Consider the following 44,056-nt stretch of genomic DNA (forward strand, 5'->3'; position numbering starts at 1 on the left):
ACCCTCCCCCCGGCCGCCCGCTGACGGACCACCCTCGTGGTCGGTGGCGCGGCGCGCGGCATGAAGAAGGCGCCGCACCCGAAAACGGGCGCGGCGCCGTAGGCCGGATGGGTCAGCGGGTCACCGCTCGACCTCACCCCGGATGAACTTCTCGACGTACTCCCGAGCCTCATCGTCCGAGAACTGCTGCGGCGGCGACTTCATGAAGTACGAGGACGCCGACAGGATCGGCCCGCCGATCCCCCGATCGAGGGCGATCTTGGTGGCCCGCACCGCGTCGATGATGATTCCCGCCGAATTAGGCGAGTCCCAAACCTCGAGCTTGTACTCCAAGTTGAGCGGTGTGTCGCCGAACGACCGCCCCTCGAGCCGCACGTACGCCCACTTCCGGTCGTCCAGCCACGGCACGTGGTCCGACGGCCCGATGTGCACGTCGGCCTTGCCCATCTCGTGCGGGATCTGCGAGGTGACCGACTGCGTCTTCGAGATCTTCTTGGACTGGAGCCGTTTGCGCTCCAGCATGTTCATGAAGTCCATGTTGCCGCCGAAGTTGAGCTGGTACGTGCGCAGCAGCTCAACGCCACGGTCCTCGAACAGCTTGGCCAGAACCCGGTGCGTGATCGTGGCGCCGACCTGCGACTTGATGTCGTCACCGACGATCGGCACCCCCGCCTCGGTGAACTTCTCCGCCCACACCGGGTCGGAGGCGATGAAGACCGGCAGCGCGTTCACGAATCCGACGCCCGCGTCGATGGCGCACTGCGCGTAGAAGCGGTCGGCCTCCTCGGAGCCCACGGGCAGGTAGGAGACCAGGACGTCGACCTGGCTGTCCCTGAGCACCTGCACCACGTCGACGGGCGCCTCGTCGGACTCCTCGATGATCTCCCGGTAGTACTCACCCAGGCCGTCGAAGGTATGACCACGCTGGACGGTCACCCCCAGCGGCGGCACATCCGTGATCTTGATCGTGTTGTTCTCGCTGGCGACGATCGCCTCGGACAGGTCCCGGCCGACCTTCTTGGCATCCACGTCGAACGCCGCGACGAACTCGACGTCGCCGACGTGGTAGTCGCCGAACTTCACGTGCATCAGGCCCGGGACCCGTGTGTCCGGGTCGGCGTCCCTGTAGAAGTGGACGCCCTGGACCAGCGACGACGCGCAGTTGCCGACACCGACAATGGCCACGCGAACCGAACCCATCGCACTCGCTCCCTTACTCATCAGTTGACGTGGTATCTCTTTCGGGCCTCTCCTCAGAGGAGGCCCGACGCTCTGTTGCGATCAGCTCGTTCAGCCAGCGCACCTCGCGCTCGACCGACTCGAGCCCATGACGCTGCAGCTCGAGCGTGTAACTGTCGAGGCGCTCCCTGGTGCGCGCCAGTGCGGTCCGCACGGCGTCGAGCCGCTCCTCAAGCCGGCTACGGCGGCCTTCGAGTATGCGCAAGCGCACTTCGGCCTCGGTGTGGCGGAAGAACGCGAAGTGCACACCGAAGCTCTCGTCCTCCCACGCGGAAGGCCCGGCTTGCGTCAGCATCTCCTGCAGCCGTTCCTTGCCCTCGGCGGTCAGCTTGTAAACGATCTTTGATCGGCCGCCGACGATCGTGGCGGGAGCGGGCTGCTCCTCCGCGATGAGCCCTTGAGCCAGAAGCGATCGAAGACACGGATAGAGCGATCCGTAGGAGAACGCGCGGAACATCCCCAGCAGGGCGTTGAGCCGTTTGCGCAGCTCATAGCCGTGGAGTGGAGTCTCGTGCAGCGACCCGAGCACGGCCAGTTCCAAGACCCTGCCCTGTCCGCCGGCCATGGGAACCGCCCTCCTCTCGCGTCGATGTATCGAGCCGATACATCCCCAGGATACGTCGGTCCGCTATATCGCTGCAATCTATGGATTTCCCAAGTCGTTGGGACGATCGCCCGAAACGCCGTAGTCTGGCGCTCATGTGGTCACAGCGAAGGGTGGTGGATTACGGCCTCGCGAAAAAGGCGGCCGTCCGCTCCGTTCGCGCCGGGCGTACTTCGCGCGGCGACGTTTGTGACGCACAGCCGTACCTCCTTCGCGCGGCGCGCCACTTCGGCGAGCCGACCGAACGCCTCTGCCCGGTCTGCGAGAGGGAGAACGTCACCAATGTGACCTATGTCTATGGGGATGCCCTCGGTAGGCATGCCGGACAGGCAAAGGTCACGTCGGAACTCGCCACCATGGCCCATGATTACGATGAGTTCCGGGTGTACGTCGTCGAGGTCTGTCAAGGTTGTTCCTGGAACCACCTGACGGTTTCGTACGTCCTCGGCAACGGACCGCCTGACCTCTTCGGTCAAGCGTGAAGACCGAGGGCGGCGAGGAACCTCACGCCCAACCGCCGTTTTTGTTCCGACGACAGTGCGAGGACGTGTGAGTAACAGCATGAATGAGGGAACGCCACGGCCTGGGAGGCGCCGTCGCTCCAGCTCATCCCGTTCTGTGCCCCAGGGTTCTCCACCGCAAACCGGCGAACCCTCCCGGGGTTCCGGCCAGCCGCAGCGTCGTCCGGAAGCCGCTTTCGAGCAGACGGGCGCGATGGCCGCGCAGCCGTACGACGGCTCGCCCCAGCCGCGGCGGGACGACCCCGCGACCCAGCGCGGCGACCAGCCGCCGCCGCGCTCGCGCTCACGCGCCCGCCAGGACACGAACACGGTGAGTAATCAGGAGACCGTGGTCTCCGAAAGCCCGCGGCGCTCGCGACGGAGGCCGGGGCAGGGCGGACCGCCGGAGCCCCCTGGGCCGCCGGGGCCGCCGAAGAAGAACCCGGGCGGCTGGCGCAGGTTCGTGCCCAGCTGGAAGATCGTCATGGCCGGATTCGTGGTGATCACGGCCGGGCTCTTCGGCATGATCATGGTGGCGTACGCCAACACCCACGTGCCCACGGGCACTCAGGACGAGGCGATCGCGCAGCAGAGCACGATCTACTACAGCGACGCCAAGACCCCGATCGCCCACCTCGGGATGAAGCGGGAGATCATCGAGCTGGAGCAGATGGCCCCGCAGGTCAGGGACGCCACGATCGCCATCGAGAACCAGTCGTTCTACGAGGACTCCGGCATCTCCATCCCCGGCATGATCCGGTCGCTGTACATGACCGCGACCGGGCAGCAGCTCCAGGGCGCCTCGACGATCACCCAGCAGATGGCGCGCAATTACTACGACGGCCTGAGCCAGGAAGTCTCGATCAAGCGCAAGATCAATGAGATCTTCGTCGCGGTCAAGCTCGACGACACCCTGACCAAGGACGAGATCCTGAAGCGCTACCTCAACACGGTCAACTTCGGCCGGGCCTACGGCGTTGAGGCTGCTTCGAAGGCGTACTTCGGCGAAAGGGTCACCGCCGCGAAGCTGACCCCCGAGCAGGGCGCCTATCTCGCCGCGCGAATCCAGCAGCCCAACTGGAAGGCCGACGAGCCCGCGCTGAGGGCCCGGTTCAAGGCCGTCATCGACAACATGGCCATGCTCTGGCCGGAGAAGTACGGCAACCTCCCGCAGACCGCGAAGTTCCCCGCGACGGCCAAGGCCAGCAACGACAACGAGCTGGGCGGCATCAAGGGCTACATGGTGACGGAGGTGCTCAAGGAGCTCGAGGCCCGCGGTCTCACCGGCGACGAGATCAGGAGCGGCGGCTACGAGATCATCTCCACCTTCGACAAGAGGCTCATGAAGGCCGCGAGGGACGCGGTGACGAGCACGATGCGGGGGATGAGCAAGGAGTACCACGCGGGCCTGGCGGCGGTGAACCCGAAGAACGGCCGCGTCGTGGCGTTCTACGGCGGCACCAACTACGTGACGGACCCGTGGAACGAGCCCTTCCAGTCCAAGAAGCAGGCCGCGTCCGCGTTCAAGCCGTACGTGCTGGCCGCGTGGCTGCAGGCCGGCTACTCGCTCAAGAGCTACGTGCCAGGCAATGAGACCGTGCCGAAGGAGCTCCCCGGCGTGCAGGAGGAGGGCATCAGGAACAGCCACAACGTCGGCCGCTCCGTCGACGTGGTCAAGGCGACCGCCCAGTCGGTCAACACCGCGTTCGTTTCAATGGCCTTCGCCCTGCCCAACAAGCTCGACGATGTGAAGAACCTCGTCACGGCGGCCGGGTTCAACGAGAAGGACATGCAGGACGACGTCGACGTCCACAGCTACCAGTTCGCCATCGGCAGCGCCCCGGTGACCCCGGTAGAGCAGGCCGCGGGCTACTCGATTTTCGCCAACGGCGGCAAGTACACCCGCCACCACGTGGTCATCGAAGTCCGGCTGAACAAGCAGGTGGTCTACGGGGAGCAGAAGCCCACCAAGAACGTCATCGACGCCGGGGTCGCCGCCGACTCGACGGTGGCCATGCAGGAGGTGCTGCGCAGCGGCACCGCGGCGGGCAAGGGGCTGGGCAGCCGTCCCGCTGCGGGCAAGACCGGCACCAACAACGACGAGAACGGCGCCTGGTTCGTCGGTTACACGCCGCAGTACTCCACCGCGGTCGGGTTCTACCGGGAGGAGTGCAGGACGAAGAGCGGCAAGGTCGTCCCGCCCCTGCACTCCAACTGCCCCATCACGCCCGGCGGCAAGCCGAGCAAGAAGTACGACATCAACAACCCGTACACCCGGCCGCATGAGGTGTCCCTGGGCTTCGAGGGCGCCGGTCCGCCCACGATCGCCTGGCAGAAGTTCATGCTGGCCGCCCACCAGGGCAAGCCGATCGAGCAGTTCCCGCAGAAGGCCGAGGTCGGCCTGCCGGAGAACATCGTGCCGAGCCCGACGCCCACGCCGACGCCGTCAGCCGACGACAACCCGTTCACCGACGAGGACCCGTTCGGCGACGACCCCGGCACCGGCGAAGACGGCTGCCTCTTCCCGCCGTGCGGCAACACCCCCACCGGTGACGACCCCACTGTCGACGATGACGGCACCACCGACGACGGGTTCCCGCAGGGCGGCGACGACGGAGGGTTCGGCGGCGGTCTGGCGCCCGCACCACGGCCCACTGGCCGGATCGAGGGTCAGTGACGAGCACTGAGGCACGCGTCCCGCTGATGGCGCGTGCCGTGCCGTACCTTCCCCTGGGGCTGTTCGCGGCCCTGGGGGCGACGCTCGCGTACGTGGTGCGGCTGCCGTGCCGCACCGGGGGCTGGAACGACCAGGTCTCGACGTACACGAACTTCTGCTACACCGACATCTACCCGCTCTACTTCGACCGGCAGCTGGCCACCCAGAACCCCTACTTCGCCCAGGTGGACTTCGACAAGCAGGTCGAGTACCCGGTGGTTCTGGGCGAGGTCATGCAGGTGATCAGCTGGATCTCCCGGACGCTCGAGATCGACCGGGTCGCGCAGGCGGTCAAGTTCTACGACCTGACGGTGATCCTGCTCGGCATGTGCCTCGTGGCCGGCGTGCTGCTGATGGCGGCGGTGGCCGGGCCGGCGCGGCGGTGGGACGCGCTCTGGTACGCGATCTCGCCGGCCGTGGTGCTGGCCGCGTACATCAACTGGGACCTGGTCGCGGGCGCGCTGTCGATGGGCATGCTACTGGCCTGGGCGCGGCGCCGGCAGGCGCTCGCCGGGGTGCTGCTGGGGCTGGCGATCGCGACGAAGTTCTACCCGCTCATGTTCGTGGGCGCGTTGTTCCTGCTCACGTGGCGTACCGGGCGATGGCGGCCGTTCCTGGTCACGATGGCCTCGGCGGCGGGCACCTGGATCGTGGTGAACGCGCCGTTCATGATCTTCGCTTGGGAGGGGTGGCGCAGGTTCTACGTCTTCTCCCAGGAGCGTGGGGTGGACTGGGGCTCGCCGTGGTTGTTCTTCCAGAACAAGGGCTGGCCCATTCTCGGCGAGTGGGACGTCAGCACGCTCGGCATGTTGTCGCTGGGCGTCCTGTGCCTGGGCATCGCCGTGCTGACGCTGGCCGCGCCGCACCGGCCGCGGCTGGCACAGATCTGCTTTCTGGCGCTGGCCGCCTTCATGATGACGAACAAGGTGTGGTCGCCGCAGTTCGTGCTCTGGCTGGTGCCGTTCGCGGTGCTGGCCAGGCCCAACTGGAAGCCGCTCGCGCTCTGGCAGCTGGCCGAGGTCTGGTACTTCGCCGCCATCTGGCTCTACCTGCTCTCGCAGCCGCCGCTGGACCGGGACGACCTGGGAATCGGCGATGACACGTACTTCACCGCCGTCTGGGGTCGCATCATCACCATCGGGATCATGATGGCGTTCGTGGTGCGGGACATCCTGCGGCCCGACAAGGACGTGGTCCGGCAGGCCGACATCGACGATCAGGGAGGCGGCGTCTTCGACGACGCGCCTGACCGGTTCACGCTGGCGTCCGCCGTACGATGATCACTCGCTCGGCGGGCCGGGACGCACTGCTGCTCTGGTTCGGCTCGCGGGCGGGGCTGCTGATCGCGACGTTGTTCGGCGTGACGCTGGGCGAATATCTAGATAAGTGGCGCAAGTGGGATGCCGGGCTGTTCATCACGATCGCCCAGTACGGCTACGACGGCGAGCCAGGCAGACCGGCGGATGAGGGGTTGCCCGCATTCTTCCCTGGCCTGCCGGCCGTGCTGCGCGTGGTGCACCTCGTGGTGCCGGACTGGGAGGCGGCCGGGCTGCTCGTCTCGCTCGTCGCGGGCGCGGTGGCCATGGTGGCGCTGGCCAGGCTGGCCGAGTACGAGGGCGCGAACGGGTGGATGGCGGTGCTGGCGCTGCTGGCCTTCCCGATGGCGGTGTTCCTGGCCGCGGGTTACAGCGAGGGGCTCTTCCTGGCCTTCGCCATTCCCGCGTGGCTGGCCGCCAGGCAGGGGCACTGGGCGCAGGCCGCGCTGCTCGCGGCCGGGGCCTCGTGCGTGCGGATCACGGGGTTGTTCCTGGCGCTCGCGCTCGTCGTGGAGTTTTTCATGCGCCGGGAGTCGCCCGCCCGCTTGGCCGGGTGGCTGGTCGTGCCGTTCCTGCCGCTGGTGGCGTACTCGTATTACCACTACAGCAGGTCGGGCGACTGGCTGGCGTGGAAGCACGCGCAGGAGGCCGGCTGGGGGCGCGAGTTCGAGTGGCCGTGGGAGGCGTGGAAGACGACCTGGCGCTCGGCCATGGGGACCGACGACTTCGCGGTGGCCTTCCGCATGGAGATCGCCGGGGCCGTGGTGGTCGTCGCGGTGCTGGTGTGGCTGCTCGTGCTGCGCAGGTGGAGCGAGCTGGTCTACACGGGAGCGCAGGCCGCGGCGCTGATGACCTCGGCGTACTACCTGTCGATCCCGCGCTCGCTGGTGTTGTGGTTCCCGCTGTGGGTGCTGGTCGCGAAGGCCGGGACGAGAAACACGTGGGTGTTCGTGCTCTACGGCCTGATCTCGGGGCCGCTCATGCTGGTGAACACCGCCCGGTTCCTCAGCGGGGCGTGGGCGGGGTAATCCATATACCCGTTTCTTCGTCTCGGTAATCCAGGGAAGTTATCCACAGGCTGTGTATATTCGCTAGAGGTTCTTCCTCAGGAACGCGATGTCGTCCGCCTGGCCGGCGGCAGGCGTCTCCACCACGATCGGGGTATCGGCCGCCCGGCAGACCGCCAGGATCAACTCGGAGTCGATCCTGCCCTGGCCGAGATTGGCGTGACGGTCGGCGCCGGAGTCGAACTCGTCGCGCGAGTCGTTGCAGTGAACCAGGTCGATGCGGCCGGTGATGGCCTTGACCCGGTCGACCAGGTCGACCAGCTCCTCGCCGCCCGCGTGGGCATGGCAGGTGTCGAGGCAGAAGCCCACGTCGAACCCGTCGAGCGCGTCCCAGAGCCGGGCGATGCGCTCCAGCTTGCGCGCCATCGCGTTGCCGCCGCCCGCGGTGTTCTCGATCAGCACGGGGATCGGGCACTCCATGCGCTCGAACACCTTGCGCCAGTTGTCGAACCCCTTCTGCGGGTCGTCGCTCTTGTTGACGTGGCCGCCGTGCACGATCAGCGCCTTGGCGCCCAGTCCCGCGGCCGCCTTCAGGTGCTGCTCCAGCAGCTTGCGACTGGGGATCCTGATGCGGTTGTTGGTGGTCGCCACATTGATCAGGTACGGCGCGTGAATGTAGATGTCCACACCCTGGACCGGCTTGGCGGGCAGCACGGGCTTGTCGTAACCCTGGGGGTCGCCGAGGAAGAACTGCACCACCTCGGCCCCGACCTCCTCGGCATGAGCGGCGGGGTCGTCCTGATCGACATGAGCTCCGATGCGCACCATGTCACGAGCTTATCCGGAGCGGCGAGCCTGGGGCGGAGAGCGGCAGCTTGCGTGACCAGCGGAGCCCCGTGCGAGCGCGACCATGAGCAGGCGCGGCGAGCCTGGGGCGGAGAGCGGCAGCTTGCGTGACCAGCGGAGCCCCGTGCGAGCGCGACCATGAGCAGGTGCGGCGAGCCTGGGGCGGAGAGCGGCGGCTCGCGTGACGGGCGAGGCGCTGTGCGAGCGCTACCAGGAGTGCGTTTGCACGCAGGGCGCTCGGGCAGTCGCAGTGCACCCCCTACCCGAGGAGAAACAATATGACAAGGTGGCGCTGGCGGGCGCTGATCTTATTGGTTTACGTGATCATCGGGATCTACGTGGCCTGGGTGTACGACTACATCACGGCGGGGCTGCTCAGGGAGCTCGCGGAGGCGCTGCTCGCGGTGTTCCTCTGGTTCCTCGTCCTGCTCGGAATCGACCTGAACATCGGGTGAACGACATAGATGAACGGCCCCGGACTTCGCGAACCGGGGCCGTTGCTCGTCAGTGGGGGAGGAACCCGCCGTGGGCGATGCCGAGCGCGGCCCCGACGAACGATCCCACGAGTCCGACGATGTTGAGCGAACGTTGCGGCGTGGTCTCGGAGAGGTACTGCGAGTAGAGACCGACGCCGAAGCCGAGTGTGCCGAACCAGGCCGAGATGGCGTGGGCGGAGATCCAGAACGTCGAGACGAACGCCACGAGGCCGCACGCGAGCGTCACGATGGCCAGGACGTTCTCGACCGGGTGCGGACGTCCGTCCGTGTTGAGCGTGAGCCTGAACCGCTCCCTCTCGGAGGGTTGAAGCACATGTGGCACAGCCACCACCCCCTCAGGTTTCCTACAGGCCTTCCCACGTACTGGCGGCTGGTAACCTGGGGCACGCTGCGTTGTGATGGGTGACCCGTCACCCCGAGGCGCCGAAATGGGCGCCCCGGTCCAAACGTCAGCGTCCTCCTGTCACGGCAGAGTGTCGTGACCGCAAGAGTCCAGAGGAGGTTGGAGTCCCGTATGCGTCGTTACGAAGTAATGGTCATCCTGGACCCTTCGCTCGATGAGCGCACGGTCGCGCCGTCCCTTGACCAGTTCCTCACCGTGGTCCGCAACGACGGCGGCACTGTGGAGAAGGTCGACGTCTGGGGTCGTCGTCGGCTCGCCTACGACATCAACAAGAAGTCCGAGGGCATTTACGCCGTCATCGACCTGTCCGCGGAGCCCGCGACGGTCAAGGAGCTCGACCGCCAGATGAACCTCAACGAGGGGATCCTGCGCACCAAGGTCCTGCGCCCGGACGTGCACTAACCCCGGCTTTTTGTCGGGGAACACCCGTAGTCTGAGCCGTAACCCAAGCGAAGGCGTGCAGGAAGGCGAGCGCTAGCCATGGCAGCAGGCGACACCGTAATCACCATCGTCGGCAACCTCGTCGACGACCCGGAGCTGCGCTTCACCCCGACGGGGCAAGCGGTGGCTCGATTCCGCATCGCGTCCACTCCGCGGTTCATGGATCGCCAGACCAACGAGTGGAAGGATGGCGAGAGCCTCTTTCTGACCTGCAACGTGTGGCGGCAGGCGGCGGAGAACGCCGCCGAGAGCCTCCAGCGCGGCATGCGGGTCATCGTGCAGGGGCGGCTCAAGCAGCGGTCTTACGAGACCAAGGAAGGCGAGAAGCGCACGGTCTACGAGGTCGAGGTCGACGAGGTCGGCCCGTCTCTGCGTAACGCCACCGCCAAGGTCAACCGCACCTCCCGTCAGGGCGGTGGCGGCGGCTTCGGCGGCGGCCCGGCCGACGACCCGTGGGCCTCTGCCACGCCCGCCTCGCCCCAGGGCGGCGGCGGTGGTGGCGGCGGTTACGGCGGCGGCGGCCAGCAGGGCGGCGGCTTCGGCGGCGGCGGCGGCAACGACTTCAGCGACGAGCCTCCCTTCTAGTCCACATCCACAAGTCCGAGTCCATTCCCGCCCTAAGGCGGGGCTCTGAAAGGAGCACCACGATGGCTAAGCCGGCACTGCGCAAGCCCAAGAAGAAGGTTTGCCTGTTCTGCCACGACAAGATCTCCTACGTCGACTACAAGGACACGGCGCTGCTGCGGAAGTTCATCTCCGACCGCGGCAAGATCCGTGCGCGCCGGGTGACGGGCAACTGCACCCAGCACCAGCGTGACGTGGCGACCGCGATCAAGAACGCCCGTGAGGTGGCTCTGCTGCCCTACACGAGCACCGCGCGCTAAGGAGGACTTGTCGATATGAAGCTCATCCTCACCAACGAGGTCTCCGGCCTCGGCGCCCCCGGCGACGTCGTCGAGGTCAAGGACGGCTACGGCCGCAACTACCTCATCCCGCGCGGCTTCGCCATGCGCTGGACCCGCGGGGCCGAGAAGCAGATCGAGACCCTCAAGAAGGCTCGTGACGCTCGCGAGATCCGCGACCTGGGCACCGCCAAGGAGGTCGCCGGCCAGCTCGGCGCCCTTCGCGTGCGCCTGACCACCCGCGCGGGTGACTCCGGTCGCCTGTTCGGCTCGATCACCACGGGCGACATCGCCGACGCCGTCAAGGCCGCCGGCGGGCCCGTGCTCGACCGCCGCCGCATCGAGATCCCCAACCCGATCAAGAGCGTCGGCTCCCACCGCGTCACCGTCAAGCTCCACCCGGAGGTATCTGCCTCTGTGGATGTTGAGGTCGTCGCGGGCTGACCGTTTGGCGATCAGGGCCCCCTCCGTTAGGAGCGGGGCCCTTTTCATTCCTTACGCGGTGCCGTGGCAAGCCACTCGCCGCAGCAGGCTGATGGCCCTCCAGAAAACGGCCTCTGACCCTTCACCGGCTGAGCGCCGTTACGCGAGCCCAACCTTGCCCGATTGCCGTGACGAGGGATGCCCAGGGGCGTAATTTCCTATTCGGGCAGCGTAGAATGCCTTAGTTCTTAGGACGTTCCCCCTGGAGGCAAGGCCATGGCCCGTTCCTTCATGCTGCTTGCGCTGGCCGTGGCGGTGGTTGGTTGTGCGCCGGTCGACAACTCGGCGAGCACGGCATCCGCCAGTCCGTCCACTGCTTGTACCAAAGAGCAGCTCGCGCTGGTCAATCCCGGGAGGCTGACCATCGGGACGGACAAACCCGCTTACGATCCCTGGTTCAAGGACGATGACCCGAGTAATGGGCAGGGGTTCGAGAGCGCGGTCGCGTTTGCCGTGGCGGGGGAGCTGGGCTTCGATCGGAGCGAGGTGCAGTGGAGCACCGTCAAGTTCGATTCGGCCTTCGCGCCTGGGGAGAAACAGTTCGACTTCGACATCAACCAGGTGTCGATCACGCCTGCGCGGGCGCAGGCGGTGGACTTCAGCAACGGGTACTACACCGTCAAGCAGGCCGTCGTCGCGATCGACGGTGGTAAGTACGCCGGGGCGAAGAGTCTGGCCGAGTTGAAGGACGCGAAGATCGGTGTGCAGGTCGGGACCACCTCGCTCGCGGCCGTCAAGGAGATCATTCAGCCTGCTGACGATCCCAACGTCTACAACGAGCAGATCGACGCCGTGACCGCGTTGAAGAACAAGCAGGTGGACGCGCTGGTCGTGGACCTGCCGACGGCGTTCTACGTGACGGCCGCGCAGGTGGAGAATTCCAAGATCGTGGGGCAGTTCAGCTCGACGGGCGGCACACCGGAGGAGTTCGGGCTGGTCATGGCGAAGGGCAGCGCGCTCAAGCCGTGCGTGGACAAGGCTGTGGACGCGCTGAAGTCCAAGGGTGAGCTGGCCAAGATCGAGGAGCAGTGGCTCGGCTCGGCCGTCGGCGCTCCCGAGCTGAAATGAGCGACTGGGTCAAATCCGAGCGGCAACTCCAGCGGGAGCAGGTACGCCGGTCGTACGCCCGCCGCTCGGCCTCGATCGCGACGGCCTCGACGATCGTGTTCATCGTCCTGGTCGTGTGGGGGGTCTCGAACGCGCCGGGCTGGCCGCGGGTGCGGGAGACGTTCTTCAACGGGGAGCGGTTCGCCGCGGCGTTGCCGGACGTGCTGAGCGGCTTCCTGCTCAATGTCAAGATCTTCCTCATCGCCGAGGTGCTGATCTTGGTCGTAGGGCTGCTGGTGGCGCTGGCCAGGGGGACCAAGACGCCCGCGTTCTTCCCGATCAGGGCGCTGGCCACGCTCTACACCGACCTCTTCCGCGGCGTGCCGACGATCCTGGTGATCTATCTGATCGGGTTCGGACTGCCGGCGTTGAGGTTGCAGGGCATCCCGTCCGACCTGGCGACTCTGGGCATCATCGCGCTGACGTTGTCGTACGGCGCGTACGTGGCCGAGGTGTTCCGCTCCGGCATCGAGTCGATCCACCCGAGCCAGGTGGCGGCGGCGCGCTCGCTCGGGCTGAGCCATGCCAAGACCATGCGGTTCGTCGTGCTGCCGCAGGCCACCCGCAGGGTCGTGCCGCCGCTGCTGAACGACTTCGTCTCGCTGCAGAAGGACACGGCCCTGGTGGCCACCATCGGCCCGCTGGAGGCCCTCAGGCAGGCGCAGATCCACACGCACGACGACTTCAACTACACGCCCTACTTGGCGGCGGCGCTGCTGTTCATCCTCCTCACGATCCCCATGGCCAGGCTCACCGACCACCTGGCCGCCCGCACCCGCAGAAGGCGTGGGGCATGAGCGAGCGAACAATCAGGCACAGCCCTGCCAGGCTCATGGGCCCGGCGAAGGAGGGCACATGAGCGAGCGTAGCGAGCGAACAATCAGGCACAGCCCTGCCAGGTTCATGGGCCCGACGAAGGAGGGCATATGAGCCTGCTGACGATCGAGGGGGTGTGGAAGAACTTTCACGGTCACCACGTGTTGCGCGGCATCGACCTGGAAGTGCACCCGCACGAGGTCGTGAGCCTGATCGGGGCCTCCGGCTCGGGCAAGTCGACGCTGCTGCGCTGCGTGAACCTCCTGGAGACGGTGGACGACGGCACGATCTTCCTGGACGGCGAGGACATCACGGACCCCCGCGTGAACGTCGACGACACGCGGAAGCGGCTGGGCATCGTGTTCCAGGGGTTCAACCTGTTCCCGCACATGACGGTGCTGGACAACATCACGCTCGCGCCCCGCCGGGTGCACAAGGTCGACAGGGAGCAGGCGGAGGAGCAGGCGCACGAGCTGCTGGCCAAATTCGGGCTGGCGGACAAGGCGCGGGCGTACCCCGACCAGCTGTCGGGCGGGCAGCAGCAGCGGGTGGCCATCATCCGGGCGCTGGCCACGCAGCCCAAGCTGATGTTGCTCGACGAGGTGACCTCGGCGCTCGACCCCGAGCTGGTGGTCGAGGTGCTGGGGATCATCAGGGAGCTCAAGGAGTCGGGCATGACGATGATCCTGACGACGCACGAGATGGGCTTCTGCCGCGAGATCTCGGACATGGTGTGCTTTCTCGACGGCGGCGTGCTGCTCGAGAAGGGGCCCGCTGACAAGATCTTCACGGACCCCGAGAACGCCAGGACCAGGGAGTTCCTGCGGAGTGTGCTGGAGACCAGGCGGTTCTAGCGCCGGTGGCGGCCGCGCGCGGGCTCGACCACCGGGCGGCCCAGGAGGCTGTGGCGGCGGCCGTACACGAGGTAGACCAGGAGGCCGAAGGCCATCCACAGGACGAAGTACGCCCACGTCAGCACCCGCAGGTTCACCATGAGCCAGAGCGTGGCCGCCAGCGAGAGCGCCGGCACGAGCGGCGAGAGCGGCACCCGGAACCCCCGCTCCAGATGCGGCATGCGGCGCCGCATCACGATCACTCCTGCCGCCACGAACGCGAACGCGAACAACGTCCCGATCACCACGAGCTCCTGCAGCGTGAGCACCGGCACGAACTCCGCCAGCACGATCGCCACCAGTCCGATCACCAGCGTCACCCGCGACGGCGTGTGGTAGCGGCGGCTGACCGTCGCCAGGCCGCGGGGGATCAGCCCGTCGCGGGCCATCGAGAACAACACCCGCGTCTGCCCGACGATCAACACCAGGATCACGGTCGTCAACCCGAGCAGCGCGCCCACGTCGATGACGTGCGCCATCCAGTCCACGCCCGCCGCCCGGAACGCGCTGGCCAGCGGCGCCTCCACCGAGATCTTCGTGTACGAGGCCATGCCCACCATGACCAGCGCCACCGCGATGTAGATGACGGTGGCGATCACCAGGCTGCGGATCATGCCCCTGGGCACCGCGCGCGGCGCGTTGACGGTCTCCTCGGCCGCGGTGGCCACGACGTCGAACCCGATGTACGCGAACGCGATGGCCGAGGCCGCCGAGAAGATCCCGAACCAGCCGAACGCGCTGCTCTCGCCGACGATCACCTCCAGCACGGTGGCCGGCGCGGTCGTCAGCGTCTTGGGCGGCACGTAGAACTCACCGAAGTTGCCGGCGTCGAGGTGCGGCAGGCCCACGACGATGACCGCGCCGATGGCCAGCAACTTGGCCGACACCATGATCCACAACGCGCGCAAACCGATCCGGGCGCCCAGTGCCACGATGCCGGTGAGCAGCATCAGGATCACGAGCACGAGGATGTCGGAGACGAGGCCGGGGTTCGGCACGCGGACGCCGAGGTTCGCGATCGCACCGACGGCGATCAGGCCCCACGCCCTGGCCACGACGGCGGCGGCGAACTGCAGCTCCAGGATCAGCGCCCAGCCGATGATCCAGGCCCAGACCTCGCCGAAGATGACGTACGTGAAGGTGTAGGCGCTGCCCGAGGTCGGCATCGTGGATGACAGCTCGGCGTAGCAGAGGCACGCCAGCAGGCAGGCGATCCCCGCGATCATGAAGGAGAGGATCACGCCGGGGCCGGCCGTGGTGGCGGCCTGCTGGCCGGCGATGGAGAAGATGCCGGCGCCGATCATCACACCGAGCCCGAGCACCACCAGGTCGGCCGGGCGGTAGAGCTCGGCCAGGCTGTGCCGGGCGCCGGTGCGGAGGCCGGTCGCCTCCGAAGGAGGTAGCCGTCGAAGAATTGTGGACAATGAACACCCCGCTCAGGGACATCGCCCACAATGTCTCACCACTTGGACAACAGCAAGCACAAGACGGTTACGCCCCGGTTACCAGCCAGGCGGTGCCGGCGGCACGGCGTACGAGGGTGATGAGCCGCGCGATCATCCACACCCCCAGCGCGCACCACAGGGCGACCACGCCGAACCCGGAGGCGAGGAAGGCGGCCGGCAGGTACGCCAGCGTCGTCCACACCCCGGCCCACGCCAGGTAGCGCTGGTCGCCCGCGCCGATCAGCACACCGTCGAGCACGAACACCACCCCGCACACCGGCTGGAACAGCGCCACCGGCCACAGCAGAGCCAGCAGCAACTCGGCGACCTGCGGATCGGCGTCGAACAACCCCGGCAGAACCGGCCTGGCGGCGAGCACGAGCAGGCCGAACACGAGCCCCGACCAGACGCCCCACTGCACCATGCGCTTGGTCGCGGCCCTGGCGGCGGCGACGTCTCCGGCGCCGAGCGAACGCCCCGTGATGGCCTGGCCGGCGATGGCGATGGCGTCCAGCGCGAAGGCGAGCAACGTCCACACCTGAGTGGCGAGGGCGTACGCGGCCAGCGAGACCTCGCCCATCCTGGTGGCGATCACCGTGGCGGCGGTCAGCACGATCCGCAGGCAGAGGGTGCGGATGAACAGCGCGAACCCCGCCGTACCCGCCTGCTTGAGCCCGGCCAGGCCGGGCGTGAGCGGCGCGCCGAGCCGCCGCGCACCCTTGACCACCACGACCAGGTAGACGGCCGCACCGAGCGTCTGAGCCAGCACGGTGCCCCATGCCGAGCCGGCGATGCCCCACCCCAGGCCCAGCACGAACCAGGCGTTGAGCGCCGCGTTGAGCGCGAACGAGCCGACGGCGACGGCCAGCGGCGTGACCGTGTCCTGCAGCCCGCGCAGCACGCCGGTGCCCGCCAGCACGACCAGCAGGCCGGGCGCGCCCAGCAGGCTGATCCGCAGGTACGTCACGGCCTGCGCGCTCTGCTCCGTGCTCGCCCCGAACAACTCCACGACCGTGGGGGCCAGCGGCCAGAACACCGCGATCAGCACCACGCCGATGCCTAACGCCAGCCAGATGCCGTCCACACCGCTGCGCATCGCCCGTACATGCTCGCCCGCACCCGTCTGCCGCGCCACGGACGCCGTCGTGCCGTAGGCGAGGAAGACGCACAGGTTCATCAGCGCCGTGAGGATCGTGCCCGCCACACCCAGCGCGCCCACCGCCGTCGTGCCGAGCCCGTGGCCCACGATGGCGTAGTCGGCGAGCAGGAAGAGCGGCTCGGCAACCAGCGCGCCGAACGCCGGCACGGCCAGCCGCAGAATCTCCTTATCTCTGGGTGTAATGAGCATTTGTCTATTATGAGCCTTACGCGGCGTGTCGGCGAAACTTTCTTTCCTCCACAGCCGGTGGACACTGTTCGCCCAGCTCAGAGGCGCTTTAGTGGATATCGCCAAGAGTTATCCCCAGCTCCGTCCACAGGCCGTTCACACCTTGGGGCCGATAGTGCACAGCTTGACCACAGGGTTGTCCACAGGCCGCGTTGCCGACGGAGCCCGACTCCGCGAAACTGTCAGACCGGTCGACTACAAGTGGGGGTGGTGCGACCGCCTGCAAGGTTGTTCGAGGGGGCGCGGTGAGCATTGACGAAGAGACCGGAGCGGGCCCAGGCCCGGGCCCGGGTTTCGAGCGCACACCCCCGCACAACATCGACGCTGAGCAGTCGGTGCTGGGCGGCATGCTCCTGTCGAAGGACGCGATCGCCGACGTCGTGGAGATCATTCGCTCCGACGACTTCTACCGGCCCGCCCACCAGATGATCTACGAGGTCATCACCGACCTCTACGGCCGGGGCGAGCCCGCCGACGCCGTCACCGTCTTCGACGAGCTGCAGAAGCGCGGGGAGATGGCCAGGGTGGGCGGCGCCGCCTACCTCCACACGCTCACGGCCGTCGTCCCCACAGCGGCCAACGCCGGCTACTACGCCAAGATCGTCCGAGAGCAGGCCATCCTCCGCCGCCTCATCGAGGCCGGCACCCGCATCGTCTCCTACGGCTACGGCGGCCAGAACGAAGAGGTCGACGACCTCGTGGACCGCGCCCAGGCGGAGATCTACAAGGTCACCGAGCGCCGCACCTCCGAGGACTACGCGCCCCTGGCCGACATCATGCCCGGCGCCCTGGACGAGCTGGAGGCCATCGGCAGCCGAGGCGGTCAGATGGTCGGCGTGCCGACCGGCTTCCAGGACCTCGACCAGCTCACCAACGGCCTCCACCCGGGCCAGATGATCGTCGTGGCCGCTCGACCGGCCATCGGGAAAAGCACGCTAGGTCTGGATTTTGCCCGTTCTGCGGCGATCAAGCATGGAATGACCACGGTCATCTTCTCGCTGGAGATGTCCCGCAACGAGATCACCATGCGCTTGTTGTCCGCCGAGGCCCGGGTCGCTTTGCACGCCATGCGGTCGGGGATGATGGGCGACGACGACTGGACGCGCCTGGCCCGGCGGATGAGCGAGGTGGCCGAGGCGCCGCTGTTCATCGACGACTCGCCCAACATGTCGATGATGGAGATCAGGGCCAAGTGCCGGCGGCTCAAGCAGCGTAACGACCTGAGGTTCGTGGTCATCGACTACCTCCAGCTGATGAGCTCGCCGAAGAAGACCGAGAGCCGCCAGAACGAGGTCTCGGAGATCTCTCGTGCCATCAAGCTGCTGGCCAAGGAGCTCGAAGTCCCGGTCATCGCGATCTCCCAGCTCAACCGTGGTCCCGAGCAGCGAACGGACAAACGTCCCCAAGTTAGCGACCTTCGCGAATCCGGATCTATTGAGCAGGACGCGGACATGGTCATCCTGCTGCACCGCGAGGACGCGTACGAGCGGGAGTCGCCGCGGGCGGGGGAGGCGGACCTCATTGTCGCCAAGCACCGTAACGGCCCCACCGCCACGGTGACGGTGGCGTTCCAGGGCCACTACAGCCGCTTCGTGGACATGGCCCAGCACTGAGACCTTCTTTAAAGGATCCGCGATTCCGTGAGCAAGTGCGGCTGATCATGACTTCGCTGCCATCAAGCCGCCTCGTCCCTGGAATCGGCAGTGGGAGCCAGTCGCACGCTGCCGGACTGGGCCTGCTCGTCGGGGAAGACCCACTTCCGGAGCGCCCAGAAGCGGAAGACCATGGCGATCAACGTGCCGATGACCTGCGCGCTCATGAAGTCGGCGATCTCCTGGGTCACCAGGCTCACATCCGGGGTCTCCAGGCGAAATACGTACCGGGAGATCCATAGCGGCGCGGAGCTGAGCACTAGACCGACGCCACTGACCAGGAAGAACAGCGCCGCCTCGTGGCGGCGCTCGCGGCCGCCCCTGGTCCGGAACGACCATTCGCGGTTCAACACGTAGGACACGATCGTCGCCACGAGCACCGCGATGATCTTCGCGGTCACCGGCTTCGGTTCCAAAACGGTCAGCTTCAGCCCATAGAACACCGTGTTGTCCACTAAGAACGCTGTTCCACCCACCACCGCGAACTTCAGCAGTTCACGGTGCTTCAGCGCAAGTGCGTGCAGCGGTTCCGGCAATCGTGCGAGTACTGCGTTTGCTATTCGGAGCACCCCCGATCTTCTCACCAGTCGAACACCCTGGTAGCAAGATTTACGGACACGGCTTGTCCGGCTTCGCCATCATCAACCGCGCAGGGCACGCCTTTCGTAGCGAAGCACAGCACCTTCTGAGGCTCCTGGAAGCACACGCCGAGGAGCTGCGCCGGCCGGGATCGATGTGACCAACCAGACAAACTCATATGGAATGGGCGTGATCACCTCGGTGCTCTAGCGGATGAGTGACGCGGAGAGGAGCACACCATGACCATCCTTGTCGCCTACGACGGCTCGGCCGACGCACGGAGCGCGATCGAGTTCGCCGCCAAACATCTCTCGGCCGAGCCGACCGTCGTTCTCACGGTGTGGGAGCCACTGCTCGTGCAGCTGCGCAGATATCCGCTGGCCGCGGCCGCGCTCGACCCGAACACCGGGGATGAGACGCAGGCCCTGGCCGACCAGCACGCGAAGGAAGGCGCCGAGCTGGCGATCGCTTCCGGCCTCGCCGACGTTACCTACCGGGCGGTCGCCGACAACGAGTCGATCTGGAAGACCATCGTGGACGTCGCCGACGAGATCGGCGCCTCGCTGATCGTGACGGGTTCGCGTGGCCTGGCCGGCGTCAGGTCGGTGCTGCTGGGCAGCGTCTCCAACCACGTGCTGCACCACGCGCACCGGCCCACCCTCATCGTCCCGCCGGCCAAGACGAACCACTGAAGCGGCGGCAGATCATGAGCCGGCCGCGGCTGCCGGCTCCACTGAGCAGCAGACCTGCGCGAGCTGCGGCGGGCACAGCTGGGTGTCGATGCGCCGGGCGCCCGGCCCTTCGTCACCCAGCCGGTCGTAGGGGTTGGCCACCGGGCACCGGTCCAGCGACAGGCAGCCGCAGCCGATGCAGTCCGTCAGGTCGTCACGCAGCCGCTGTAGTTGCAGGATGCGATCGTCCAGCTCGGTGCGCCAGGCGGCCGACAATCTCGCCCAGTCGTCGCGCGTGGGTGTGCGCTCGCCCGGCAGCTCGGCCAGCGCGTCCTTGATGGTCTTGAGCGGGATCCCGATGCGCTGCGCCAGCCTGATGAACGCGACTCTGCGCAGGCTGTCGCGGCCGTAACGGCGCTGGTTGCCGGCCGTGCGGCGACTCGTGATGAGGCCCTTGGCCTCGTAGAAGTGCAGGGCGGAGACGGCGACGCCGCTGCGCTCGGCCAGCTGCCCGACGGTGAGCTCCTTGGCGTTCCAGGCGACCTTGGTCATACCTGGAGCTTACTTGAGGGTTCTTTCGAAGAACGTCTCCAGGACGACGACCGCCTGCGTCCCCGTCACGCCGTCCACCTCGAACACCCGCCGCAGCACGTCCTGCAACTCCCGTGTCCCCGCCGTACGGACCTTGAGCAGCACAGACGCGGGCCCGGCGATGACATGCGCCTCCTCGATCTCGGGGATCGCCGACAGACGGCCGGCGCTGTCGCCCATCCACGTGCTCCCCTCGACCAGCACGTACGCCGTCACGGCCCGTCCCAGTGCGGCCTGGTCGACCTCGATCGTGGTCCGCCTGATCACGCCCCGCTCGCGCAGCTTGCGCACCCGCTCGTGGGCGGCCCCGCTGGACAGGCCCACCGCCCGGCCGAGCACGGCGTACGACTGCGTCGCGTCCTCCTGGAGCAGATCGATCAGCATCCTGTCGATATCATCCACCACTGGATGATATCTCGTCATTTGCCCTGACAGCCAAACACCGTATGGTTGGACTCATGACGAAGACGATCCCCACCCAGTTCGAGGTGCTCGACGAGCGGTTCGCCGCAGTCGGCGGAGACGACGTGATCGAGGTGCTCTACACCGGCACCCGCTGGGCAGAGGGCCCGGTCTACTTTCCCGCGGGCCGGTTCCTGGTGTGGAGCGACATCCCCAACGAGCGGATGTTGCGCTGGGACGAGATGACGGGCGCGGTCGGGCCGTTCCGCCGGTCGTCCGGCTACGTCAACGGCAACACACTCGACCGCGAGGGCCGGCTGATCTCCTGCGAACACGGCAACCGCCGCGTTACCCGCACCGAGCACGACGGCTCGATCACGGTGATCGCGGACCGGTGGGAGGGCAAGCGGCTCAACAGCCCCAACGACGTGGTCGTCCGCTCCGACGGCTCGATCTGGTTCACCGATCCGCCGTACGGGATCCTCAGCAATTACGAGGGCCACGCCGCCGAGCAGGAGATCGACGGCTGCCACGTCTATCGGGCCGATCCGGTGACGGGCGAGGTGCGGATCGTGGCCGACGACTTCAACCGGCCCAACGGCCTGGCGTTCTCGCTGGACGAGAGCCTGCTCTACGTGGCCGACACCAGGGAGCGGCATCTGCGCGTGTTCGACGTGCGGGAGGACGGCACCCTGGCGGGTGGCAAGGTCTTCGCCGCGGGCGGGGGCGACGACATCTTCGACGGCATGCGGCTGGACGACACCGGCCGGATCTGGGCCGCGGCAGGCAAGGCGCTGCTCTGCTACGACCCGGACGGCACGCTGATCGGCCGGCTCAAACTGCCCGAGGCCACCGCCAACCTGGTGTTCGGTGGCCTCAAGCGCAACCGTCTGTTCATCGCCGCCTCGACCTCGCTCTACTCGCTGATGACCAACGTCACCGGCGCGCGCCCGGTCTGGGCCCGGCGCTAGCCTCACTCCCACCGGAAGAAGCGCACGGCCAGGCCCCCGAAGACCACCAGCCCGACGACGATCACCACCAGGTGCAGCGGCTGCGGGGCCTGGCCCGCCCAGGCGTCCGTGATCGCCTGGGTGACCGGTCCGGCCACGGAGAAGTCGCTGATTCTCCGCAGCACGTCCGGCATGACCTCGTGCGGTATCCACACACCCCCCAGGAGCATCAGCGGCTGCATCACCACCGCGCCGATCCCGGGTGCGGTCTTCCCGTTGGGCGCCAGCGCGGCTATCACCAGCCCGATCGCCAGCAGCGCGGCGGTGCCGAGCAGGAACGCCAGCACGAACCACCCCCAATGCCGCGGCATCGCAGCGCCGAACACCAGCCGGGCCGACACGATGAGGACGGCTGTGGCGATGGTGCCCGTGGCCAGGTTGATGAGCAGCTGCACCACCAGCAGCCGTGCGGGATGCACGGGCGTCGTCGACATCCGCTTGAGCACTCCTTGCTCCCGGTACGACGTCAGCACGGCCGGCACCACGCTGCAGGCCAGCACGAGCAGCGACAGCAACGTCATCATGGCGGGCAGTTGTGCGTCCACGCCCCGTAGTCCGGACGCGCCGGTCTTGGACAGCGCCGGGATGCTGAGCCCCAGCACGAGCAGCAGCATGACCGGCAGGCCGATGGTGAACAACATGGACGGCCAGTCACGCAGGTGGAGCTTGGTCTCCACGAAGAGGATCTTCCTCATGACAACTTCCTTCCGGTGAGCGCGAGGAATGCGTCGTCGAGCGTGGCCTGCTCGATGCGCAGGTCTCCGGGAACGATCTGGTGCTGCGCGAGGGCCAGGGTGACGGCCGGGGCGAGGTTGCCCGAACCGCTGACCGTGACTTGTTCGCCGCTTCTGCGCACCTCGCGTACCTCGGGCACCGCCAGCAGCACCGCGTCATCGACCGGCGCCGAGGGCCGGAACCGTACCCGCTGCTCCCCGCCCACCTGCGCGATCAGCCCGGCGGGCGTGTCGGTGGCGACCACCTTGCCGGCGTCGATGAGCGCGAGCCGGTCGCAGAGCCGCTCGGCCTCCTCCATGAAGTGGGTGACCAGGACGATCGTCACCCCCGACTCGCGTATCTGCTCGACCAGCTCCCAGGTGTCCCTGCGGGCCTGCGGGTCGAGCCCGGTCGTCAGCTCGTCGAGCACCGCCACCCGTGGCCGGCCGATCAGCGCCAGCGCCACGGACAACCGCTGGCGCTGTCCTCCGGACAGTTTCTTGAACGTGGTGTCGCGCTTGTCTCCGAGCCCGACGCGCTCCATCAGCTCGGTCCAGTCGGCCGGGTCGGGGTAGAAGGAGGCGTAGAGGTCCAGGGCCTCCCACACTTTGATCTTCTCCGGCAGGGCGGCGCTCTGCAGCTGCATGCCCAGCACCTGGCGCAGCTCGTCCCTGTCCTCGTGCGGGTCCAGGCCGGTCACGCGTACAGTGCCGCCGTCCGCCTTCCGCAGGCCTGCCACGCATTCCACCGTGGTGGTCTTGCCGGCGCCGTTCGGGCCCAAGATGCCGAAGATCTCGCCTTCGGCGACCTCGAACGACACGTCCTCGACCGCCAGGTGGTTCGGATACTTCTTCCGAAGGTTCCTGACCTCGATGATTTTCATGTCATCGACGCTAGAAACGGCGGATTGATCGCGGAATCTCGTTAGATGCCGAGCACGGGTGTACCTAAGTGCAGTGACCGGGCCGCCCTCCCTGTCGCAGACTGAAGGCATGCTCCTGCGGAGGTTAGGTCAGGTCACGGCACTGCTCGCGCTGCTCGTCATCGAGGTGCCGATGATCCTCGTATCCTTCGTCATGCTGGTCATGTCGGTGGCGATGGGCATGGTGTTCCTGTTCCCGCCGCAGGTCCGGATGATCAGGTGGCTGGCCGAGCTCAACAGGCGACTGCTGCGCGCGTGGACGGGCATGCCGATCGAGGCCCCTTACCTGCCCAAGCCCCCGCCCCCCGTGCCGGGACCGGACGGGATGTACCGCGCGGACCGCACCCTCTACAGAACGCCGCGCGTCCCCGCCTGGAACGACCGCTGGAAGTGGCTGCTCACCGACCCGGCGACCTGGCGCGACGGACTCTGGCTGCTGCTGGACCCGCTGGTCAAGGGGGCTCTGCTGCCGCTGTTCGTCCTGGCCCCGGAGCTGGGTCTGCGGCTCTACGCGCTCTACAGCAACCTTCTGCTCGGCGCGACCGCCGCGAGCCGCCTGGCCAGCCAGGTGAGCCACCTCAAACGCACGCGCAACCTGGCGACCGACTCGCAGGCGGCCGAGATGCGCAGGATCGAACGCGACCTGCACGACGGCACCCAGGCCAGGCTGGTGGCGATCGGCATGACGCTCGGCGCGATCGAGGAGTTGGTGGACAAGGACCCGGCGGCGGCCAAGGCACTGGTGTCCAAGGCCCGGGACGCCTCGTCCGACACACTGGCCGAGCTGCGCCGGGTCATCCGCGGCATCCACCCTCCGGTGCTGGCCGAACGCGGGCTCGGCGACGCCGTCCGCGCCCTGGCCATGGACAGCCCGATGCAGGTCACCGTGGACGTCGACCTGCCGCACCGGCCGGAGGCGCCGGTCGAGGCGGCGGCGTACTTCGCCGTCAGCGAGCTGCTCTCCAACGCCGCCCGGCACGGCGACGCCAGGACGGCGGCCGTGGACATCAGCTCCAACGGCTCCGACCTGCGCATCACGGTCACCGACGACGGCATGGGGGGCGCCGACCCGGCCAAGGGCAGCGGCCTGTCCGGCATCGAGCGGCGGCTGGCCGCCTTCGACGGGGTGCTCGCGCTCCACAGCCCGCCCGGCGGCCCCACCACGGTGACGATGAACCTGCCCAGGGCTCTGCCCGAATACTGGTTGGCCGACCTGGACAAGCTCCCCCGGCGGAAGGCGATCATGGTCGGCATCCTGTGGGCGACGGCATGGTGCCCGACGTTCCCGCAGGGGTTCGTGCCGGCCATCTTCAAAATCATTGGCTTCGACGAGAAGTCCTGGTTCCTGGCGCTGCACCTCCCCGAGGTGTGGCAGTGGCCGACGATCATCGGCATGATCGCGGTCGGCCTTATCATGCACACCATGGCCATTCGTATCCCCGCGACCCACAACAGGGAGCGCTGGATGGCGGAAGCCACCCCGTCCAAACCCTGGTGCCTATGAACCGCGTGCTCATCGCCGAGGACCTCTACCTGCTCAGGGACGGGCTGGTCCACCTGCTGCAGGCCCACGGCTTCACGGTGGTCGCCGCCGTGGAGTCCGGCCCCGAGCTGCTGAAGGGCCTGCTCGAGCTGCGCCCGGACGTCTCGATCGTCGACGTGCGGCTGCCGCCCACGTTCACCGACGAGGGCCTGCAGGCCGCGCTCGCAGCCAGGAAGTCCGTGCCCGGCCTGCCGATCCTCGTGCTGTCCCAGCACGTCGAACAGCTGTACGCCCGGGAGTTGCTGGCCGACGGCTCCGGCGGGATCGGCTACTTGCTCAAGGACCGGGTCTTCAACGCCGAGCAGTTCATCGACGCGGTACGCAGGGTCGCAGCAGGCGGCACCGCCATGGACCCGGAGGTCATCGCCAAACTGCTGGCCAGCAACGCCAGGCACGAGCCGCTGGCCGCCCTCACGCCTCGGGAGCGTGAGGTGCTCGAGGCCATGGCGGAGGGTCGCTCCAACGCGGCGATCTCCCAGCGGCTCTACCTCAGCGAGAGCGCCGTGGCCAAGCACACCGCCAACATCTTCGCCAAGCTGGGCCTCGCGCCGTCGGACGACGACAACCGGCGCGTGCTGGCCGTGCTCGCGTACCTCAACAGCCGCGGCTGAACGGCCTGGCCCTGGGTTGTCGGTCCTCTCGGCTATTTTCATAGAGGCACGGCACGACGAAGGGGTGTAACAGGTGAAAATCCGGGTTAACCGCGATGTACTGGCAGACGCGGTGGCGTGGGCTGCCCGAGTCCTGCCCAGCCGCCCTGTGGTGCCCGTCCTGTCCGGGCTCCTGCTGGAGGCGGGCGAGAGCCTGAGCCTGTCCGCGTTCGACTACGACGTCTCGGCCCGGGCCGTGATCGACGCCGACGTGGCCGAGGAGGGCAGCGTGCTGATCCCCGGCCGGTTGCTGGCCGAGATCAGCCGGAGCCTGCCCGCCGAGGACGTGGAGATCGTCACCGAGGGTCCCGAGGCGGTGCTGACCTGCGGGAGCGCCGAGTTCGGGCTCGTCACGATGCCGGTCGAGGACTTCCCGACGTTGCCCACGATGCCCCCTGCCATCGGCGCCGTCGGGGGCGGCGTGTTCGCCTCGGCCGTCGGCCAGGTGGCGCCCGCCGCCAGCCGCGACGACACGCTGCCGATGCTCACCGGCATCAGGGTCGACATCGAGGGCGAGTCCTTGGCGATGGCGGCGACCGACCGTTACCGCATCGCCGCCCGCGACTTCACCTGGCGTCCGGCCGGTCCTGACGTGGCCGTCTCCGCCATGGTGCCGGCGCGGGTGCTGGTCGAGGTGGCCAAGTCGCTGCGCGGTGGCGAGGTGTCGATCGCGATGGGTGACGGGGTGGCGGGGTTCGAGAGCGTGGGGCGCAGCACGACCGTGCGGCTGCTCGACGAGCAGTTCATCGACTACCGCGCCAGGCTGACCAGCGACTGGTCGATCAGGGCCGACGTGCCGGTGACGCCGTTCGTCAACGCGATCAAGCGGGTGGCCCTGGTGGCCGAGCGCAACACCGCGATCCGGCTGTCGTTCACGCAAGGGCAGGTGCTGATCCAGGCGGGCGGCGGCGACATCGGGCGCGGGACCGAGGTGGTCGAGTGCGAGCTGCGTGGTGAGGACATCCAGATCGCCTTCCAGTCGCAGTTCCTGCTGGACGGGCTGGTGGGGCTCGAGAGCGACCTGGCCCGCATCAACATGGAGTCGCCGACCAGGCCCGCCCTGATCCAGGACGTCCCCGGCGACGCCGCCTCGTCCTTCCGCTATCTGGTCATGTCCCTCCGCCAGCCATAAACCCCCCTTTTCTTGTACGGCAAGCCAGCGAGGCACCACCCGCCGCACGGGGTCGACGGCCTCCAGGGAGACGCCATCTGACCCGCACAGCGTCGGCCGCCGCAACGGCGCATGTGCACCAATGCCTCCCTACATGCGTGACCGCTGCTTCGGCTGGAGCATGAGCATGCCCGTTCACCGCGCGGCGGGCCGCATAAGGGCACGTCGTCGGGCCATCACTCCGCTGGAGTCGCGGTGGACGAACCGGCCCGGCCTTGGGCCGTCTGGCGGTCGGCGACCTCCTTGAAGACCCGCTTGAAGTCGGCGTACGCCCGCTCACCCACCACCCGCGCATGCTCGGCCTCCATCTCGGCGAGGATCGCGTCCGACTTGACCATGTGATCCCGCCCCTTCTCGGTGGGCACGATCAACTTGGCCCGCCGATCGGCCGGGTCCGGCCGCCGTTCCACGTATCCGAGCTCCACCAGCTCGTCCACCAGCGTGCCGATCACCTGCTTGTGCTGCCCGGACTGCGCCGCCAGGTCGGTGGCTCTGCTGCCTTCCTCGTCCAGGTACGCCATCACCGCACCGTGCCGCGGCCGCAGCCGCGGATGCCCCTGCTGGCTCAGCCTGGTGAACAGCTCCCGCTGCAGGCTGAAAAGGGTCCGGCTGGACAGGATGCCGAGATCGGGCTCCTCCTGCTTGCGCTGGCTCCTGCGCACCCTCACACTCTCCAATTAGTCACTAATCTTGACCGTCACTAACCATTACTATAGTGTCCATGGCATGACGACAACGGTGGAACTCACCAGGTTCCGCGTCGCGCCGGACCGTGCCGACCGGCTCCTGGCGGCACGCCCGGCGATGATCGCGGACTTCCAAGCCGATCGGGCGGGTTTCCTGAGCGCCAAGCTGGTTCGCGTGTCCGACGACGAGTGGCTGGACATCGTGGAGTGGCGCACACCGGAGGACTTCGCCGCCTCCCGCGCCAAGGGCGCCAACCTGCCCGGCATCCGGGCCTTTTTCGACCTGATCGACGAGCTCGTGTCCATGGAAGAGGGGACCACCATACGATGACCATCCTGATCACGGGTGCCACCGGCACCGTTTCCACCGCCGTGCTGCGCTCGTTGTCCGGCACGGACGATGTGCGGGTCCTGGTGCGTGACGCGGCGAAGGCGCCGTCGGGTGTGGAGGTGGCGGTCGGTGACTTGGACGATCCCGCCACGCTCGACCAGGCGTTCAAGGGCGTGGACACGTTGTGGCTGCTGACCGCGATGGGCCCGCAGGCGCCCCACGCCAGCATGAACGCCGTCTGGGCGGCCAGGAAGGCCGGGGTTGGGCACGTCGTGCGCATGTCGGCCATCGGGGCGGCCCATGACGCGCCGACCCGCAACGGCCGCCTGCACGCCCTGTCCGACGTCGAGCTCGCGGCCTCGGGCCTCGACTGGACCGTCATCCGCCCGGCCTTCTTCATGCAGAACCTTTTCGGCTCGGTGAACGGCGACACCCTCTACGGCGGGACGGGCGAGGGCAGGCTGGGCCTGATCGACGTACGCGACATCGGCGACTTCGCCGCCGCGGTCCTGCGTGATCCGGCGCCGCACAGGGGCAAGACCTACACTCTCACGGGCCCGGCCAGCATCTCACTGCGGGACGCGGCCGCGGCACTGGGAGAGGTGTACGGCACGCCGATCGTGTACCAGCCGGTCACGCCGGACGAGGTACAACGTTCGATGCTGGCGGCAGGGTTGCCGGAGTGGATCGCGGCGGTCACCAAGGAGTACGTCACGGCGTACGCGCAGGGCTGGGGCGACTACACGACGCCGACGTTCGCGGAGGTGATGAGCCGCCCCGGCAGGTCATTCGCCGACTTCGCGAAGGACCACGCCGACCGGTTCAGGAGTCGGTGAGGGCGATGAGGATGTGCTCCATGCAGGCGTGGCCGGCCCGCTCCGCCGCCGCCGCGTCGCCGGCCGCGATGGCGCGGGCGATCGCGTCGTGCGGGATGTAGGTCTTGTTCAGCGACGTGCCCGCGGCCGTGATGCTGGCACGCAGGGCCGCAGAGAAGTCCTCGTACAGGTCGATCAGCACGAGGTTGTGGGTGGCGTGCGCGACCGCCATGTGGAAGGCCAGGTCGGCCTCGACGAAGGAGTCGGGGTCGTCCAGCTCCCACGCGCGGTCCCGTTCGACCAGCGCCGCCTCGATGCGGACGATGTCCTCGTCGGTGCGCCGGGTGGCGGCCAGGCGCGCCGACTCGACCTCGAGCGCGCGGCGTACTTCGAGGATCTCCAGCTGCTCGGCCTGCTTGAGCCGCCGGAGCATGGCGCCGGACAGCTCACTGGTCGCGCGGACGTAAGTGCCGTCCCCCTGACGGCACTCGAGCAGACCGGCGTGCGTGAGCGCGCGTACGGCCTCACGAACGGTGTTGCGACCCACCCCAAGTTGCTCGGCGAGCACGGTCTCGGTCGGGATCTTGCCGTTCATCTGCCACGACCCTGAGGTGATCTGCTCTTTGAGCTGGTCGATCACCTGGTCGACGAGCGAAGCCCGCTGCGCCGTACGCAGACTCACAGTCCGCCTCCTCCGGGGAAACCAATCATCCTATGAGTCAATGACTGGTAGACCCTAATTATTCCAGACTCAAAAGCCAAATCTGGAACTCCCAGGCGGTTCAGCGGGAAACTATGACGTCAGCCGTAACTCCCGCCATGGCAGAGCGAACTCCGGCGGCTTCGAGGGCCTTACGATATGCGGCCGTCTGCTGTGTCACAGACCCGGCCCTGCCGTAAAGATCACCCAGCTCCCGCCAGCAGCGAGCGACCTGCCGGTCCGAGCCGAACACCGGCCGGTCCAGCGCGGTCAGCGTCCGGTGCGCCGTCGCGAGGTCCGCCGAGGCGTCCTGGTCCTGGTCGAGCGCCACGGTGGCGAGCACGAGGCGTGCTTCGGCAGCCGTGGTCCCCGCCTGGTCGGACGACGGCTCCAGCGCCGCACCGGCCAACTGGACGGCCCGTGCGGGGTCGCCGGCCCGCAGGCTGACCCGCGCGTGCACGATCAGGCTTTCGCCGTGCTCGCGCGCGGCCGCGGGGAAACCGGCGAAGACCTGGGAGGCGGCCGAAATGAGCCGCTCGGCCTCGTCGATCGGCGCGGTGTCCATCCTGGACCAATGCACGGCGGCCCGGGCGAGCTGCAGCGCGAGCCGGGACTCGCGACCCGCCATGATCGCGTCGTCGGCCAGGCGCACCGCCAGCGCCGAGTCCTCACCTGCGGCGGCCTCGGCACTCGCGTGCCACAACGTGCGGATCTCTCCGGAACGGTCCATAACCTGAGGAACGCCGGTGGTGTCCAGCACCCGCTTGACGTACGTCAGCTCGGGGGAGTCGTGCTCATGCTCGCCGCGTGCCTGGATGAGCGCGGTGGCCAGGTCGACGGCGATCTCGCCCTCGGTGATGGACAGCCGCTCGGCCTGCTCCAGCGCGTACGCGGCCAGATCGCGAGCGCGCAGCCGGTCGCCGGCCCGCTGGTAGCAGCGGCTCAGCGCGATGGTGAGCGGGAGGTCGGCCAGCCGCTCGGGGTGAGCCGCGGCCTCCCTGCGCAGACGCTCGAAGGCCTCTACCGCCTGGCCGAGCCGACCCTGGGCCTCGAGTGCACGCGCCCGGCCGAACCGGGCCTGCGCGGTCAGCATGGCGTTTTCCTCGTCGGCCGCCTTCACGATCTCCGTGAAGCGGTCGGCGGCGACGGCGGGGTCACCGTGCTGAAGCTCGAGCTCGGCGTGCCGCAGCCCGAGCTCGGTGTCGATGCGCTGCCGAGGCTCGATCCCGTGAAGGAGGAACTCGGTCGTGCATCCGAGCCGCTCGGCCAGCAGCCGAGCCACGACAGGAGTCGGCGTGCGCTTGCCCGACTCAATGAGCGAGACATAACTGTCAGACAGGTCGGGCCCGGCCAGCTGGGCCTGCGACATCCGCCTGTTAAGCCGCAGTCCACGGACGCGGTCACCGATGGTTCCCTGACTCGGCATCTCATCTCTCAAGGCGGGGAAGGGTCAACAACACGCAATGATTGCATGAAGTAGCCGAATCTGGTATCCCCGCGTGAAGAATTCTCCACCCAGAGATTAATCGTCGCTGTCGTCCTTGCTGGGGAAAAGCATCTGGCAGACCTCGAGGTACAAGGTCTCCGGATACGGGATGTACTCGACTGTTGACAGAGCTTGGTCCTGACCGGCCGATTCCAGGATGAACTCTCCGTAACCGAGCATGCGCCCAAGGAGAGTTCTCTGGAAGCTCATGTCAGTGACCTTGCCCAAGGGCATCATCGCGACCTTGCGAGTAATGAGGCCGGTGGTGAGCAACATCCGTTTCGAGGTCACCACAAAGTAATCGACTGACCACTCCGCGACTTTCCATACAAAACGGATCAGCAACAGGAGCCACAACCACCACACGACGACGAGCGCCGTGCCGCCTCCCTGGTTGTCCCCGAAGAACTTGCTGAGGAGGCCGGCGACGATCAAGCCGGCGAACACCTCGGCGACCGGGCGGAGCAAGACGGCAGGATGCCGCCGCACCATGAGATGTTGTTGTTCGGTGGGGAGGAGGTAGCGACTGACCGACGCGGGGGCAGAGTCCCCGTGGGTCACAAGTCTCATGAGAGGTTGTTCACAAATTGGGCCAGTGAGTCGGCCGCGTTGAACACCGTGTCGAACGCCCCCTTCACCGCATCAGCGGCGTCTGCTGGTCGAGCCATGAGGTAGTACGCCACAAATGCGATACCACCGTATGTGAGGACTTTTTTGACCTGCACCGTCGCCTCCGTGCCGCTTACCCACTCCACCCGCCGTATACATTACCCACCCCGATGCCGGGGTAAAGGTGTCTTAGCGGGTTGGTTCTGATCTTGTTAGCCCCGTTCGCTGGCCACCAGGGCCAGGACGTGAAGGTGCTTGCGAGCGATGCGCTCGACAAGGCTGGGATGGGCGTAGCCGGTGACCTCCAGCGCACCGTAGTGTGCCGCCTCGACGCAGCGCGTCACCGTGGTGGTGGAGTGGATGCCTGCGAACTCCTCGCGCAGCATCGCCTCGACCTCCGCGTACGGAGTCGGATCCCCCTCGATGTGCTCGTTCACGAGAACACCTCGGCACCGGGCATGTAGCTCATCGTGCTCCCCCATGCGCATGCGGAAGTTGCCTTCCCGTCTCTTCGTACCCACCTAACCACATTATGTAACGAAGCGACGACACAGAGTGAGGAAACGTATGGCTCAGACGACGCCGTAGAGGCGGTCGCCCGCGTCGCCGAGCCCCGGAACGATGTAGCCGCGCTCGTTGAGCCGCTCGTCGAGGGCGGCGGTCACCACGCGGATCGGCCGGCCGGAGTTGGCGAACACCTTGTCCATATAGGCCAGCCCCTCCGGGGCGGCCAGCAGGCAGATGGCCGTGACGTCCACGGCGCCTCGTTCGAACAGGAACTGCACGGCCGCCGCCAGCGTCCCTCCGGTGGCCAGCATGGGGTCGACCACGAAGCACTGCCGACCGGACAGGTCGTCGGGCAGGCGCGTGGCGTACGTCTCCGCCTGCAACGTGGACTCGTTGCGGATCATGCCGAGGAACCCCACCTCGGCCGTGGGCAGCAGCCTCGTCATGCCGTCGAGCATGCCGAGCCCGGCGCGCAGGATCGGCACGACCAGCGGGGACGGCTTGGCCATCCGCACGCCCCTGGCGGGCGCGACAGGCGTCTCGACGGTGACGTCGGTGACGCGCACGTCGCGGGTGGCCTCGTACGCCAGCAGCGTCACCAGCTCGTCCGCGAGCCTGCGGAAGGTAGGTGAGTCGGTGCGGACATCGCGCAGCGTGGTCAGCTTGTGCGCCACGAGCGGATGATCAACGACGAGGGTCTCCATGGAGGGCAACGCTATCTTGTGGGGCGAGAGGCAGCACCTCGCGGTATTGGTTTTGATCACAATTTGGTCGGAGAGGCACACGCCTGGTGGCCGGTTCTGGAACGATTGGGTGCTGGTGATATCTGTCGGGTCTGAGATCGGGTGGGCATGGCGATGACAGACGAAGATGCGCTCGACTTCGCCATCGTGATCTATCGCGAGGACGATCGCTGGGATGCCGAGTTGCTGCCCGCCACGCTGACGTCCGATCTGAAGGGACTGATCCACGCCCTGCGGCAGCAGCCCAGCGAGAGCGCCACGATCGGCCTGGTCGCCGTGGGGGACGAGTTCTTCGTGGCACTGCGGGTGCTGGGCGATCGGGTGAGCGTCTTCCTTTCCGACATCGCCGCCTCATGGGACTTCCCGCTCGCGCGTGAGGTGCTCGACTATCTGGACGTTCCCGTACCGGACGAGGAGGAGCTCGACGAGATCCTCCTGGACGAGGAGACCGTGCTCCCCGCCGGAGATCTGTCGATCTTCGCCGATCTCGGGTTGGACGAGATGGAGCTGGGCATCCTCTCCGGCGACATCGATCTGCTTCCCGAAGATGTGTTGTCCAGCATCGCCGCGCGACTCGGCTTCTCCGAGCCGTTCGAGCGGGCCATCGAATCGGTCTTCGGCTGACCCCCTGGAGCGCGGAACATGGCGTCCAACACCTTCTCTGCGGCCTTCGTCAGGACCTCCGACGGCTGGAGCGGTGCGGAGGTCGATCTGAGTAACGCTGAGATCGTCGACGACCTCGGCGACGCCGTCTTGGAGTCGCTGGGCCTGACCGGCGACGAGCTGGCCCTGCTGTGTGTCGAGGTCGAGGACGAGTGGTTCGCCATCGCCCGGTACCGGGGTGAGGAGGAGCCACGTGTGTTCCTGTCCGACGTGCACGCCGTGCCCTCCGACAACCTGGGCGAGCTGTTCGCGGAGTTCGCCGGGGTGGCGCCGGACAAGGAGGGCAACGGCCTCGGCGTGCGCCCGGCCGGCGACTTCGAGCTGCTCAGCGACCTGGGCGTGAGCTCGGAAGAGCTGCTGGAGCTCAGCATGGAAGAGGGCATGTTGCCTGCCGACATCCTGTCGGTGATCGCCGAGCGGCTCTCGTTCGCCGACGAGCTCGACCGGCTGCGGTGACCCCGCCGGACCGGTGACCCACGAGGAGGCCATGCGCCTGGCCCTGGAGGAGGCCGTCGCGGCGGCCGCCAGGGAGGAGATCCCGGTGGGCGCGGTGGTGCTCGGGCCGGACGGCGAGGTCCTGTCCGCGGCGGGCAACGACCGGGAATCCACCGCCGACCCCACGGCCCACGCCGAGGTCCTCGCGCTCCGCCAGGCGGCCGCGGCGCTCGGGCGGTGGCGGCTGACCGGCTGCACGCTCGTGGTGACGCTGGAGCCGTGCACGATGTGCGCCGGTGCCGCTGTGCAGGCCAGAGTCGATCGTATCGTGTACGGGGCGATCGACGAGAAGGGGGGAGCCGTGGGGTCGCTGTGGGACGTCGTACGCGATCGCCGGCTGAACCATCGGCCCGAGGTCGTCATGGGGGTTCTGGCGGAGCGGTGCTCGGCCGTCCTAAAGCAGTTCTTTGCCACTCGGCGGATCCGGTAAGCTCGTTCGCGGTGGTGTCGCCTAGTGGCCGAGGGCGCACGCCTCGAAAGCGTGTGATGGGGCAACTCATCCGTGGGTTCAAATCCCACCACCACCGCCGTTCACGAGAGGGCCTCCGAGGATTCGGGGGTCCTCTCGCGTTGTGTCAGCTCAACTGCCACTCGCCTTTCTGCTCGGCGAAGCCGCTGTCGAGCGCGAACTGGAACGTGGCCGCCTGGGCCGCCTCCGGCACCTCGAACACGATCACGCCCTTCCTGCTGTCACCGGTGTTCATCGTGACCTGACCCTCGAACGACTGGCCTTCGCGGACGTCCCATGGGCTGGATCGGTACTGCTGGCCTTCACCGTCGATGACCAGGGCGCCGTGCGACGGGAACTCGCTGTAGACGGCCGCGCCCTGGCTGGTGAGCGTCACCTGAACGGCGATGAGCCGGTTGCCGGTCTTCGCCTTCGTGAACTCGTTGACCGCGGTTCCCGGAGAGATCAGCTGGTTGACGGTGACGGCGACCTTGAGCCCAGGATCCCGGCCCTCCAGGGTGATCGTGTCACCGATCTTGGCCGTCTCCGGCCGGGTCTGCGCGGGCTGCCCGGCGGCGGTCTGTTCGGGCTGCCGGTAGTACGCCGTCTGCTGAGGTGCGGCGCTCGGCGGCGGGTCGGTGCCGGGACGGAGTCGCACGGTCGGCGCGTCCTCGTCGGCCTCCGTCTCCAGCGCTTCGCGTACCGCCACGCTGCCCTGGTCGGCTGTGAGCACGAAGAACACCGCGCCGCAGCCGCCGAGCAGCAGCAGCGGCAGGCCGATGGCCAGCAGCAGGATCACGCCCAGGTTGCCGCCCTTCCCCGGAGGCGACGGTGGGGGCGGCGGCTGGTGACCGTAGCCGGGCTGAGTCGGCGGACCGTAGCCGTATCCGTATCCATGCGGTGGTTGCTGCCCAGGCGGTTGCGGTGGGTAGGACACGGCATTCTCCAGAATGATGTTGAAAAGGTGCTGCTGTGACGCCCGAGACCTCCTGATGGTTGACATGACAAAGGGAGCCGCGAATCGCGGCTCCCTTTTTCCTTTCTCAGTTGGGCAGTTCCAGAACCCTGGCGTGCAGGATCGATCGTTGGTGGAGGGCCGCGCGCAGCGCGCGGTGCAGACCGTCCTCCAGATAGAGCTCGCCCTGCCACTGGACCACGTGCGGGAAAAGATCCCCGTAGAAGGTGGAGTCGGCGGCGAGCAGCGAGTGCAGGTCCAGCATGGCCTTTGTAGTGATCAAAGAGTCGAGCCGGACCTGCCGTGGAGGAATCTGCGCCCACTCTCGGTTCGTCAGACCGTGTTCGGGATAAGGGCGTCCGTCGCCGACAAGCTTGAAGATCACCCCACCGATTTTAGGAGAGAATCCGAATCCTTGCGCTATCCGGCCTCGTCAGCCAAGGTCGGCTTGCGCGCAGTCCCCGGGCGCGCCGCTTTCGTAGCCGCGCTGGAAGGCCGCTACGCGTTGCGCGGAGGAGCCGTGGCTGAACGATTCAGGATCGATTCTGCCCCGGGTGCGCTGCTGGATTCTGTCGTCGCCGACCGCGGCCGCCGCGTCGAGGGCTTCGGCGATTTCCGCCTGGGTGAAGGGCTTTTCGTAGAAGCCGGTGGTGACCGCGTTGCGGGCCCAGACGCCGGCGTAGCAGTCGGCCTGGAGCTCGACCGGGACCGAGCTGCCTGACTCGAGCTGGCCTAGGAGATCCTGTACGTGGTGCCCGTACTCGTGGGCGATCACGTACGCCTGGGCGAACGGGCCGCCCTTGGCGCCGAACTCGCTGTGGAGCTGGTCGAAGAAGCTCAGGTCGAGGTAGACGCGCTGGTCGCCGGGACAGTAGAACGGGCCGGCGGCCGAGCTGGCCGCGCCGCAGCCGGTGCGTAAGCTGCCGGAGTACAGCACGGTCTTGGACGGGCGATATTCGGAAATTTCACGCTTCCAGTAGTCCTGGATGCTGTTGACCACTCCGACCACGCGGCACCGTTCTGACTGGTCGGCGTCCTTGCCCGTCTGGCACTGGTCGGCCAGGTCCGACGGAGGTTGACGTTGGGCGGGCTCGGTGCCGCCGCCCACGTTGTTCAGCACGAAGACCAGCACGAGCATGATCAGGCTGACGATGCCGCCGCCACCTATGACCACGCCACCTGGAAAACCGCCGCCGGAGCTCCGGCCGCCTCCGCCGGCGTCCTCCACCTGCGAGGGATCGAGGTCGACCTGGTCTCTGAAGTCCATCGCTGACGTTTCCTTCCGGGGCGCCCGCAAGGACCACTGCCCCAAAGGGCCGCCTAGATGCTTCCTGAGAACGTGTCGCACCGCGTGGGGTCGCCGGTCTCGTACCCGGTGCTGAACCACTTCTCGCGCTGGCGTGAGGTGCCGTGCGTGAAGGCGTCAGGGGTGACGCGGCCCTGGGAGCGGCGCTGGATGCTGTCGTCGCCGACCGCCGCGGCCGCGCTGAGCGCCTCGTCGATGTCGCGCTGGGAGAACGGGTCCCGGTAGAAGCCGGTCTTGACCGCGTTGTGCGCCCAGACGCCGGCGTAGCAGTCCGCCTGCAGTTCGAGCCGTACGGACGGGCTGTCGGCGCCGGGTCTGGTGTTCCTTGCGACCTTGTTCATGGTGCCGAGGAGGTTCTGCACGTGGTGTCCGTACTCGTGGGCCACCACGTACGCCTGGGCGAACGGGCCGCCCTCGGCGCCGAAGTCGCGCTGGAGCGTACCGAAGAAGGTCAGATCGAGGTAGACCTTACGATCGCCGGGACAGTAGAAGGGCCCGACGGCGGAGTCGGCCGCGCCGCAACCGGTGCTGACCGCCTGCGAGAACAGCACGGTCTTGGCCGGTGAGTACGGCTTCTGCCCGAGTTCCTCGAACTCCTGCCGCCAGTAGGCCTGGATGCTGTTGACCGTGCCCACGATCCGGCAGTCCTCCGACTGGTCGGCGTCGGCGCCGGTGCGGCAGCGCTCGGCCAGGTTGCCGCTCGGGGTCAGCTGCGGCGGGGCGCTGGGCAGCCGGCCGCCTCCCTGCTGACCGCCCTCGTCGCCGGTGAACGGCGTAGGGACGACCCCGAACAGGAACAGCGCGGCCACCCCCAGGAGCAGCAGCAGGCAGCCGCCGCCCCGGCCGCCGATCGGCAGCATGCAGCCGCCCGGCATGCCACCACCGCCCCTGCCTCGCTGCGGGCCCCCGGCTCGTACGTCCTCGACCTGCGACGGGTCGAGCTGCGCATCGTCGTCGAACTGCATGTCTCCCCCCGAGGCACTACCTCCCCCGTAGCGGATCCAATACGCACCGTGCTACTCAAGGTGCTGCGGGAGCGGCCAACCCGGGGTCTCTCAGGGCCATATCGCACATATCAGCTAATCTGCCGACATGACGGGTGCCTTGATCGGAATCGCGCTGGTTTCGCTGGGAATGGTCCTTACCCCCGGCCCGAACATGATCTATCTGATCTCACGCTCGATCGCCCAAGGCCGCAAAGCCGGCCTGATCTCCCTCACGGGCGTCTTCCTCGGCTTCACCGTCTACCTCACCGCGACGTGCCTGGGCCTGACAGCCGTCTTCGCATACGTGCCGGCCGCGTACACAGCACTCAAACTGGCCGGCGCCGCCTACCTCCTCTGGCTGGCCTGGAACGCCGTCAAGCCGGGCGGCGCGTCCGCCTTCCAGCCGCGCGACCTCCCTGTCGAGCGCCCGGCCAAGCTCTTCTCGATGGGCCTGCTGACCTGCCTGCTGAACCCGAAGATCGCCATCCTGTACCTGTCGCTGCTCCCGCAGTTCATCGACCCGGCCATGGGCCACGTGCTGCTGCAGAGCCTGGCGCTCGGATCGGTCCAGATCGTCGTCGCCACCACGGTCAACGGCCTGATCGCGATCTCGGCGGGCGGCCTGGCGGCCTTCCTGGCCGGGCGCCCGCTCTGGCTGCGGATCCAGCGCTACGTCATGGGTACGGTGCTCGGCGGCTTCGCCATCCACATGGCGACCGACCGTTCCAAGGCACTGGTGAGCGCCTGAGCGGGCTCCTGGCCGCCACAGGGAGGCCAGGAGCCCGCCCAGCTCACCGGTCGAACCACATCGCCGACGAAGACCTGCACAACTGCCCGAACACCGCTGCGGCAAGCAGCACGCCCAGCACGTTCCCGAGACTGACGCCGCCGAACACCTCCCAGATCCCCAACAGGATCAGCAGGAACTCGATGACCAGCCCGGCAGTACGCACCCAGCCGCGGCGCGAGCCGATCCTGCTCGCCACGAACCCGATCAGCAGGATCGTGGCGAGCGGGATGGAGAGAGCGAGCAACAGGGCGCCTCCGATGGCACCCGACGGCGCGCTCCCCAGCAGTATGAACAGCAGGAGCAGACCGATCAGCCCCAAGCCCGTCTGGATCCACATGCAGACCCGGGCGACGGAGACCGACTGCGGCATCGCCTCGATGCTGTAAGGCTCGGACATACGAGCTTCCCTTTCAGGGACAGCGATTGACGCGCCGAGCCTAGGAGCGCGCCGCATGGTCATGTACGGGAAAGGCACAAGGGATATGCCACTCGGCCCGACGTGATCACGAACCGAAACCGTGCGGATCCCGGTTGCCTCGGCACACTTCGTCCCACCGGTGCACGATGACCTTCGCCAATCAAGGAGTACACGTGGCAAGCATGCGCTTCGAAGAAGGAGAGACCGCGCTGATCGTCGGCGTGCCGGAAGCCGAGCCTTTGGTCCGCCGCTGGCGGCAGCGCGAGATCGGCGTGCCGGCTCATGTCACCGTGCTGGCGCCGTTCCTCCACGTCAGCCGCATTGATGAGGGAACGCACGGCGAATTGAGGGCGTTGTTCGCCCGGCATTCGGCCTTCGAGGTGAGCTTCCGCCGGGTGGGGCGGTTTCCCGAAGTGGTCTACCTTGTGCCTGAGCCGGAGGCCGCCTTTGTGAACCTCACGCAAGCGGTCGTCGCCCGGTGGCCGGAAACGCCTCCCTACAGGGGGACGTTCGCCGAAATCGTTCCGCATTTGACCGTCGCACTCGGGAGCGGCCTCGACGAGGCGAAGATCGCCGGCGGGCTTCCCCTGACGGCGACGGCAGCGGCCGTGTCGCTGATGGTGTGCGATGACGGTGAGCACTGGAGCGAAGTCGCGGAGTTCCGTCTCGCCTCCTGAGTGCCGTGGTTCAGGCAGGCGCCGGGGGCTTCGAGGTGTCCTTCGCCCTTACGGGCCTGGGGGCTTCGCTCGCCGTACGCTGGGCACCACGTCAACAGCAGGCCCGGCGACCACATGTCGAGGCCGCGCGGAAGGAGCCGATCGCCTGAGTGGTGGGCGCCACTCAATACCGGCGGAAAGGATGACGCCGTGGTGCTGCCCGCGGATGGTCACGTTCACAGCGAGTGGTCCTGGGACGCGCCGGCCGGCTCCATGGAGCAGACCTGCGCGCGGGCAGTGGAGATGGGCCTGCCGGCGGTCGCGTTCACCGAGCACGTGGATTTCACGGCCTGGATGGTCGTCGCCGGCGAGCTCGATGACCACGAGCATCTCAAGGTCTTCGTCGCGTCGAACGGAACGCTCGTCCCGCCGAAATTCGATCTTGACGGATACCTGGAGTGCTTACAGCGCTGCCGCGATCAGTTCCCGGGCCTTCGCATCATCAGTGGGGTGGAACTGGGCGAGCCGCATTGGTACGGCGACGATGTCGCGAGGCTGCTCGATGTCGGGCAGTTCGAGCGGGTGCTCGGTTCGCTGCATTGCCTGCCGGTGGGCCGGCAGTTCGCCGAGCCGCCGAACCTGTTCCGTCAGCGACCAGCCGCGCAGGTCATCCGGGAATACCTGGCCGAGATACCCCGCCTGATCATGAGCTCGGACACGTTCGGCGTGCTCGCCCACATCGACTATCCGATCCGCTACTGGCCGGCCGGGGAGGAACCGTTCGATCCGAATGTCTTCCAGGACGAGTTCCGCCATGCCTTGCGCGTGCTCGCCGACAGCGGCCGGGCTTTGGAGGTCAACACACGTGGGCGACTCCATCCGGAGATCGTCCGCTGGTGGCGCGACGAAGGCGGAGAAGCGGTCACTTTCGGAAGTGACGCCCACAGCCCGACCGCACTTGCGTACGGCTTCACCGAGGCGGTGGCCATGGTCGAGGCCCAAGGCTTCCGGCCCGGCCGCCATCCCTACGACTTCTGGACACGTTCGCGCTGACGGTCGAAGGCCGGGCGGGTCGTGCGGAGAGATCAACCGGCCCGGCCGCGGACGATCCGCTGCGCCACTACGTCGCCGTCACAGGGCGAGGCGCCTGGCTCGTGGTCGGCATGTCCGGCCAGTCGGTCAGCAGCCGGCGGATCTCAGCCCAATCCTCCACACTCAACACCCCTCACGCTCTCATCCGAACGGGCTCGAGGTGGGTCCGTTTTCGCGGGGAGGTGAACTGAGACTGGAAATGCGACTGCGCCGGAACTGGATCCGCGCGTAGCGCGCTAAGGAAGAGCTACGAAGCGCCATTCCGGTTCTTCTGCGTGGATCTGCCGGTCATTCCTCAAGGGGTTCTGCGCCGAGGAACCGCAGGTTCAGCATGTCCGGAGAGAAGGGGAGACCGGTGATGCTGCTCGCCAGGGCGAACGAACGTTCAATCGGGTGGTCGATCCCCGGCCCATTGATGTCATGGTTGGGATCCAGTCCGACCTCGCGCATCTTTTCGACGAAGCGGTCTGGATCACTGCCCGACCGCTCGTCCGGGAGCATCGGGTCGAACCAGACGACCGGCGTGCCGTCGACGATGTAGGCGAAGGTGTCCGAGGCGTAGTCGTGGCGGCAGACCGACACGACCCCGGTCCCCCGCGAGACCCGGGCGTATGTCTCGGAGTCGACGGCGATCTGCCATCCCCCCGGTTCGATGACCACAGTCCAGTCGCCGACTCGGGCGGCTCCGATGTAACCGGCCGCGTCGTCCCTCATGCTCTCCACCGAGCGATAGTCCAGCTCGTCGAATGCCATCTCCTCCATGCTTTCCTCGTCTACGCCGAACCGGCGGAGGACTTCCTCTGGGGAGAGATCGCGGACGAAGGACACGCAGTAGATCTCACCTAATGTCTCGTAGCCGGGGAAGCAGGGGAGCTCTTCGGGCGCCTCTGTCATGGCCGGTCCTTCCTTGATTGCGTGAGCGGCATGATCGCAGCAATCGCCGACAACGGCCGCTGGCGAGCTGCCGCGCAACAGCGCGCGCTGGGCAGTGGCGCTTCCGCTGGGACTCCGTCAGGGCGAAGCGCTCGGACTCAAGTGGGCAGACGTGGACCTCGACAAGGGCAAGCTGCGACGGAACCGCCAGCGTCCGAAGTACGAACACGGCTGTCGCGAGAACTGCGGACGCAAGCCGGGCTTCTGCCCCGAACGCAAGCAGGTGAGAGCTGAGACCGCTGACACCAAGTCCCGCGCGGGCCGCCGCACCATCGGGCTTCCGGCTCAGCTCGTCGCCCTACTCCGCAAGCATCGAGAGGAACAGCAATCGGAGCGCGCCAAGGCGCGCCAGCTCTGGGAAGAGGGGGACTGGGTCTTCACCACTGCGGTCGGTCGCCCCGTCAGCCCTTACAGCGACTACCACGAGTGGAAAGACCTCCTGGCTTCGGCCGGGCTGAGGGACGGTCGGCTCCACGACGCTCGGCACACCGCCGCGACCGTCCTGCTGATCCTGGGAGCTCCCGAGCGAACCGTGATGGCCATCATGGGGTGGTCCAGCAGCGGCATGGCACGCCGGTATCAGCACGTCACCGACGGCATCCGGAACACCGTGGCGAGGCAGGTTGATGGCCTGCTCTGGGAGCCGGGGGAGGAGGGGGAAGAGCCCTCCGAAGAGGCCAACTGAGACTGGAAAGCAAGAAGGGGTGCACCATGATCACGGTCCACCCCTTCTGAGCTGGCGGAGGATAGGGGATTTGAACCCCTGAAAGGTTGCCCTTTACACGCTTTCCAAGCGTGCGCCCTCGGCCACTAGGCGAATCCTCCGCCGTCGAGCTTACCGGACTTCCGGGCGTGCGCAGACCACGTTTTTCGGGTTCATCGGTGGCGCAAGCGTGGAGCGAGCACTGCCGTATCCGGCTAGACTGTCCAAGGACCCCTCGCGCGGCGTCATCCTGTGAACCTCCCCAGGGCCGGAAGGCAGCAAGGATAAGCGGGCTCTGGCGGGTGTGCGGGGGGTCTCTTCGTTGGGAGCCCCCTCGCAGGCGGGATGGTCGCATGAGCCTTGCGCTTTACCGCAAGTACCGACCCGGGACCTTCGCCGAGGTCAAGGGTCAGGAGCACGTAACAGACCCGCTGCGACAGGCACTGCGTACGGGCCGGATCAATCACGCCTACCTGTTCAGCGGCCCCCGAGGGTGTGGCAAGACCTCCAGCGCGCGCATCCTGGCCCGTTCTCTCAACTGTGAGCAGGGCCCCACGCCCGATCCCTGCGGCGTCTGCGAGTCGTGCGTCGCGCTCGGCCCGACGGGGCCCGGCCACCTCGACGTCATCGAGATCGACGCCGCCTCGCACGGTGGCGTCGACGACGCGCGTGACCTGCGTGAGCGGGCGTTCTTCGCCCCCGTCTCCGCGCGCTACAAGATCTACATCATCGACGAGGCGCACATGGTGACCCGTGAAGGGTTCAACGCGCTGCTCAAGCTCGTCGAGGAGCCCCCGCCGCACCTGAAGTTCATCTTCGCGACGACCGAGCCGGAAAAGGTCATCGGCACGATCAAGTCGCGTACGCACCACTACCCGTTCAGGCTGATGCCGCCTGCGACCCTCCGCGGGTTGCTGGAGGAGATCCTCACCTCCGAGAACGTGCCCTTCGAGCCGAACGCGCTGCCCCTCGTCGTACGTGCCGGCGCCGGCTCCGCGCGTGACTCGCTGTCCATCCTGGACCAGCTGCTGGCCGGGGCCGAGGAGGACGGCATCACGTACGCCAAGGCTGTCTCCCTGCTCGGCTACACCGACGGTGACCTGCTGGACGAGGTCGTCAAGGCGTTCGCCGACCGCGACGGCGGCCAGGTGTTCCACACGGTCAACCGGGTGATCGAGGGTGGTCACGACCCGCGCCGTTTCGCCTCCGACCTGCTCGAGCGCTTCCGCGACCTGGTGATCCTCGCGAACGTCCCCGAGGCGGCCTCCAGCGGTCTCCTCGACCGGCCCGCCGACGAGCTGGAGCGGCTCGTCCAGCAGGCGTCCTCGATGGGGCCCGCCGAGCTGACGCGGGCGGCCGAGGTCTTCAACGCCGGCCTCACCGAGATGCGCGGGGCCACGTCGCCGCGGTTGTTGCTGGAGCTGATGTGCGCGCGGGTCCTGCTCCCTGGTGCTTCGCACGGTGAGGAGGCGCTGCTGGCGCGGCTTGAACGCCTCGAACGTGGCGGCGCCGTCGCCCAGATGGCCGCCCGAGCCGCTTCGGGGACGCCGGGTGCGTCGGTTTCCTCCGGTGCTTCCGGTGCGTCCGGTGCGTCGGCGGGTCCGGGAGCTGGGGCGACCGTTGCCGCCCATGACGGTCCCGTGGTGCAGCCGCACACCGTTGGCCAGTCTCACGCCGGTGCCTCTGCGGGGGCCCAGTCTCCCGGTGGCGCTCAGTCGCCTGTGGGTGCTCAGCCGGCTCAGGCTCAGGGCGCCGCAGCGGCGGGTGGTGCGGATGACTGGCCCGAGCCTGTCCGCCCTGGCGCTGCCGCTGCGGGAGGTGGGGGAGCGGCGGCCCCAGCGGCTGGTGGCGGCATGCAGGCATCCGGCGGCGGGGGGCAGGCGCCCGCAGGGGGTGCTCAGGCGCCCGCCGGCGGCGCGGCGGCTCCCGGTGGCGGAGGGTCTTCTGCCGGTGGCCAAGGGGTTGCCGGCGTGGGGGGCATGCAGCAGCAGTGGCCTTCCGTGCTGGCCGCGCTCAAGCAGCGCAGCATCGTGGTCTGGGCCAACGTGAGCACCAACGCCCAGGTGGTGGGCGTGGAAGGCAACCTGGTCACGCTGGGATTCAGCCAGGTCGGCGCGATGAAGAACTTCACGGGCGGTGGCAAGGACGCCGTGGTGGCCAGTGCGCTCAGCGACGTACTCGGCGGCACCTGGCGTGTGGAGGCCGTCGTCGGCAACGCCCCGGCCCC

General features: G+C 67.7%; 52 protein-coding genes, 2 tRNA genes and 1 other RNA gene. 30 read left to right on the forward strand and 25 right to left on the reverse strand.

What is annotated here, in order from left to right:
* Nucleotides 1-120 precede the first annotated feature (120 nt).
* Complete coding sequence (locus tag ETD86_RS21220) at nucleotides 121-1,200, reverse strand: inositol-3-phosphate synthase (protein WP_138667898.1); 1,080 nt, start codon at nucleotides 1,198-1,200, stop codon at nucleotides 121-123.
* Nucleotides 1,201-1,213: 13 nt separating this feature from the next.
* On the reverse strand, nucleotides 1,214-1,804 hold the full coding sequence (locus tag ETD86_RS21225; protein WP_138667899.1) for a PadR family transcriptional regulator: 591 nt from the start codon (nucleotides 1,802-1,804) through the stop codon (nucleotides 1,214-1,216).
* Between the two features lie 134 nt (nucleotides 1,805-1,938).
* Here ETD86_RS21225 and ETD86_RS21230 point away from each other — a divergent pair, with 134 nt between their 5' ends.
* The 4 genes from ETD86_RS21230 (at nucleotide 1,939) to ETD86_RS21245 (ending at nucleotide 7,403) form a co-directional block, all read left to right on the forward strand.
* Nucleotides 1,939-2,325, forward strand: a complete 387-nt coding sequence (locus ETD86_RS21230) for a DUF5318 family protein (protein ID WP_138667900.1) — start codon at nucleotides 1,939-1,941, stop codon at nucleotides 2,323-2,325.
* 232 nt (nucleotides 2,326-2,557) lie between these two features.
* Entirely contained in the window at nucleotides 2,558-5,020 is a 2,463-nt protein-coding gene (locus tag ETD86_RS21235) for a transglycosylase domain-containing protein (RefSeq protein ID WP_170223186.1), read from the forward strand.
* On the forward strand, nucleotides 5,017-6,339 hold the full coding sequence (locus ETD86_RS21240) for a glycosyltransferase family 87 protein (RefSeq protein ID WP_138667902.1): 1,323 nt from the start codon (nucleotides 5,017-5,019) through the stop codon (nucleotides 6,337-6,339). Before ETD86_RS21235 ends, ETD86_RS21240 begins: the two co-directional genes overlap by 4 nt.
* Nucleotides 6,336-7,403: a mannosyltransferase family protein gene (locus ETD86_RS21245; protein ID WP_138667903.1), complete on the forward strand. Its 1,068-nt coding sequence runs from the start codon at nucleotides 6,336-6,338 to the stop codon at nucleotides 7,401-7,403. The genes ETD86_RS21240 and ETD86_RS21245 overlap by 4 nt, the downstream gene beginning before the upstream one ends.
* A 63-nt stretch (nucleotides 7,404-7,466) precedes the next feature.
* Here the strand turns inward: ETD86_RS21245 and ETD86_RS21250 are convergent, their stop codons facing one another.
* Nucleotides 7,467-8,210 (reverse strand): deoxyribonuclease IV, encoded by a 744-nt coding sequence (locus ETD86_RS21250; protein WP_211370208.1) that lies wholly within the window; start codon nucleotides 8,208-8,210, stop codon nucleotides 7,467-7,469.
* A gap of 296 nt (nucleotides 8,211-8,506) precedes the next feature.
* Between ETD86_RS21250 and ETD86_RS55295 the strand changes: the two genes are divergently transcribed.
* Entirely contained in the window at nucleotides 8,507-8,683 is a 177-nt protein-coding gene (locus ETD86_RS55295; RefSeq protein ID WP_170223187.1) for a hypothetical protein, read from the forward strand.
* Between the two features lie 49 nt (nucleotides 8,684-8,732).
* Here the strand turns inward: ETD86_RS55295 and ETD86_RS21255 are convergent, their stop codons facing one another.
* Nucleotides 8,733-9,047: a UbiA prenyltransferase family protein gene (locus ETD86_RS21255; RefSeq protein WP_246148053.1), complete on the reverse strand. Its 315-nt coding sequence runs from the start codon at nucleotides 9,045-9,047 to the stop codon at nucleotides 8,733-8,735.
* 192 nt (nucleotides 9,048-9,239) lie between these two features.
* Between ETD86_RS21255 and rpsF the strand changes: the two genes are divergently transcribed.
* The 7 genes from rpsF to ETD86_RS21290 all read left to right on the forward strand — a co-directional run bounded on the left by rpsF (nucleotide 9,240) and on the right by ETD86_RS21290 (nucleotide 13,731).
* Nucleotides 9,240-9,530 carry a 30S ribosomal protein S6 gene (rpsF, locus tag ETD86_RS21260; RefSeq protein WP_055504125.1) on the forward strand — a complete coding sequence of 97 codons (291 nt, stop codon included), beginning with the start codon at nucleotides 9,240-9,242 and terminating at the stop codon, nucleotides 9,528-9,530.
* A 78-nt stretch (nucleotides 9,531-9,608) separates the two neighbouring features.
* On the forward strand, nucleotides 9,609-10,154 hold the full coding sequence (locus ETD86_RS21265) for a single-stranded DNA-binding protein (RefSeq protein ID WP_138667904.1): 546 nt from the start codon (nucleotides 9,609-9,611) through the stop codon (nucleotides 10,152-10,154).
* A gap of 62 nt (nucleotides 10,155-10,216) precedes the next feature.
* On the forward strand, nucleotides 10,217-10,453 hold the full coding sequence (rpsR, locus tag ETD86_RS21270) for a 30S ribosomal protein S18 (RefSeq protein WP_020543048.1): 237 nt from the start codon (nucleotides 10,217-10,219) through the stop codon (nucleotides 10,451-10,453).
* A 15-nt stretch (nucleotides 10,454-10,468) separates the two neighbouring features.
* Nucleotides 10,469-10,915, forward strand: coding sequence for a 50S ribosomal protein L9 (rplI, locus tag ETD86_RS21275; protein ID WP_138667905.1), 447 nt, complete (start codon nucleotides 10,469-10,471; stop codon nucleotides 10,913-10,915).
* Nucleotides 10,916-11,170: 255 nt separating this feature from the next.
* Complete coding sequence (locus ETD86_RS21280) at nucleotides 11,171-12,022, forward strand: ABC transporter substrate-binding protein (RefSeq protein ID WP_138667906.1); 852 nt, start codon at nucleotides 11,171-11,173, stop codon at nucleotides 12,020-12,022.
* Entirely contained in the window at nucleotides 12,019-12,858 is an 840-nt protein-coding gene (locus tag ETD86_RS21285) for an amino acid ABC transporter permease (protein WP_138667907.1), read from the forward strand. Before ETD86_RS21280 ends, ETD86_RS21285 begins: the two co-directional genes overlap by 4 nt.
* A gap of 129 nt (nucleotides 12,859-12,987) precedes the next feature.
* The gene (locus ETD86_RS21290) at nucleotides 12,988-13,731 is read left to right on the forward strand and encodes an amino acid ABC transporter ATP-binding protein (protein WP_138667908.1); all 744 of its coding nucleotides are present in this window, start codon (nucleotides 12,988-12,990) and stop codon (nucleotides 13,729-13,731) included.
* Here the strand turns inward: ETD86_RS21290 and ETD86_RS21295 are convergent.
* Together ETD86_RS21295 and ETD86_RS21300 are read right to left on the reverse strand one after the other, a co-directional pair.
* Entirely contained in the window at nucleotides 13,728-15,194 is a 1,467-nt protein-coding gene (locus tag ETD86_RS21295; protein WP_246148054.1) for an APC family permease, read from the reverse strand. The genes ETD86_RS21290 and ETD86_RS21295 overlap by 4 nt on opposite strands.
* Before the next feature lie 67 nt (nucleotides 15,195-15,261).
* Complete coding sequence (locus tag ETD86_RS21300; RefSeq protein ID WP_138667909.1) at nucleotides 15,262-16,563, reverse strand: MATE family efflux transporter; 1,302 nt, start codon at nucleotides 16,561-16,563, stop codon at nucleotides 15,262-15,264.
* 284 nt (nucleotides 16,564-16,847) lie between these two features.
* Here ETD86_RS21300 and dnaB point away from each other — a divergent pair, with 284 nt between their 5' ends.
* Nucleotides 16,848-18,215 carry a replicative DNA helicase gene (gene dnaB / locus ETD86_RS21305; RefSeq protein WP_246148055.1) on the forward strand — a complete coding sequence of 456 codons (1,368 nt, stop codon included), beginning with the start codon at nucleotides 16,848-16,850 and terminating at the stop codon, nucleotides 18,213-18,215.
* 62 nt (nucleotides 18,216-18,277) lie between these two features.
* On the opposite strand, the gene ETD86_RS21310 is transcribed toward dnaB, so the two are convergent.
* Nucleotides 18,278-18,823, reverse strand: coding sequence for a GtrA family protein (locus ETD86_RS21310; protein ID WP_246148056.1), 546 nt, complete (start codon nucleotides 18,821-18,823; stop codon nucleotides 18,278-18,280).
* Between the two features lie 249 nt (nucleotides 18,824-19,072).
* Here ETD86_RS21310 and ETD86_RS21315 point away from each other — a divergent pair, with 249 nt between their 5' ends.
* On the forward strand, nucleotides 19,073-19,525 hold the full coding sequence (locus ETD86_RS21315) for a universal stress protein (RefSeq protein ID WP_138667911.1): 453 nt from the start codon (nucleotides 19,073-19,075) through the stop codon (nucleotides 19,523-19,525).
* A 12-nt stretch (nucleotides 19,526-19,537) separates the two neighbouring features.
* On the opposite strand, the gene soxR is transcribed toward ETD86_RS21315, so the two are convergent.
* The gene (gene soxR, locus ETD86_RS21320; RefSeq protein WP_138667912.1) at nucleotides 19,538-20,056 is read right to left on the reverse strand and encodes a redox-sensitive transcriptional activator SoxR; all 519 of its coding nucleotides are present in this window, start codon (nucleotides 20,054-20,056) and stop codon (nucleotides 19,538-19,540) included.
* A gap of 9 nt (nucleotides 20,057-20,065) precedes the next feature.
* Nucleotides 20,066-20,497, reverse strand: a complete 432-nt coding sequence (locus ETD86_RS21325) for an Lrp/AsnC family transcriptional regulator (RefSeq protein ID WP_138667913.1) — start codon at nucleotides 20,495-20,497, stop codon at nucleotides 20,066-20,068.
* 56 nt (nucleotides 20,498-20,553) lie between these two features.
* Between ETD86_RS21325 and ETD86_RS21330 the strand changes: the two genes are divergently transcribed.
* Nucleotides 20,554-21,468: an SMP-30/gluconolactonase/LRE family protein gene (locus ETD86_RS21330; protein WP_138667914.1), complete on the forward strand. Its 915-nt coding sequence runs from the start codon at nucleotides 20,554-20,556 to the stop codon at nucleotides 21,466-21,468.
* 2 nt (nucleotides 21,469-21,470) lie between these two features.
* Here the strand turns inward: ETD86_RS21330 and ETD86_RS21335 are convergent, their stop codons facing one another.
* Both ETD86_RS21335 and ETD86_RS21340 read right to left on the reverse strand, forming a co-directional pair.
* Entirely contained in the window at nucleotides 21,471-22,202 is a 732-nt protein-coding gene (locus tag ETD86_RS21335) for an ABC transporter permease (protein ID WP_138667915.1), read from the reverse strand.
* On the reverse strand, nucleotides 22,199-23,104 hold the full coding sequence (locus ETD86_RS21340) for an ABC transporter ATP-binding protein (RefSeq protein WP_138667916.1): 906 nt from the start codon (nucleotides 23,102-23,104) through the stop codon (nucleotides 22,199-22,201). The genes ETD86_RS21335 and ETD86_RS21340 overlap by 4 nt, the downstream gene beginning before the upstream one ends.
* 109 nt (nucleotides 23,105-23,213) lie before the next feature.
* Here ETD86_RS21340 and ETD86_RS21345 point away from each other — a divergent pair, with 109 nt between their 5' ends.
* The 3 genes from ETD86_RS21345 to dnaN all read left to right on the forward strand — a co-directional run bounded on the left by ETD86_RS21345 (nucleotide 23,214) and on the right by dnaN (nucleotide 26,468).
* The gene (locus ETD86_RS21345; protein ID WP_138667917.1) at nucleotides 23,214-24,647 is read left to right on the forward strand and encodes a sensor histidine kinase; all 1,434 of its coding nucleotides are present in this window, start codon (nucleotides 23,214-23,216) and stop codon (nucleotides 24,645-24,647) included.
* Nucleotides 24,644-25,297, forward strand: coding sequence for a LuxR C-terminal-related transcriptional regulator (locus ETD86_RS21350; protein WP_138667918.1), 654 nt, complete (start codon nucleotides 24,644-24,646; stop codon nucleotides 25,295-25,297). Before ETD86_RS21345 ends, ETD86_RS21350 begins: the two co-directional genes overlap by 4 nt.
* Nucleotides 25,298-25,370: 73 nt before the next feature.
* Nucleotides 25,371-26,468, forward strand: coding sequence for a DNA polymerase III subunit beta (dnaN, locus tag ETD86_RS21355; RefSeq protein ID WP_138667919.1), 1,098 nt, complete (start codon nucleotides 25,371-25,373; stop codon nucleotides 26,466-26,468).
* Between the two features lie 215 nt (nucleotides 26,469-26,683).
* Here dnaN and ETD86_RS21360 read toward each other — a convergent pair whose 3' ends face one another.
* Nucleotides 26,684-27,169: a MarR family winged helix-turn-helix transcriptional regulator gene (locus ETD86_RS21360; RefSeq protein ID WP_138667920.1), complete on the reverse strand. Its 486-nt coding sequence runs from the start codon at nucleotides 27,167-27,169 to the stop codon at nucleotides 26,684-26,686.
* Between the two features lie 64 nt (nucleotides 27,170-27,233).
* Between ETD86_RS21360 and ETD86_RS21365 the strand changes: the two genes are divergently transcribed.
* Together ETD86_RS21365 and ETD86_RS21370 are read left to right on the forward strand one after the other, a co-directional pair.
* On the forward strand, nucleotides 27,234-27,524 hold the full coding sequence (locus ETD86_RS21365) for an antibiotic biosynthesis monooxygenase family protein (RefSeq protein ID WP_138667921.1): 291 nt from the start codon (nucleotides 27,234-27,236) through the stop codon (nucleotides 27,522-27,524).
* Nucleotides 27,521-28,360 carry an SDR family oxidoreductase gene (locus ETD86_RS21370; RefSeq protein WP_138667922.1) on the forward strand — a complete coding sequence of 280 codons (840 nt, stop codon included), beginning with the start codon at nucleotides 27,521-27,523 and terminating at the stop codon, nucleotides 28,358-28,360. The genes ETD86_RS21365 and ETD86_RS21370 overlap by 4 nt, the downstream gene beginning before the upstream one ends.
* Here the strand turns inward: ETD86_RS21370 and ETD86_RS21375 are convergent.
* The 6 genes from ETD86_RS21375 to upp form a co-directional block, all read right to left on the reverse strand.
* On the reverse strand, nucleotides 28,347-29,021 hold the full coding sequence (locus ETD86_RS21375; RefSeq protein WP_138667923.1) for a FadR/GntR family transcriptional regulator: 675 nt from the start codon (nucleotides 29,019-29,021) through the stop codon (nucleotides 28,347-28,349). The two genes, ETD86_RS21370 and ETD86_RS21375, sit on opposite strands and share 14 nt — an antisense overlap.
* Nucleotides 29,022-29,121: 100 nt before the next feature.
* Entirely contained in the window at nucleotides 29,122-30,465 is a 1,344-nt protein-coding gene (locus ETD86_RS21380) for a helix-turn-helix domain-containing protein (protein ID WP_138667924.1), read from the reverse strand.
* Nucleotides 30,466-30,561: 96 nt separating this feature from the next.
* The gene (locus ETD86_RS21385; RefSeq protein WP_138667925.1) at nucleotides 30,562-31,095 is read right to left on the reverse strand and encodes a PH domain-containing protein; all 534 of its coding nucleotides are present in this window, start codon (nucleotides 31,093-31,095) and stop codon (nucleotides 30,562-30,564) included.
* Complete coding sequence (locus ETD86_RS21390; RefSeq protein WP_138667926.1) at nucleotides 31,092-31,280, reverse strand: hypothetical protein; 189 nt, start codon at nucleotides 31,278-31,280, stop codon at nucleotides 31,092-31,094. Before ETD86_RS21390 ends, ETD86_RS21385 begins: the two co-directional genes overlap by 4 nt.
* Before the next feature lie 66 nt (nucleotides 31,281-31,346).
* The gene (locus ETD86_RS21395; protein WP_138667927.1) at nucleotides 31,347-31,571 is read right to left on the reverse strand and encodes a hypothetical protein; all 225 of its coding nucleotides are present in this window, start codon (nucleotides 31,569-31,571) and stop codon (nucleotides 31,347-31,349) included.
* Nucleotides 31,572-31,706: 135 nt separating this feature from the next.
* The gene (gene upp / locus ETD86_RS21400) at nucleotides 31,707-32,345 is read right to left on the reverse strand and encodes a uracil phosphoribosyltransferase (RefSeq protein ID WP_138667928.1); all 639 of its coding nucleotides are present in this window, start codon (nucleotides 32,343-32,345) and stop codon (nucleotides 31,707-31,709) included.
* A 147-nt stretch (nucleotides 32,346-32,492) separates the two neighbouring features.
* Between upp and ETD86_RS21405 the strand changes: the two genes are divergently transcribed.
* The 4 genes from ETD86_RS21405 to ETD86_RS21420 all read left to right on the forward strand — a co-directional run bounded on the left by ETD86_RS21405 (nucleotide 32,493) and on the right by ETD86_RS21420 (nucleotide 34,069).
* Nucleotides 32,493-33,008: a tRNA adenosine deaminase-associated protein gene (locus ETD86_RS21405; RefSeq protein ID WP_425465649.1), complete on the forward strand. Its 516-nt coding sequence runs from the start codon at nucleotides 32,493-32,495 to the stop codon at nucleotides 33,006-33,008.
* An 18-nt stretch (nucleotides 33,009-33,026) separates the two neighbouring features.
* Nucleotides 33,027-33,503 carry a tRNA adenosine deaminase-associated protein gene (locus tag ETD86_RS21410; protein ID WP_138667930.1) on the forward strand — a complete coding sequence of 159 codons (477 nt, stop codon included), beginning with the start codon at nucleotides 33,027-33,029 and terminating at the stop codon, nucleotides 33,501-33,503.
* Nucleotides 33,504-33,516: 13 nt separating this feature from the next.
* A complete protein-coding gene (gene tadA, locus ETD86_RS21415; RefSeq protein ID WP_281286942.1) occupies nucleotides 33,517-33,972 on the forward strand; it encodes a tRNA adenosine(34) deaminase TadA in 456 nt (151 codons plus the stop codon).
* A gap of 10 nt (nucleotides 33,973-33,982) precedes the next feature.
* Nucleotides 33,983-34,069, forward strand: a tRNA-Ser gene (locus tag ETD86_RS21420).
* Between the two features lie 48 nt (nucleotides 34,070-34,117).
* Here the strand turns inward: ETD86_RS21420 and ETD86_RS21425 are convergent.
* The 4 genes from ETD86_RS21425 to ypfJ (ETD86_RS21440) form a co-directional block, all read right to left on the reverse strand.
* Nucleotides 34,118-34,927, reverse strand: coding sequence for a DUF4352 domain-containing protein (locus tag ETD86_RS21425; protein WP_138667931.1), 810 nt, complete (start codon nucleotides 34,925-34,927; stop codon nucleotides 34,118-34,120).
* Between the two features lie 106 nt (nucleotides 34,928-35,033).
* Entirely contained in the window at nucleotides 35,034-35,330 is a 297-nt protein-coding gene (locus tag ETD86_RS21430; RefSeq protein WP_127937745.1) for a type II toxin-antitoxin system VapB family antitoxin, read from the reverse strand.
* A gap of 48 nt (nucleotides 35,331-35,378) precedes the next feature.
* Nucleotides 35,379-36,212: a KPN_02809 family neutral zinc metallopeptidase gene (gene ypfJ, locus ETD86_RS21435; RefSeq protein ID WP_138667932.1), complete on the reverse strand. Its 834-nt coding sequence runs from the start codon at nucleotides 36,210-36,212 to the stop codon at nucleotides 35,379-35,381.
* Nucleotides 36,213-36,265: 53 nt separating this feature from the next.
* Nucleotides 36,266-37,216 (reverse strand): KPN_02809 family neutral zinc metallopeptidase, encoded by a 951-nt coding sequence (gene ypfJ, locus ETD86_RS21440; protein WP_138667933.1) that lies wholly within the window; start codon nucleotides 37,214-37,216, stop codon nucleotides 36,266-36,268.
* 127 nt (nucleotides 37,217-37,343) lie between these two features.
* Between ypfJ (ETD86_RS21440) and ETD86_RS21445 the strand changes: the two genes are divergently transcribed.
* Nucleotides 37,344-37,985 carry a LysE family translocator gene (locus ETD86_RS21445; protein ID WP_138667934.1) on the forward strand — a complete coding sequence of 214 codons (642 nt, stop codon included), beginning with the start codon at nucleotides 37,344-37,346 and terminating at the stop codon, nucleotides 37,983-37,985.
* A 43-nt stretch (nucleotides 37,986-38,028) separates the two neighbouring features.
* Here the strand turns inward: ETD86_RS21445 and ETD86_RS21450 are convergent, their stop codons facing one another.
* Nucleotides 38,029-38,424 carry a hypothetical protein gene (locus ETD86_RS21450; RefSeq protein ID WP_138667935.1) on the reverse strand — a complete coding sequence of 132 codons (396 nt, stop codon included), beginning with the start codon at nucleotides 38,422-38,424 and terminating at the stop codon, nucleotides 38,029-38,031.
* 203 nt (nucleotides 38,425-38,627) lie between these two features.
* On the opposite strand from ETD86_RS21450, the gene ETD86_RS21455 reads away from it, so the two are divergent.
* On the forward strand, nucleotides 38,628-39,122 hold the full coding sequence (locus ETD86_RS21455) for a 2'-5' RNA ligase family protein (protein WP_246148060.1): 495 nt from the start codon (nucleotides 38,628-38,630) through the stop codon (nucleotides 39,120-39,122).
* Between the two features lie 189 nt (nucleotides 39,123-39,311).
* The gene (locus ETD86_RS21460; protein WP_138667937.1) at nucleotides 39,312-40,154 is read left to right on the forward strand and encodes a PHP domain-containing protein; all 843 of its coding nucleotides are present in this window, start codon (nucleotides 39,312-39,314) and stop codon (nucleotides 40,152-40,154) included.
* Between the two features lie 327 nt (nucleotides 40,155-40,481).
* On the opposite strand, the gene ETD86_RS21465 is transcribed toward ETD86_RS21460, so the two are convergent.
* The gene (locus ETD86_RS21465) at nucleotides 40,482-41,087 is read right to left on the reverse strand and encodes a DUF6461 domain-containing protein (RefSeq protein ID WP_138667938.1); all 606 of its coding nucleotides are present in this window, start codon (nucleotides 41,085-41,087) and stop codon (nucleotides 40,482-40,484) included.
* A gap of 151 nt (nucleotides 41,088-41,238) precedes the next feature.
* Here ETD86_RS21465 and ETD86_RS21470 point away from each other — a divergent pair, with 151 nt between their 5' ends.
* Nucleotides 41,239-41,811, forward strand: a complete 573-nt coding sequence (locus tag ETD86_RS21470; RefSeq protein ID WP_246148058.1) for a tyrosine-type recombinase/integrase — start codon at nucleotides 41,239-41,241, stop codon at nucleotides 41,809-41,811.
* 52 nt (nucleotides 41,812-41,863) lie between these two features.
* On the opposite strand, the gene ETD86_RS21475 is transcribed toward ETD86_RS21470, so the two are convergent.
* Nucleotides 41,864-41,951, reverse strand: a tRNA-Ser gene (locus tag ETD86_RS21475).
* 104 nt (nucleotides 41,952-42,055) lie between these two features.
* Between ETD86_RS21475 and ffs the strand changes: the two genes are divergently transcribed.
* Nucleotides 42,056-42,151: signal recognition particle sRNA small type (ffs, locus tag ETD86_RS21480), an RNA gene on the forward strand.
* A 31-nt stretch (nucleotides 42,152-42,182) separates the two neighbouring features.
* Nucleotides 42,183-44,056 (forward strand): DNA polymerase III subunit gamma and tau (locus tag ETD86_RS21485; protein WP_138667940.1); only part of this gene is annotated, 1,874 nt, incomplete at its 3' end.

Origin of the sequence: Nonomuraea turkmeniaca (assembly GCF_005889735.1) — a bacterium.
GTDB classification, from domain to species: Bacteria; Actinomycetota; Actinomycetes; order Streptosporangiales; family Streptosporangiaceae; genus Nonomuraea; species Nonomuraea turkmeniaca.

What these genes read in the sequence shown, in the direction of transcription:
- ETD86_RS21220 (WP_138667898.1), bottom strand. Translation starts at nt 1,200, where the DNA reads ATGGGTTCGGTTCGCGTGGCCATTGTCGGTGTCGGCAACTGCGCGTCG.
- ETD86_RS21225 (WP_138667899.1), bottom strand. Translation starts at nt 1,804, where the DNA reads ATGGCCGGCGGACAGGGCAGGGTCTTGGAACTGGCCGTGCTCGGGTCG.
- ETD86_RS21230 (WP_138667900.1), top strand. Translation starts at nt 1,939, where the DNA reads ATGTGGTCACAGCGAAGGGTGGTGGATTACGGCCTCGCGAAAAAGGCG.
- ETD86_RS21235 (WP_170223186.1), top strand. Translation starts at nt 2,558, where the DNA reads ATGGCCGCGCAGCCGTACGACGGCTCGCCCCAGCCGCGGCGGGACGAC.
- ETD86_RS21245 (WP_138667903.1), top strand. Translation starts at nt 6,336, where the DNA reads ATGATCACTCGCTCGGCGGGCCGGGACGCACTGCTGCTCTGGTTCGGC.
- ETD86_RS21250 (WP_211370208.1), bottom strand. Translation starts at nt 8,210, where the DNA reads ATGGTGCGCATCGGAGCTCATGTCGATCAGGACGACCCCGCCGCTCAT.
- ETD86_RS55295 (WP_170223187.1), top strand. Translation starts at nt 8,507, where the DNA reads ATGACAAGGTGGCGCTGGCGGGCGCTGATCTTATTGGTTTACGTGATC.
- rpsF (WP_055504125.1), top strand. Translation starts at nt 9,240, where the DNA reads ATGCGTCGTTACGAAGTAATGGTCATCCTGGACCCTTCGCTCGATGAG.
- ETD86_RS21265 (WP_138667904.1), top strand. Translation starts at nt 9,609, where the DNA reads ATGGCAGCAGGCGACACCGTAATCACCATCGTCGGCAACCTCGTCGAC.
- rpsR (WP_020543048.1), top strand. Translation starts at nt 10,217, where the DNA reads ATGGCTAAGCCGGCACTGCGCAAGCCCAAGAAGAAGGTTTGCCTGTTC.
- rplI (WP_138667905.1), top strand. Translation starts at nt 10,469, where the DNA reads ATGAAGCTCATCCTCACCAACGAGGTCTCCGGCCTCGGCGCCCCCGGC.
- ETD86_RS21280 (WP_138667906.1), top strand. Translation starts at nt 11,171, where the DNA reads ATGGCCCGTTCCTTCATGCTGCTTGCGCTGGCCGTGGCGGTGGTTGGT.
- ETD86_RS21285 (WP_138667907.1), top strand. Translation starts at nt 12,019, where the DNA reads ATGAGCGACTGGGTCAAATCCGAGCGGCAACTCCAGCGGGAGCAGGTA.
- ETD86_RS21290 (WP_138667908.1), top strand. Translation starts at nt 12,988, where the DNA reads ATGAGCCTGCTGACGATCGAGGGGGTGTGGAAGAACTTTCACGGTCAC.
- ETD86_RS21300 (WP_138667909.1), bottom strand. Translation starts at nt 16,563, where the DNA reads ATGCTCATTACACCCAGAGATAAGGAGATTCTGCGGCTGGCCGTGCCG.
- ETD86_RS21315 (WP_138667911.1), top strand. Translation starts at nt 19,073, where the DNA reads ATGACCATCCTTGTCGCCTACGACGGCTCGGCCGACGCACGGAGCGCG.
- soxR (WP_138667912.1), bottom strand. Translation starts at nt 20,056, where the DNA reads ATGACCAAGGTCGCCTGGAACGCCAAGGAGCTCACCGTCGGGCAGCTG.
- ETD86_RS21330 (WP_138667914.1), top strand. Translation starts at nt 20,554, where the DNA reads ATGACGAAGACGATCCCCACCCAGTTCGAGGTGCTCGACGAGCGGTTC.
- ETD86_RS21335 (WP_138667915.1), bottom strand. Translation starts at nt 22,202, where the DNA reads ATGAGGAAGATCCTCTTCGTGGAGACCAAGCTCCACCTGCGTGACTGG.
- ETD86_RS21340 (WP_138667916.1), bottom strand. Translation starts at nt 23,104, where the DNA reads ATGAAAATCATCGAGGTCAGGAACCTTCGGAAGAAGTATCCGAACCAC.
- ETD86_RS21345 (WP_138667917.1), top strand. Translation starts at nt 23,214, where the DNA reads ATGCTCCTGCGGAGGTTAGGTCAGGTCACGGCACTGCTCGCGCTGCTC.
- ETD86_RS21350 (WP_138667918.1), top strand. Translation starts at nt 24,644, where the DNA reads ATGAACCGCGTGCTCATCGCCGAGGACCTCTACCTGCTCAGGGACGGG.
- ETD86_RS21365 (WP_138667921.1), top strand. Translation starts at nt 27,234, where the DNA reads ATGACGACAACGGTGGAACTCACCAGGTTCCGCGTCGCGCCGGACCGT.
- ETD86_RS21370 (WP_138667922.1), top strand. Translation starts at nt 27,521, where the DNA reads ATGACCATCCTGATCACGGGTGCCACCGGCACCGTTTCCACCGCCGTG.
- ETD86_RS21380 (WP_138667924.1), bottom strand. Translation starts at nt 30,465, where the DNA reads ATGCCGAGTCAGGGAACCATCGGTGACCGCGTCCGTGGACTGCGGCTT.
- ETD86_RS21385 (WP_138667925.1), bottom strand. Translation starts at nt 31,095, where the DNA reads ATGAGACTTGTGACCCACGGGGACTCTGCCCCCGCGTCGGTCAGTCGC.
- upp (WP_138667928.1), bottom strand. Translation starts at nt 32,345, where the DNA reads ATGGAGACCCTCGTCGTTGATCATCCGCTCGTGGCGCACAAGCTGACC.
- ETD86_RS21405 (WP_425465649.1), top strand. Translation starts at nt 32,493, where the DNA reads ATGGCGATGACAGACGAAGATGCGCTCGACTTCGCCATCGTGATCTAT.
- ETD86_RS21410 (WP_138667930.1), top strand. Translation starts at nt 33,027, where the DNA reads ATGGCGTCCAACACCTTCTCTGCGGCCTTCGTCAGGACCTCCGACGGC.
- ypfJ (WP_138667932.1), bottom strand. Translation starts at nt 36,212, where the DNA reads ATGGACTTCAGAGACCAGGTCGACCTCGATCCCTCGCAGGTGGAGGAC.
- ypfJ (WP_138667933.1), bottom strand. Translation starts at nt 37,216, where the DNA reads ATGCAGTTCGACGACGATGCGCAGCTCGACCCGTCGCAGGTCGAGGAC.
- ETD86_RS21445 (WP_138667934.1), top strand. Translation starts at nt 37,344, where the DNA reads ATGACGGGTGCCTTGATCGGAATCGCGCTGGTTTCGCTGGGAATGGTC.
- ETD86_RS21450 (WP_138667935.1), bottom strand. Translation starts at nt 38,424, where the DNA reads ATGTCCGAGCCTTACAGCATCGAGGCGATGCCGCAGTCGGTCTCCGTC.
- ETD86_RS21455 (WP_246148060.1), top strand. Translation starts at nt 38,628, where the DNA reads ATGCGCTTCGAAGAAGGAGAGACCGCGCTGATCGTCGGCGTGCCGGAA.
- ETD86_RS21465 (WP_138667938.1), bottom strand. Translation starts at nt 41,087, where the DNA reads ATGACAGAGGCGCCCGAAGAGCTCCCCTGCTTCCCCGGCTACGAGACA.